This is a genomic window from Nostoc linckia z4, assembly GCF_002608075.1.
Taxonomy (GTDB): Bacteria; Cyanobacteriota; Cyanobacteriia; order Cyanobacteriales; family Nostocaceae; genus Nostoc; species Nostoc linckia.
Genome location: NZ_LAHA01000067.1, coordinates 1 through 44,228, shown reverse-complemented (window position 1 = coordinate 44,228; position 44,228 = coordinate 1). Strand labels below are relative to the sequence as shown.

Below are 44,228 nucleotides of genomic sequence, written 5' to 3'. Positions count from 1 at the left end.
CAATGGGCAAATGGAAAATACCAAACCTTTCCCCTTTCCCCCTTCCCCTTTCCCCCTTCCCCTTTCCCCTTTCCCCTTTCCCCCTTCCCCCTTCCCCCTTCCCCGACTTCTCTTAAAAGTCTCATCTTTCGATGTAATTTAAAAATCTTTTGGTCTAATTGTAATGACTAATTTTCATACTAGTTTTTTTCAGTAATCTTCCACAAGGAAGATATTATAACTGGAATTGTCATGGTTTATTGAAATTTATCTCCATCAAATCAGGGATCGTTATGATAGAAAGTAATCCGAAACGACAATTAGTAATTATCGGCGGAGCCGAAGATAAAGAAGGCGATTGCCAGATTTTGCGGGAATTTGTCCGCCGCGCTGGAGGTACAAAAGCTAACATTGTGATTATGACGGCGGCGACAGAACTACCGAGAGAGGTGGGAGAAAATTATATTAGAGTGTTTGAGCGATTAGGAGCCGAGCATGTCCGCATCGTTGATACAGAAACTCGCGATGATGCTTCTTCATCCACGGCATTGAAAGCTATTGAAAATGCAACTGGAATATTTTTCACTGGAGGAGACCAAGCTCGCATCACCAGTATTCTCAAGGACACTGACATCGATGCGGCGATTCACAAACGCTATGCGGAAGGCGCAGTCATCGCAGGTACTAGCGCCGGAGCTGCTGTGATGCCAGATAAAATGATCGTTGAAGGTGACTCCCAAACTCATCCTCGCATTGAAACTGTGGAAATGGGGCCTGGTATGGCATTTCTACCAGGAGTCGTAATTGACCAACATTTTTCTCAGCGTGGAAGATTGGGACGTTTAATTTCAGCTTTGGTACTAGAGCCTGCTGTTTTGGGATTCGGTATTGATGAGAATACCGCAATGGTTGTCACAGATAGTCAAATTGAAGTCATCGGTGAAGGTGCAGTCACAATTGTCGATGAATCAGATGCTACATATAACAATGTAGGAGAAATTTTGAAGGACGAATCCTTGGCCATTTGTGGAGCTAAGCTACATATTTTGCCACACGGCTATAAATTTGACCTCAAAACCCGCCAACCTATTCTCAATAATGGCTCTGTGGCAAATGTTTCTGTAGGAGTCTAGTGAAGTTACTGAATCAGGGGATGATTGAAGTTGACGTGGGGATTATACAACACCCAAATTCTCAAATCATCCCGCAATTATGCAAAGCCGAGTTAGTGATTACCTGCGTGTCAGTGGTATGCATAAAAAGGGGTGATGGAGAGTTACTATTTATTAGTATATTAAGAATTACTTAATAAACCTTTAATTTAGTAAAATACAGTCATCATAAAATACTGGGAAAATTCTTAAAGTTTCCCAGTTTTTTAGTATCGTAACTCAGTTAGTAACTTGACGATGAAAGCCATAATATTAGCTGCTGGTGTTGGACAACGCTTGGGGAAAGATGGGCAAATCCAACCCAAATGCTTACTGAAGTTTAACGGCAAATCTTTATTAGAGCGCCATTTGATATATCTTCGTCATTATCAGATAGACGAAGTAGTAATTGCCGTGGGCTACCAGGCAGAAAAAATTCAGGATGAAATCAAAGCATTGGGAGCCGAAAACTGGGTTACTACAGTTTACAATCCTGACTATACTAAAGGTAGTGTTATCAGCTTGTGGGCTTTACGTCAAGATGTTGCTGCTGCTGATGATTTATTGTTAATGGATGCAGATGTTTTGTGCGATCGCCACATCATCGAACGGCTAGTAAAGACAAATATCGCCAATTGCTTTCTGTTGGATCGAGATTTTGAAGTGGGGGATGAACCCGTAAAGCTATGTGTCAAAGATGGTTATTTAGTGGAGTTTCGCAAACAAGTGGCTCTTACCCTGTATGATTTTGCTGGCGAATCCGTGGGATTCTTTCGTTTTGAAAATGCCATCGCTCGCCAACTCGCCAGCCGTACAGAACAATATATTAATAACGGACTGCACCACCAGCCTTATGAAGAAGTAATTCGGGATTTACTATTAGAAACTCCAGAAATATTTGGTTACGAAGATATCACTGGTTTACCTTGGATTGAAATCGATTTTCCACAAGATATTCAACGTGCCCAAAACGAAATTTTACCCCAAATTGAAATGACATAAGAGAGAAATTATTGCAAAATAATTGAAAATTCATAAGTAAAACAGGTTTGATTCATATAGGAATCCGATTTGATTTCTGAAAATATACTGAGACTGAAAAGCCCGTTTTATCAGGGTTTTATCTGAAATCTTGTTCAAAAATCAGATATGAGTCCTATAGCTATCAAAACGAGCTAAACACACAAGATTCATCTATTGCCGAATAGAGTGAATAAATCTTTGGCACTCATTCTTAATACTGGCTGTTCATCTAATTTGTAAAACCAAAAGAAAATCTAACCTCCTTATCTTATGTCATGTTCGGCAAAATAATTATGATTAAATCTCACGCAAAGGCGCAAAGTTTTGATTGTAACTAATTAGGCAAACCTGATATTACATAGTAGACAAAGGGGGGTAATTTAAAGTCAGATGCAGTTGAAATAAGACCCAAAGAACTTGTAGAAAAGGCGATTGAACGCGTCTCAAAAACCATACAAATTGAAACATAATTGCGCCAAATGGATATTCAAAAAACATCTTTGCTAACTCTTGCACAATCGGAAATCGAAAATTCAAAATCCCAAATGTCATTAAGTAAGTTTTCTCAACTGCGACAATTATTAGAATCGCCTCAACTGGAATTCATCATGGAAGCTCACAATGGAATTAGTGCCCGCATTGTGGAAGAAGCTGGATTTAAGGGAATTTGGGCGAGTGGATTAGCTGTTTCGGCTCAATATGGCGTTCGAGACAATAACGAAGCCAGTTGGACTCAAGTTGTAGAAATGCTAGAGTTCATGTCTGATGTTACCAACATCCCCATTTTGTTAGATGGCGATACAGGTTATGGCAACTTTAATAACATGCGTCGCTTAGTTAGAAAATTAGAACAACGGGGTATTGCTGGAGTTTGTATAGAAGATAAACTTTTTCCCAAAACCAATAGCTTTATTAATGGTAGTCGCCAAGCCCTGGCTGATATCGATGAATTCTGCGGCAAAATTAAAGCTGGTAAAGATAGCCAAACCCATGCAGATTTCTGTATCATCGCCCGACTGGAAGCTTTGATTGCTGGTTGGGATCTTTCGGAAGCATTGCGGCGAGCTGAAGCCTACCATGCAGCAGGAGCAGACGCCATTCTGATTCACAGTAAATCATCCCGTCCCGACCAAGTGCTAGCTTTTGCTAAAGAATGGGCGGGACGTTCTCCATTGGTAATTATACCGACCAAATATTACAGCACCGCCACCGATGTGTTTCGTAAAGCCCAAATTAATTTAGTGATTTGGGCAAACCACATGATTCGAGCTGCTGTTGCTAGTATGCAAGCGATCGCCCGCGAAGTTCAAGCCAGTGAAACTTTAATCAACATTGAAGATGACATCGCCCCAGTCAAGGAAATTTTCCGCTTACAAGGAGCCGACGAACTTTTAGAAGCCGAAAAACGTTATTTTAGCAACGGACGCCACCATACTCAAGCGATCGTTTTAGCTGCTACTAGAGGACAAGAATTAGCAGGATTGACTTTAGATAAACCAAAAGTCATGTTACCCCTTGGAGGTAAACCCCTGCTGAGACTTTTAGTTGATAAATTCAAAAAACTTAGCATCAACGATATCACCGTTGTGGCAGGTTACAAAGCAGAAACTATCAACGTTGCAGGTACAAAAGTTATTTGTAACCCAGATTATGCAACAACCGGAGAATTAGCATCCTTAGCCTGCGCCCAAGACAGCTTCGCTGACGAAATGCTCATACTTTATGGCGATTTACTATTTAGAAGTTATATCTTGCGAGACTTATTAGAATGTCCTGGAGAAATTGTCGCCGTGGTTGATTCTGTCATCAACTGTAAATCAGTTAGCGGTTCTCCTGACTATGCTTATTGTTCAGTTCGAGATGACCTTTCCATCTTCGGACAAGACGTTAACCTTTTGCACATATCCAAAGCCACCGAAACCCAACTGGGAAATTCCTGCGGACGCTGGATAGGAATGTTACGCTTACGCACTCAAGGTAGAAAATGGGTGAGTGAAGCACTCAATGAATTGCAAACGCGATCGGAATTTAATAATTTGGGTTTGCCAGAATTATGCAATTATTTAATCGAACAAGGCAAACCAATCAAAGTACTTTACATTCGCGGTAATTGGTTAGATGTTAATTCCTTAGATGACCTTGATTTAGCGTTTCAATTGAAACAATAGGGAATGGGGCATGGGGCATGGGGCATGGGGCATTGGGCATGGGGCATGGGGCATTGGGCATGGGGCATGGGGCATGAATAAATAAGCTTGAGTATTAAACTTTTGAACTTGAATGTTGAGGTTTTGAACTGGAATGTTGAACCTCTGAACTAAAACGTTGAGGTTTTGAACTAAAACGTTGAGGTTTGAAACTAAAACGTTGAGGTTTGAAACTAGAACGTTGAGGTTTTAAACTAAAACGTTGAGGTTTGAAACTAGAACGTTGAGGTTTTGAACTAAAACGTTGAGGTTTGAAACTAGAACGTTGAGGTTTTAAACTAGAACGTTGAGGTTTTGAACTAGAACGTTGAGGTTTTGAACTAGAACGTTGAGGTTTTAAACGAGAACGTTGAGGTGCTTAATGAGCTATGCCGACACCTGACTACTACTTACGTGGCAAAAATCAATTAAGCCGCTGAAAAATTAGAGTCATAGCAAGTTGCAATCATAATGTAGTAAGTAAGTTGGTGAAATAAAACCAAACTATGCAAAGAAAAGTAAATAAGGCTCAAACTCTTTCTCCCCCTGCTCCCTGCTCCCTGCCCCCTGCCTTATCCCAACAATAATTATTTACATCGGCCTACTTATTTCTCCCCCTACTTAGGAGGCTCTCCTGTTTCAAGAGCCTGTCTAAATTCATCCCACTGTTCTGCAACACCGAAATTGCGTAGGCGTAGCCCGTCGTAGACATCGGCGTTTTATTGGATGTAACAATATAAAAATTTGATTAAGTATTTACTTAACTGTCTTAACTGTCTTAACTGTCCTTGTATTTCCATCAGAAAAGTAAGAGTATGTTTATGTGAGTTAGTAGTATTTTTACTGTTATATTTAAATGCAATTGTAATAGTAAATACTAATACTCATACTAGACTAGCTTTCCTGAAAACTTAAATCTCAGTAAAGAGGATCTGTAAAATGAAAAAGATGATAATTGCCTTGTTAATCATGCTCGGCTTAAGCCTATCACTAGGTCAGGGGCCAGCGCTTGCTGCTAATGACTGCTTGAAAACGCTAAATACTGGTTCAGCTACTACCATTCCAGTTTTTTATGAAGATCAGGCTGCTTTCTACGGCTGGTCGGGAGGTGTGGTTACTAATGATATGTACTACAATGCCTGCGGTCAAACTGTGACTATCAAAGTTAACTACGCTGACTGGGATAAGCTTCGCAAAGATGGAAAGCTAGATGGTATCCGATATATATACAAAACACCCAAGGAATCTAAAATTGGCCTTAGAAAGATTGTAGGAACTCAACCTACCGACGTGAAACCTGAAGATTTCTACAACTAGAGAAGACTAACACCTTCACCAATTGACTGGTCTGGTTTTAGCTTGAAAGCTGACATCATCAGATAATTTTTACTGAATTACATCTAATGTGAATTGAGACTTCAATCTTGTTGATGAAGCCAAAATTACGGTTTTTTCCAAACTTGGAAACCCTTGGATAAAATGGGATTTTTCAATTCACATCAGGCGTAAATTTAGATAATGTATTAAGAATGGCGATCGCTCACTTAGTCTAACAGACGAAATGAGCGATCGCTTTTAGCTAACTTGCACAAATAAATGATTACAGTTAATTTTTGACTGTCAGCCGACAATTATTTATGATTGAAGCACAGGAATTCATAGAAGCTGCTCGTAGTTTTGGTTTTGATTGGTATACTGGCGTACCTTGTTCTTTTCTGACACCTTTTATTAACTACGTTATTAATGACCCCGAACTGACTTATATTTCCGCAGCTAATGAAGGAGATGCTGTGGCGATCGCATCGGGAGCTACAATTGCTGGTAAGTATGCAGTGGTGATGATGCAAAATTCTGGTTTGGGGAATGCAGTTAACCCGTTGACTTCCTTGAATTATATTTTTCGGATTCCACTATTAGTTATTTGTACCCTCAGAGGCGATGTCAATTTGCAAGATGAACCCCAACATGAATTAATGGGGCAAATCACAGATAAATTGCTAGAAACTATGACTGTACCTTGGGAATTTTTCCCCACAGATGCAGCACAAATAGAACCAGTCTTGCAAAGAGCCACAGCTTACATGCAACAAGAGCGCCGTCCTTATGCTCTAATTATGCGTAAGGGAACAATTGCACCCCACGCACTCACCCGTTCTTCTATTCCCGAACGCGAAGATAACAGTCATGCTCATATTCAGCAAAGCTTTTTTCGCGGTAACCAAGAACAACGGATTTCCCGCAACCAAGCTTTAGCTCGAATTGTGGAACTAATTAACCCTAAAAATACTGTAATAATTGCCACTACAGGATATACAGGGCGGGAATTGTTCGCCAGTAAAGACAGTGCCAATCATCTTTATATGGTTGGGTCAATGGGATGCGCTTCTTCATTGGGATTGGGGCTTTCCTTGGCGCGGAAAGACCTAAAGGTTGTAGTGATTGATGGTGATGGTGCAGCATTAATGCGAATGGGTAATTTTGCGACCATCGGCACTTATGGCGGTGCTAATTTCATCCATATTCTCTTAGATAACGAAGTCCACGATTCCACAGGCGCACAAGCCACCGTCTCTTCTGGTATATCTTTTGCCAAAATTGCCGAAGCCTGCGGTTACGGCGTCACATTAGCCGGAGACGACCCCGCGCTTTTAGATATTTTATTTACCGCAGATACCAAAACTACACCGAAATTCGCCCATCTTAAAATCCGTCCCGGAACCCTAGAGAAATTACCTCGACCCAACCTCACACCGGAAGCAGTTTTGCAACGCTTTGTGAAATATATTGAGGGAGTGGGGAGGGTGGGAGACGCGGGGACGCGGGGACGCGGAGAATAACCAATGCCCCATGCCCAATGCCCAATGCCCCATGCCCAATGCCCAATGCCCAATGCCCAATGACAATATGATTTTACTAAATCCTGGCCCTGTTAATTTGAGCGATCGCGTGAGAAATGCGCTGTTAAGTCCTGATTTGTGTCATCGGGAAGTGGAATTTTCCCAGTTGCAAAGTAGAATCCGCGAACAGTTACTTCAAGTTTACGATCTTGCAGGCGGCTGGGCAGCAGTTTTACTCACCGGTTCTGGTACAGCAGCGATGGAAGCTATGGTCAGCAGTTTAGTACCAAGAAATGGGAAATTGCTGGTAATTGAAAATGGCGTGTATGGTGAAAGAATATCCAAAATTGCCAAAATTCACGACATTAATTACATTACGCTTTCCCATGATTGGGATGCTGAAATAGATATCAAACGTTTAATTAAACTCCTGGATGAAAACGCCGATATCACACACCTCGCTGTCGTCCATCACGAAACTACTACTGGTCGCCTGAATAATTTGGTGGAAGTAGCTGCAATTTGTCAGCAACGCCGCATTCAAATATTAGTAGATGCAGTCAGCAGCTTTGGTGCTGAGGAATTGAATTTTGAGGCTTGGGGAATCACCGCTTGTGCTGCAACAGCCAATAAATGTCTGCATGGTGTCCCTGGAACATCTTTTGTCATTGTGCGCCGGGATGCACTGCCTTCAGCCGACACCATCCCCCGCACTTTATATTTAGATTTAGCAACCTATTGCCAACAGCAAGATAAAGGCGGTACACCTTTTACTCAATCAGTGCAGACATTTTATGCTTTAGCAGAAGCTTTGCAAGAAATGGCAGAAGCAGGGGGATGGCGTGCTAGACATAGCCATTACAACCAACTTGCAAACTTAGTCAGAGACGGATTAGTGTCAATGGGAATTAAACCTTTACTTCCCGAAGGAAGTTCATCTGTAGTTTTGAACGCTTATTATTTACCAGATAATTTCAGCTATGAAGAATTTCACGACCAACTAAAAGCACAGGATTTTGTAATTTATTCTGGACAGGGAAATTTAGCCCAATCTATCTTTCGAGTATCAACAATGGGAGCTATTACCCAGGCTGATATGGAACGATTTGTTGCTGTTGTTAAACAAATTATTTCAAAAAAACAGTAATTAAACCTGTCCTGCGGCTTGACAAGGATTTTTTCATTAAATTTATGTCTTAATCACAATTGTAGTATCTGTATGGAACCTCAGCTCAAATAATGAAATAAGCCTGTATGTAGGATGAAAATAAAAAATGACCCAAGACAACAAGCAAATTAACAGCCATATCGAAGCGTACTTAGATTATTACTGTAGTTTATCTCACGCACCCGGTTTTGCTATTTTACTAAAAGGTGAATGGGGGTGTGGAAAAACATGGTTTATCAAAAATTACCTTAAAAGGTCGGAAGAAAATAATCATAAATTCTTGTATGTTAGCCTTTACGGGATGGCTAGCTTTTCTGAAATAGAAGACGCTTTTTTTCAGCAATTACACCCTGTACTATCATCCAAGGGAATGGCAGTAACAGGAAAGATTTTTAAAGGTTTTTTAAAAGGAGCGTTAAAAATTGATTTGACTAATGATGGCAAAGATGATGGGACATGGACTATTGGAATCCCAGAAATAGATATTCCTGACTATCTGAAGGGTACGGATAAAAGGATTTTAATATTTGACGATTTAGAACGTTGCAAGATAGATATTGGTAATTTATTGGGTTATATTAACTACTTTGTAGAGCATCAAGATTTAAAAGTAATCATTATTGCTAATGAAGACGAAATACTCGATCAAGACAGTAGTAATTCCAGTAAAGGCTATCGAGCTATTAAGGAGAAGTTAATTGGTAAAACTTTTGGTATCTCTCTTTATTTTGAAGGTGCATTAGAAAATTTTATTACTGGAGTGAATAATGCAGATGTCAGCAAATTTTTATCTGACAATACTAAATTAATAGAAGATTTATATCAGAAAGCAGAATATGAGAATTTAAGAAATCTAAAGCAAATTGTTTTAGATTTTGAGAGGATTTTTGAAGTATTGCCAGATAAAGCAAAAAGTAAACCAGAAATTCTTCAAGACCTCTTGAGACTACTTATGGCTTTCTCTATTGAAATTAAGCGTGGAATGATGCTTCCAAAAGATATTAGTAAATTAGAAGATGAATATAAATCTCTCATAAGGAAGCAAGTTCATTCGCGTCAAGAATATAATTTATCGACGAAAGAGAATAACCAAGAGGAAACTAAGCTTGAGAAAATACTTGAAAAATACCCAGATCTTAATTTACACAAGCCATTTCCAAGTAAAATATGGTGGCAAATCTTTTTTGATAAAGGTATTTTAGACACCCAAAAACTAGAGGAATCACTGTCAAATAGTAAATATTTTCAAGATGAAAATACTCCTAATTGGGTTCGATTGTGGCACTTTTCCTATCTTAATGATGATGAGTTTGAAAATTTACTTGAAAAAGTGGAATTAGAATATACCGAAAGACATTTTCTTGAACTTGGAATTATTAAGCATATTACTGGACTTTTCTTAATCTTCTCAGAAGCAGGGTTATACCAAAAAAACAAAGAAGAGATTCTCGAAGAGTCAAAGCTTTATATTGATTATTTGAAAGATAATAATAAATTAGATATTCCTGAAAATCGCTATATTTCTGCTGATAATTATATACTTGAATCATATGCAGGACTTGGTTATCAAGGTAAAGAACTTGGAGAATTTAAAGAATTTTGTTCTTATATTAAGAAAGTCCGAGATCCAGCAAATGTTGAGAATATGCCTGGTGCTGCTCAAGATTTACTAGCTATCATGCAAAACGATGTGTGGAAGTTTTACTACATGATTTGTATAAGTAATTCACCAGAGCAAATATACTATGAAATTCCGATACTAAAATATATAGAACCATCTGTATTTGTAGAAAAATTTCTCCTCATGAAGTTTGACGAGAGACAATGTGTTGGTTGGGCGCTAACTAAACGATATGAGTTCGATAATATTAATGAAAAATTGTCTGAAGAGTTGACGTGGCTTAAATCTGTCAGAGATTTATTGTTAAATAAAGCTAATAGTAGAAAAGGTAAGGTTAGCGGACATTCTCTAAAATTAATGACTGAACATTATTTAAATAAAGCGATTGAAAAGCTTGAAGTCAATGGAACAGGCTTGAAATAAATCACTTACCGCACGTCGTCAACAATTCAGCCGCTTCACCAGCCAGTTTGATAAGGAAAATAAATCTATGAATATTCAGCTTGTTGAATCTTTAGCCAGTGCAATCAAAGCTTTGTCTGCTGAAGTTCGAGAGTTATTAAACCAAAAATTAACACATCAATCTAATTGGCAAAAGCTAAGACCAAGAATTTTAGCCAACGCTCAAGCTATTCAGGAACGGCTTAACGGTCAAATTTTGGAACCAGATATTGATGAAATCATTCATCAAATACGAGAAGAACGAGATCAACAATTTATGGTAGATTTGTTTCCTATTGAAGAAAAATCATGAACGTAAAATTGATTTATGTAGATGCTAATTTTGTAGTTAAGTTAAGGTTTATTCCGCTTTTCCTTGGATAAATTTGGTTGAATAGACCTCTAATAATCATAGAAAAATTAATAGAAAAACGGAGCTTCTTCAGCTCCGCTCGATACCATTTCGTAGCCTAAATATTTTAATTCCTGCTTTTAGTTCCTACCAAACACACTCGTCAGCGCACGCGCCATATTTTGCGGTTGCATCGCATCCATCGCGGCGGTGGGTTCGTAGCCACAGTGAACCATGCAATCAGCACACTTGGGATTACCACTCTTACGGCCGTATTGACTCCAGTCAGTTTTTGCTAGTAATTCTTGGAAACTAGAGTAATAACCTTCGTTGAGCAAATAGCAGGGTTTTTGCCAACCGAGAACGCTATAACTTGGGCTACCCCAAGGCGTGCATTCGTAGTCCTTCTCACCGATGAGAAAATCTAGGAATAAAGGATTGTGATTGAAGTTCCAGTTTTTTGCACCGGTTTTGTATGGAGCGAGAATTTCTCGGAACAAGGCGCGTGTTTGTTCGCGGTGGAGGAAATGGTCTTGATCTGGTGCCCACTCGTAACTATAGCCGGGAGAAATCATCATCCCGTCGGTATTGAGGGTTTCCAGAAAATCAAAGAACTCTTGCATATCTTTGGGGTCAGTGCCTTCAAAGATTGTGGTATTAGTGGTGACGCGAAAACCTTTAGCTTTAGCGGCGCGAATGGCTTGGACGGCAATATCAAAAACACCTTTGCGATCGACGCAGCGATCGTGCAATTCCCGCATCCCATCTAGATGCACGCTGAAAGTCAGATAAGGTGAGGGTTGGAACTTATCTAGGCTTTTTTCTAACAACAAACCATTGGTACACAAGTAAATATACTTTTTGCGATCGACTAATCCCCGCACAATCTCATCAATTTGCGGATGTAGCAGAGGTTCTCCCCCAGGAATTGAAACAACTGGTGCCCCACACTCTTCCACTGCGGCAAAACACTGTTGTGGAGTCAGGTTTTGCTTTAATATTTCCTTTGGATGTTGGATTTTACCACAACCGGTACACGCTAGATTACACCGAAAAAGAGGTTCTAACATTAAGACTAAAGGAAAGCGTTTGCGTCCCAACAGACGTTGAGTCACGAGATACTTGCCGATATCTATAGCTTGTTGTAGGTTAACTGCCATTATTCCGATCGCTCCTCTTTAAGATATAGAAACACCACTGTGGAAGCACAAAGCATTGCACCCCTATTTGCGCTCATTGACGTAACCTTGAGCCACAAACCAATTCACAGCATCTTCAAGTGCCCCATTAATGGGGGATTGGGGTAAACCCAACTCTCGTACTGCCTTAGCGGCATTGTAATACATTGGTTGTTTGGCCATGCGAACCCCATCTATAGGCACTGAAGGTAATTTCCCAAGCCGTGTAAGAATTTTTTCATCAATCCAAGCAACACTCAAGGGTAGCCAAGCTGGTAGACTTCGTTGGGGTGGCCTCAAACCTGTAATTTCGGCTAGTTGTTCGAGTAGTTGCTTGAGGCTGAGGTTTTGATGACCCAAGATATAGCGATCGCCTGATTTACCTTTGTGTAAGGCCAGTAAATGCCCCCATGCCACATCCCGCACATCGATAAAATTCAAACCAGTATCCAAATAAAAAGGCATTTGTTTCCGCAAAAACCGCAGTATTATATCACCTGTGGGGGTAGGTTTGATATCCAATGACCCAATAGGACTGCTGGGATTGACTATAACTACCTCTTGACCTTTAGCAGCAGCTTGTATAGCTTCTTGTTCGGCCAGATATTTAGACTTTTTGTAGTTACCCACCAACTTTTCTAAGGGACTTTGATGTGTTTCATCAACGACTTCACCACATGACCCCACCCCAATGGCCGCCACGGAACTGGTATAAACGGTGCGCTCAATGCCTGCTTTTTGGGCTGCTGCTAGCAGATTGCGCGTACCCAGGACGTTGTGACGCTGGAGTAACTCTTGGTCTGCTTGCCACAGAGAATAATGGGCTGCCACATGAAACAGGTATTGACAATCGCTCATTTGTTGCCAGAGATTGACATCGTTCAAATCCCCTTTGACGATTTCCACCTGCAAACCGCGTAGATTTTGCAGATTGCTGCTAGGTCGTACCAGTGCTTTCACCGTGTATCCTTCTTGTAGCAGCAATCGTACCAAGTGGGCACCAATAAAACCAGTACCCCCCGTGACAAAAACCCTTTTGGATTTTGGATTTTGGATACTTCGACTCGGCTCAGCACTAGTTTTGGATTTTGGATTTATCAATTTGGAATTCCCCTGTTTGGAATTTTGGATACAGAAGTCACCGCCATTCAAAAACCTCAAATCTCAAATTTCTTGCGGGGAAACCAATCATCCAAAATCGTGTAAACCACCGGGACAACAATCAAACTGAGGATCGTTGATGTGATCAGTCCACCGGCGATGGCTACGGCCATTGGCGATCGCAATTCGGAACCAGCACCAAGACCCAAGGCGATGGGTAGCATCCCTAAAAGCGTAGAAGCAGTAGTCATCATAATTGGTCTCAGGCGTACTGGCCCTGCCTTGAGGATTGCTTCTGTGCGGTCTACACCAGATTGGCGGAGTTGATTGATGTAATCTACCAGTAAGATGGCATTTTTGTTTGCTAAACCTAACAAAAACACAAAGCCAATCAGCGAGATCATGCCAAAGTCACTTTTAGTAAATAGTAACGACAGCATCGCGCCGACAATTGACAAGGGCAAAGAAACACCAATTACTAATGGGTCTATCCAGCTTTTAAAAAGCAAAATCAGTACCACAACAATGCAGAGTGCTGATAATACCAAAGTACTGCCAAAACTAGCAAACACTTCACTTTGGCGGGCAGAATCTCCTCCCAAGTCTAAAGTGACATCAGCAGGTAACACTGCTTTGGCTTCTGCTACTATTTGGTCTGTAGCCTTACCTAAAGACAAATCTTTGCCCAAATTCGCACTGATGTAGGCTACTCTTTGATTATTCAGCCGCTCAATTTGAAAAACCGTACCTTGGGAATTTGTTTCACTTGATACCGTTACATCAGCAAATCCAGGTAATTTTTCGATGCGTTCTTTAATTGCCTGGGCTGCTTTGTTGAGGGCTTGCAGGTTATCGCCTCGCAGTGATACCTGTAGGGGTTTTTGTCCGCCAGTATCAACAAATTGGATATCTTCCACACTGGTAGTTACACCAGGAAGATTAGGCAAAGATGAACGTAATTGGTCTTGTACTTCCGCAGTTTTGATGTTGCGGTCTTCCTTGAGTTTCACATAAAGATTACCTTTATTTGGCTCACCTTCACGGGAACCAACGGTGGTAAATACTGTTTCCACAGCTGGAGACTTTCTCACCACATCTTCAAGTTTTTTGGCAACCTCTAGAGAATCGTTCAAGGGGTTGGGGATGGGGAATGAGGCGGTGACAGGGAGACGCGGGGACGCTTTTAATGAACTCCCCGTGTCCCCGCGTCTTTGTGTCTCCGTGTCCCCTGAGGGGATTTTGGGCAAGGGTGCGGTGTAGGTGATATTAAATTCGCCGCGATCTAATTTAGGAATAAATCCTTTGGGAATTAGTAAACTCAGTGCCATCCCTGCAACAAAGCTGAGGATGGCTAAGGCGATGACTGTTTTACGATGTCTTAAAGACCAGTTGAGTAAGTTTCTGTAAAATTGGGTAAAATTCCCCCAGATGTTTGCTTGTTGGCGTCGTCGGGAATTTGGGTTGGCAGGTTTTAGCCAGTAGGTAGCCAAGGCTGGTGAGAGTGTACGAGCTACCAATGTGGAAGCAATCATCGCTGCTGAAACTGTGATCCCAAATGGCTTGAAGAATTGCCCGATGACTCCACCCATTAAACCAATGGGTAAGAAAACTGCTACTGCTGTGGCAGTGGTGGCGATGACTGTTAAGCCAATTTCATCTGTAGCTGAAAATGCCGCTTGGCGAGGAGTCTCTCCTTCATCGATGTGCCGCATAATATTTTCCACATCAATGATTGCATCATCAATCACACTGCCGATAACCAAGGCCAAAGCCAGTAAGGTAATGGTTTCTAGGTTGAAGCCAAAAATCGCCATGACGATAAACGTTGCCAACAAAGATGTGGGAATCGCCAAGGCAGAGATGAGAGTTGCCCGCCAGTTCCATAAAAAAGGAAAAATTACCACAATTGACAACACGACGGCTTCCATTAAAGCATCGATTGTGGATTGGGTGGCTTGGCGGATATATTTTGCTTGAGTTGCTGCCAAGGTGAGTTTGACATCTTTGAGTGTAGAGCGCAGCCTTTGGACTTCTTTTTCAACTAAACTCACCACTTCTAAGGTGTTAGCATCACCGCGCTTGATTACCTGAAATGCAAGTGCATCTTGGCCATTGAACCGGACTAAGGTAGAACCTTGTTGAGTCAGAGTCGTTGCACTGAGCTTCGATGGATCGAAAGGAGTTGCAGTTGCATCTCCTAGCAATGAAACTCTCAGGACTCCTGGGAGTTTAGCGATCGCACTGACAATCTCATCTTTCGCCAACTTAGTCAAATCGCTGAGGTTCCGTGTCGGACTTTCAATGGCATAGCTAATGGCTGCTGACTCATTCAAGTTCAAAGGAATAATTTTAGAAGTCGCTCCCTGGGGTAGAGTCACCTGCTTGAGGGCAGTTTCAACTTCTTTGGTTGATGTTTCTAGATTCGTACCAACAGCAAAAGACAGAGCAACGGCTGTTTGACCGGGGTACGTGGATGAGCGGATATTCTCCAATCCTTCCAAAGGACGCAGGCGTTCTTCTATGGGTTTAGTGAGCTTGGTTTCTGTATCCACCGCTGCGGTTAGCGGCGCTGTAGCATTCACAACTACCACTGGGAAGGTAATATCTGGAAACAATGCATACTTGAGAGAACTGAAAGCAAGAATACCAGCTACCGTGACGGCAATCCAAAAACTCACGGTCAGCCACGAAAATTTAATCGCTAATTTAGAGATATTAAAGAATTCTCGTGCGGATTTTGAGCTAGAAAGCTTTACCATCTTGGAAAATTGTCATGTGGGTGACACAATTATTTAGCCATGCTACAGCAATCGCCGATCCAAAAATGTTAACAATTGCTCACATTTTCTTCTTGCTTCAACCTGGAAGTGCGACATTGTTGCTTGCTAACTTTGATTTCTATTTTGAATCTCAGTAGCGTTATTGTATTTTACAGCCAAATTTCAAGAGCTTGTCATCAAATAATTACATCGTATCGGCAGGTGGTCGTTGACTGTGAACCGTTAACGGTCAACAGTCTTCTATAGAATATTTTTGTACTTGAAGTCCCCGATCGCCCCTCAAATTATGACAAAATTTCTAACATAGAATCCAACTGTAACAACAACAATGAAACTTGGTTCTGTCGAGCATAAGGAATTATTCTGTCGCAGCTTTACCGAAAGCTACAGGGAATATGAACCTGAGTATCTTCCCTGGCCAGATTTGGACGATGCAGCTTTGAATTTCCTACGTAGTATTCCCTTTTGGGAGAAAGCTCTGGATACAGAACGGCAAGCCGGAGCCATAGTTAGTGGTTACGCACAAACGCTAAGCGATCCCGTTTTACAAGCTACCATCGCTCTCCAAGGTCAAGAAGAATTACGCCACGCTCGTTTGTTGAAGACATTAATTGACCGTTATGGCATCGAAATACCAGAGTGTCCCCCCATTCAAGTTCCCCAAAATATTGAGCCAATATTTACCCGCTTTGGCTTTGAAGAATGTTTAGATACTTTTTTTGCCTACGGACTATTTGCCATCGCTCGTGAAGCTAATGTCTTCCCAGAGTCAATCTTCACGATTTTCGATCCCATCATAGATGAAGAGACTCGGCATATTGTCTTTTTTGTCAACTGGTTTACCTATACACAAATTCAACGCGGCCAGGGATTTATTCCGTTGCGGAGTATCAAAACTCTCTGGCACTACGGCAAGGCACTCAGCAATTTGATTGCCGTCTTTGGCAATGATGATGCCAGCAAAACTGGTTTTGCCGCCACCGGCACTAACATCTTTACCAAAGACTTGACACTGAAAAAATTTTTAGAGATTTGCTTAGCAGAAAATCAGCGACGTATGAGCAAGTACGATGCCCGATTACTGCAACCCCAGTTATTGCCCAAACTAGCCAATCTCGCCTTGGGCATCCTTGAGTTCACACCCAAACGCAAACTCCAGAATATCGAGAGCGCTAGTGCTTAATTTTTTACCCCACGACACAATTCTTGTGCCCCAAGGAGCAGAATATCAAGCCGTGTGTCGTGGATTACGCGGTGTTACTGGCTCCATACCAGCAATATTACCGATACCTGTTGGCATGAAGCCACTACTTCAATACCTGCAACAATGCTCAAAAAATGGACAATTTCTAGCTGCCAAATCCAGGGTACTGATTTTGGGTTTATGTGGCAGCTTGAGCGATCGCTACGGTGTTGGTGATATTGTGTTGTATCAAAATTGCCTTTATCAAGGAAAACAACAACAATGCGATCGCTCTTTGACAGCATTATTGGGCATGGGGCATGGAGCATGGGGCAAACAGGGCAGGGGAGCAGGGGGCAGGGAGCAGAGGGGAAAATTCGTCCCATCGCTCAACACTCAACAGTCAACACTAAATTTAGTCAACGCCTTGACGAGCGATCGCGTCATTTCATCTGCGGCTGAAAAACGCCGTCTGGGCAAGACTTTGGGGGTTGATGTTGTTGACATGGAAGGATTTATTGCCCTAGAGTTTCTCAATGCAGCTGGGGTAGCTGTGGCAATGTTGCGAGTTGTCAGTGACGATTCTCAGCATGATATCCCAGACCTTACAGGAGCGATCGATTCTGATGGTTCCCTGCGTCCTTTGCCCTTAGCGATGGCAATGATTCGCCAACCAATAGCTGCTACTCGCCTCATTCGAGGTTCGTTAACAGCATTAAAAGTCTTAGAAAAAGTTACAAATCAGTTCTTTTCTAGCTATAGCAGTCAAAGCATTGTTTAGGACATAAATTGATAGGAAAACCCATACACCAAGAGACTTTCTTTTTCTATTGTCTATTACCTGCCATAACACCAAATTCACTGTTGAATATTTMCGACATAGCTGAAGTTCGGATAAGTAGTTGAACTTCCCTTGTGGTCTGAGAAAAGGTTAAGAGATAATACCAATTCACCAAAATATTGATACACATACAATAATCTTTAGGGGCGAACGGCTGTACCCTGCGGCAAGACAGAGCCTACGCCCTGACGCTTGTATTTGTATCATTTATAAAGTGAAATGGTATAAGGGGTAAAAGATGTATTTGAAACCTTTCCCCTTTCCCCTTTCCCCTTTCCCCTTTAACCTTAGAATCAACATTTTTTGCAGAATCAGGATGATACTGCAACCGCTATTATTGAGTGCTACAATCTTCGTCCAGTAACTTTTCAGCAGCAGCTTTGTACCCTTTGGTAGCGTCACTTTCAGTATTGACAATATAATATCCCCCCCTTCTTCTTCCCACTACAGCAATACTTTGGTCAGCCATCTTTTGTGAGGAGGCTAAGGATCTATTTACAAGGTAGAAAGGGTTATTATTATTAGTTAGTGAATCATTATCTAACTTCATGATATTATATTGATTATTTTCAAGTGTCAAAATAAAATTGTTAAAATTTCCATTGGGAATTTGATTGTCATCTGTCTCAAGCTGCATACTCACGCTTTGCTTAATACAAGACATATGAATGTGTAATTGATCTTGATTCCGAGCTTGTTGTGAATTAATTGCTAATCCATATTGATTTCGATATTGTACCTGCGGTTTTTTTGTAGGTACATATTTTCGGGCTTCTTCCCACGCATACTGCCAATAAGGTATTGAGTTTGACCGCGATATATTAGGGTCTTCTATACCTTCAATTTTATCAGTTGGCAGTAATAAGTATTCAACTGGGTTACTGCCATTTGCCACAACATACCTTTTGTTGAGATCGACATACAGACATGGGTCTGGTTTGGGAGGCTGACCCTGCTGATTGGCGACACATTGCTGAACTTTTTGCCAAAGAAAATCTCTATCACTTTGAGCTAATGTTTGTGACCTGAAAATATTAATAAAGCTCAGTTCATTGAGAGAAACTAACAATATCAAAATTAAATAATTTATTTTGAAAAAATTATTACTAAAAATACGTTTATTTGTGAAAATATTTAATTTAAAGAATAAATTGAAATTCATAATTTTTCCTTTTTTTGTATTTACTACGATCTAAATTTTAGGTGTCTTCTAAAATTGCACTGTATGATTGACGTATATTTCCACTTCTTTACCTGCTGGCAAAAACCAAATGTTAGTTTTTTGTAGCATTTGGGTAATTGCTTGTTGATTGCGTTGTGCAATTTGGGGAACTAGATAATTAAAACCACCTTCTAGAATTCCTGCTGCAATGTTGCGTTTGTTGTAATTAGTAAGTGTTTGAGGATTATTATTAATATCACGATATTGATATGTAGTATCGCTCCGATTCAGTAACTCTGCGGCTTTGTTAATACCTGCCATCACGAACAATCCCGCATCCATTGATGCTATGGATGAAGTTAAATTGGAATATTTACTTGCTATGAGAGGTTTACCTTGAATACTATGAATCATAATTGCATTATTAGGTAAGTTTGTTTCTATTAATTCACTATTGCGAAAAGAGATAAATTTGACTGCACTTAAATATAACAATCCTTGTTCAGAAATAGAGTTTATTTTAGTTAATAATTCGATATTCTCAGGTAAAGCTATTGTGCCATCTGTGGCTTTTAATGGTTCTTGTAGACGCACAATAAATACATTTTCCACTTCTTTTTTTTGACTATTGCTTGAATTATTAGTCTCTGCAAATATAGCTGTTGCTATCACACCTTTAGCAGTGCTACCTACCTTGATAAATTTTCGTTTTTGTAATTGTTGGCTTGAGTTAGAGTTACTATTATGGTTATTTAATTGTGAGGCTAAATTGGTATTTTCCGATTGAGTATTGGTGGAATTAACACCAAATTGAGGAGTAAGATAAACTTCACCGTAACTACCAAATTTTGCTAAGTTAGCCCATTGCTGGAGAAGGTCGGGTGGGGATGGTTTAGTATCTGAGTTCGCCACGGAAGATGGAAGTACTTGTGGTAAAGCAGCTGTAGAGTTTTGTGGAGGAGTTACTCGTTGAGAGTGGGGGTTTTGAATTGGGCGTGCAATTATCACTGTTCTAGGCACATAAACTGTTCGTACAGGCGTTGATATTCTGGCTTTAGAAGCAGTTGAATATTTACTTTGCTCAACTTTAACTTTAGAAACAGGTGTTGCTGCAATTCTCAGGTTTTGTTGAGCTTTTATTATTGTCTGTGCTTGTTCTGCAAGGGCTAATTTAGTTTTGAGGGTCTCTATTTCTTCCTCTAAACTTTCTTCGCGAGATGGAATTGGTGGTGATGGAATTACTAAGTCAACTGTCTTAGTTCTTGGCTTTTGATTTTTGTAACTGATTAAGTGTGATAAAAAGCCACCAACTAACATAACTATCACTAAAGTCACACCACCTACTAAGCCCAACTTAGCAAAGGGATTAGATGAAAACGGTTCATTAGTTACAACTGTTTCTAATTCTGGAGATTCTAATTGCAAGGCAACTGAATCTTCTGGAATTCCTCCAATATCAATAGTGTTTTCTTCTTCAAGTCCAACTAATTTTGCCATTTTTGATTCAAATTCCGAAGCATCTTCTGAAGAAAATGAATTAGAGTCCATATAATGGCACTAAGATAAACAGCAACTTGTATTTTTCAAGCAATTTTTTATTACTCGAATAACTTTAATCTATGCTTTTTTTGAAAAACACTTGCTCAAAAAAATAATGATTTCTATTTAGTTTATACTTACAAATATTAGATTAAAAAATGAATTGTAGTAACCATATTTTTAGACGTAAGGTTCTTAGTTACGTCTCAAATATATCTATTTAATCCCATTTCACGTTATGAGGTAGGACTTATAGCAGGAAATAGCCAAGAGGGAAAGAAAGTTTCTTGGTGTCTGGGTTTGACTGTCAATTTATGTCCTCAACTATGGTTCGACTGCTATATACCAATTCTGTGATTAATTCGACAGTAACAATTGCAGGACTGATAGGAATGATATTTTTTGCGCTTGCTACAGTGCATTTGAAAAATTTTAACTACGGGGGAAATCCAGGAGTTACGCAAAAATAAGGTAATTTACTCATTACAAGCGATAGCGTACTAACTTGCTTCCCTACACTGCGTTTGCATCGCAATGATAATACTGATGTTGCCTAAGTCCCATAATTAACAGATTCCTAATAACCGCACCTCTACGGACGGACAACACTACTATTGCAAAGATTAAAACGCCTTAACATTTCGTTACACTAAAGACATCGAGAGAAAAGTAAACCTCTCGCAGTTGAAATTAAAGGTGAACGACATGAATGGCACAATTCGCGTTGGTAATCTCTTCGGAATTCCCTTCTACATCCATCCATCGTGGTTTTTAGTTCTGGGTTTGGTAACTTGGAGCTATAGCAGTGGACTGGCGGCGCAATTTCCCCAATTATCTGCGGGATTAGCTTTAGTATTGGGATTGATGACAGCGCTGATGTTGTTCGCCTCTGTCGTCGCCCATGAACTCGGACACAGTTTTGTTGCTATCCGTCAGGGAATTGATGTCAAATCCATCACATTGTTTATATTTGGTGGTTTGGCAAGTTTAGAAAAAGAATCGAAAACTCCAGGCGAAGCTTTTTGGGTGGCGATCGCTGGCCCATTAGTTAGCTTACTACTCTTCGGTATCGTCACAGCAATCGGTGTTACTACCTCTGTATCGGGGCCGCTAGCTGCAATTCTCGGTGTTTTGGCTGCTGTTAATTTGGCATTAGCGCTGTTCAATTTAATTCCTGGCTTGCCTTTGGATGGTGGTAATATCCTCAAAGCTATTGTTTGGAAAATCACAGGCAATCCTTATAAAGGTGTAACTTTTGCCAGTGCAGTTGGTCAAATCTTTGGTTGGGTAGCAGTTCTTTCCGGTATACTTCCCCTACTATTATTCGGTAGTTTTGCTAACTTCTGGAACTTGTTAGTTGGTTTCTTCTTGTTGCAAAATGCTGGGAATGCGGCTCAATTTGCCAGAGTCCAAGAAAAACTCACAGGTTTAACTGCTGAAGATGCTGTAACTGCTGATAGCCCGATTGTATCTGCTAATTCCACCTTAAGAGAGTTTGCTGATGAAGCGCTTGTAAGCGGACAAAATTGGCATCGGTATTTAGTGACTGATGATGAAGGACAATTAGTAGGTGCGATCGCAACTGATAATTTACGAACCATTCCTACAGCACTGTGGTCAGAAACTCAAGTTAAACAAGTCATGCGACCAATTGCAGAATCAACCACAGTCCAATCACATCAACCTCTAGTAGAAGTTATCCAACTCCTCGAACAACAAAAAATCTCTGTGCTTCCTGTAATTCGTGAAAACGGTGTGCTGGTGGGAATCTTAGAAAAATCTGCAATTATCCGACTGTTGCAAAGCGAAACCCAACCTAACCCTGCATAGTCTTGTTTAAAAACATTCTCTCTTCAACCTCCCTCAGAATTTCTGAGGGACTTTTTTTGTGAATTGTATGGCAATTTTGACTTTGATATCACAAGTAACTATTTACTTGGTAAAAAGTCTACAAAAATCACAAAAAACAATTCCCTAAAGAATTTTTTTGGCAATTGCAAAGTAGATAATTTCAAAAATTAAAGGATTTTCTCCGAGATATCAAATATATTCCGAGCAAAGATAGACCCACTATTGTTGTAGGTTCTGGTATTGTTTTAATTCTGGCATAAACAGATGTTGTAGTTGTACCTCCTTCAAGTGCTTGAATACTGAACTGAGGAACATCTGGATTAAAGCCGGTGAGTTCAAGTGTGTATTTATCACCTGCAAAGGTGAAAGTTTTGTAACTTAAGTTCGTGTCTAGAAATACAAAATCCGCATTTGCTTCCGGCGGGTTTGTTGCGATATTCGGTGTATTTACCAAACGAAAGTCGAAGTCAAAAGCTTGGTTGATTCCCACGGGAGAACTGAGGGATAGATTGAGATTTAAAGGTACAAATTCCACGCTTGTGCCTTTGAGTACTGTTTCGTTAAAGTACTTCAACTCCCCTATTTTAAATGCAGAGTCAGTGTTTCCTGAAAAGGAACTTCCATCAAAAATCAGTTTATTTGGAAGTGTTGATGGTGCAGAAGCTTCACCCCAAGTAAATGTATTGGTTCCCACACCTGTAAACGTGGGGTTGGTATCAAGGCTTCCTGGAGTTGGTACTCCCCATGTACCATTGGAAATACCAGAAAAAGAAAAAGCTTGTGCTTGACCAGAAAAGCCGAACGCTGTGGTCGCAGTCACAAAAAAACTGGATACGGCAGTTGCAACAACTAAACTTTGCTTCATAAATTTAGGTTTCAATTCTCACCCTGGAGCTGCTCTCAAGTAAGTCTCCAGTCTACCGTAGTAAATTTACGCAAAATGTGCCAATATCTTTTTGTAGTTTTCATGAAGTGTTTATATGTTTTTTTTTGAATCTTGTTGAGTAATTTATATTTATCAAACCTACTTTATGAGTTTTGCAAATATTTGTTTACTTTCTGATTTCCATCGTATACCTTATAACCAGAAACCAAATTCACTATAATAGCACTTATCAATTTAATATCAAGTTAGCATGAGATTTAATAATAACAGAGGAGCAAAATATTCATAATTTTGAATTACGAATATTTTGCTCCTAATTTTGGAATTCTCAATTTGTGAATTAACTTAGGGACTTCCAACTAAAAAAATATTCCGTAGAAGACTGTTCACAGTCAACAGTCAACAGTCAACACTTTAACCGGAATAATTTATCAAAACAGAATAAAGGCGTCAGTCGTCAGAATTCAGCAATGTTTTTTGTACGACTGGCGGATGAATAAGTGGGTTTAAGACCCCCACCAAATTGAAAATTTGGTGGTCTTCTCCCAAGGGGAGACGCTACGCGAACAATCAATGGCGGGTCGGAATCCCCCACTGATAGCGCAGCTAAGCCGTGTCCGCGTACCCCTGCTCTTAAGCAAGCTACGCGTAGCGTCTCGTAGAGAGCGTCTTGATTCTGAATTCTGAATTCTGAATTCTGTATTCTTCTTCAATTTTTGGAGTTCACTTATGGCGCAAGGGCATTACCGCGAAGTAAGCTAGCAATAGTTTTGGCGGTAATTTTTAATTGGGTGATGGGATTAGCCGGAACAACGGTTTTATAGAGATAGCTATCAAATGTTAGCCGCTGTACATCCAGGTCATCGCACATTTCCACAAAGGCTTCGCGGGTGGCGTCGGAACGGTAGAAGACGGTTTGTAGAATGTCCAGGACTTTGTAAGTGAGTCCGTATTTTTTATCCCAACGCTTCAAGTAAATCTTGAGGTCATCTTCTGTGGGAATGCGGTTTCCATTGTTAGATACTTCGACAATGGTTTGGGCACACATCCGCCCAGATTTAGCAGCGAAATAAATACCTTCGCCAGATGACTTGGTAACGTAACCAGCAGCGTCTCCCACTAAAGCGATGCGACCGACAACACGACGGGGACGGGGATGTTCGGGAATGGGGTGGGCTTCTACTTTGATGATTTTACCGCCTGCTAGTTTCTCAGAAGCACGGGCGCGAATACCAGCTTGTAACTGTTTGATGCTGGCTTTGTTAACGTGCATTGTGCCAGTACCGACAGCTACGTGGTCATATTTGGGGAAAACCCAAGCGTAGAAGTCTGTGGAAACATCATTACCGACATACATTTCCGCCAGGTCGTTGTAGTATGCCATTTTGTCTTCGGGTAAGCGAATTCGCTCTTGGAAAGCGATCGCATAATTATAATCCCCGGCACCCATTTCTTTGGCAACCCGCGAATTTGCCCCATCAGCGCCAATAATCAAATCCACTTTCAGGGTTTTGGCAACACCTTCTGCACCAGTTTCCGTATGGTCAACGTAATGGATGGTGTAGGGTTCGGTATTGTTTGCTGGTATATCGAGTTTATGAACAGTGGCATTAATTAAATTTGCACCTAGTTTTGCCGCACGATTCCGCAAAAAGCCATCTAGGACTTCCCGGCGGCACATTCCTATGTATTCTTCTTCATTTACCAAATTGATATCAACTTCGCGGTTGGAAGGGGAAATCATTTTCATCTTCCGCACGCGGCGATCGATAATCTCTGGTGGTAAGTCAAATTCATCCACCATACACAGGGGAATAGCGCCCCCACAAGGCTTTGCATTGTCTAGCTTCCGCTCAAACAGGTAGGTTTCAATCCCAGATGAAGCCAATGTTTCAGCGGCAGAAGAACCAGCAGGGCCTGACCCAATAACAGCAACCCGTAGTGTCAAAGGTCTTTCTCCCAATCTTCACATTTACCGAGAGCATACTACCACGGTCTTTCGGCTGATTTGCCGCTTTACCTCCAGGTTTTGACTGAAATGCAATATTCCTTAACTTTTTGATACAAAAAGCGAAATTGTTAATCCAAAATTTGCTTTAGGGAACTCCAAAAAATCAAAACAGCCGTTTGAAGTTGGTCAATGATGAACAACAGTTGCTTAAAATCGCCAGAACTGACCAACGCACTTGTAGACTATTGGCTACAAACGCTGGAATATTTATTTTTGAAGTTCCTGACCCAAAAGCGATAAGTAAAACAACCGGACTAATGCTAATCGTTGTAAGGTTGTGGGTCAAGAATCTCTATTTCGCTAGGTGATACTTCCCTAATTCCACCAGTTGGATACAAGTCTTCTGGATTGAGAATTTCAACAATTATTTTAGAACCTTGACTACCTAATTGATATCCACCAAAAACTGCATATTCACCTGTAGCCTTGATTTTCAAAATCAACTTGTAAACTTGCCCAGAAGGACTAATAGCTTTGTACTCTCCACCTAACATTCGTTTCTCCTGATTCAAACAATCTTTCCCTAACCGGGTCAATAATCTCTATTTCACTCAGCGATACTAGTCTATCTCCACCTGTTAGATATAAGTCTTTGGGATTTGGATTCAGAATTTTAGCCCTGATTTTAGAACCTTTACTATCCAATAGATGTCCGCCAAAAACTGCATATTCACCTGTACTCTTAATTCTAAAAATTAAATCATCAACTTCTGCTAAAGGTCTAACAGCTTTGTCATTTTCACTCTCTAGCTGCTTTTGCTTTTTTAAAAGCTCTCTGAGCAAAATTACAGCTTGCTTATTATCTTTTGGTAGAAACTTAGGCAACCAATATGAAGCTTTATTTACTGACTCAGGGTTTTCTGATAATTTGTGAGAAAGGATAGCTATAACTCGACGGAAGCCAAGACGTGGGAGTAAATACTTTAGCCAAAGTTCTATGTCACTAGCATTTGCTTTCTCTAGTCCTTGGTCAAACAAAAGCTCAAAGTATCTTTTGTTCTTGAGTACGGCATTAGCTAACTTGAGACCTATGACAAAATTTCGAGCTAAAATGGCGTTTATCTCATCGAACTGAGCTTCTTCCCCTAAACTCATCAGCCTCCGTTGTAAAGCCTTATAATCTTCAAAATTTATATCAGTCATAAATCGGTTAGTCATATTTTTTGTAGATTGATATTTGATGACGTTTTCGATCCGACTTAAGTCAGTGCTGATGTCACTTGCAATGTTTTATTTATCCTTGCATAGACTATTGTGTCTTAATCACGATTTCAAGCTTTTAAAGCTACCAGCCTCAAAAAATGCTTCGGGTAAGCCTGCGTTGTTCATAAACTCAGGAGAAGGCTGATAATGTCCTGACTCGTTAGTCCACTTACGAAGAATGCCTCTGTTATTGCGTCCTGAAAAGTAGATTTGACCAGCGTATTTTACATCCCTTCCCATTGCTAAATCTATATGACCAATTCGTTTATCTCCAACCGTCGTACTAACTCTATGAATGAACACTATTCCTTCTAAAGTAACAACAAAATTATAGATTCCTGATGCAGTGCGTTCTTCTCCTTTCGATCTTACCTCTCGCCACTTTCCTTGCTTGAAAACAAGCCGCGATCTTTGGATGGTTCTTGGCAAATCTTTGGGAAACAGGTTAGGGAACTTTTTCAATCCCCAGGCTCCTCACAGTTTGATATCCTTTAATATCCTAATTTAATCAAAACATGTCTTTTAAACCCATTCCTTCTAAAGATGAGAAACGCTTTTGAGAGCGTTAACCGTCAACAGTCAATAGTGAGTGCTTTCATCACATCGCCTTTTAGGGATGGGATCGAGGTAGGTGTGCTACTGAGTTTAGTTTTCTCGATCGCACCAGGACTTATCAGAGCTAAATCTTATTCATCCAAAAATAATTATGTATGGTATATGTAAGACACAGTAACCCTAGCAAGGAACTGTAGATTTAGTTGCAGAGGTACAACGGCAGTGGGCATTGTAGTTGAGAACGTCTCCAAGCAATTCGGGAGTTTCAAGGCAGTAGATCAAGTCAGTTTGGAAATTAAGAGTGGTTCGCTAGTTGCGTTGCTTGGGCCATCGGGATCTGGTAAATCTACTCTGTTGCGGTTAATAGCAGGTTTAGAAATGCCAGATAGTGGGAAAATCCTGCTAACCGGCAAGGATGCGACATATCAAACTGTGCAAGAGCGAAATATTGGATTTGTTTTTCAGCACTATGCTTTATTCAAGCATTTGACTGTGAGGCAGAATATTGCTTTTGGGTTAGAAATTCGCAAAGCCAACCCGAAGAAGATTAAAGGGCGTGTAGAACAGTTACTAGAATTAGTACAATTAACTGGATTAGGCGATCGCTATCCATCACAACTGTCTGGGGGTCAAAGACAACGGGTAGCCTTAGCTAGGTCACTGGCTGTAGAACCGGAAGTTTTATTACTGGATGAACCCTTCGGCGCACTTGACGCTAAAGTCCGCAAAGATTTACGGGCGTGGTTACGCAACCTCCACGATGAAGTACACGTTACCACGGTTTTTGTGACCCACGACCAAGAGGAAGCAATGGAAGTCTCCGATGAAGTTGTGGTGATGAATAAAGGGCGAGTGGAACAGGTGGGAACACCAGCAGAAATTTATGATAATCCTGCCACTGCATTTGTAATGAGCTTCATCGGCCCGGTAAATGTATTGCCTAGCAATTCCAGGATTTTTCAAAGTAGTGGATTTGATACACTCCATCCCCAAGTATTTTTGCGTCCCCAAGACGTGATTTTAGAAACCACTGCTAACGGTGCCACTACACCTGCTATAGTAAGTCGCTTGATACATTTGGGTTGGGAAATTCAGGTAGAATTAACTTGCGATGACGGGCAAGTAGTGACGGCGCATTTAACACGCGATCGCTATAATCAATTACAGTTAGAGCCAAAACAGCGGGTATATGTAAAGCCAAAGGATGCCAAGTCCTTTCCAGTGTCTTATTCAATTTAGAATTTCGCCAGTTTGTTATGGCAGTCAATAGGAAATAGGCAATAGGCAACAGGCTTGCGAAAGTCTCTTGGTGTTGGGATTTTATATCATGTCCGGTTGAAGACTTATCATTAGGATTGACGCGGCGAAGTGGGGACACTCTTACGCAAAGAATTTTTTTGATAAGTGATTAGGCGGACATAATATTACGAACAGTTTCAACTGCCATAACGCTCAAAACCCCAGGCTAATAGCTGAATTTCACGGTTATTTGTCTGGCAATACGGTTCGGATAAGCAGTATGAACTTCCCTTGTGGTCTGGGAAAAGGTTAAGGGGTAAGGGGATTTGGATGTATTTGAAACCTTTCCCCTTTCTCCTTTCCCCTTTCCCCTTTAACCGAACCGTATTGATTTTTCTGGGGTCTAAAATAATTAATTTATTATACCTAGCTTTAAAATAAGGCATTGGGCATTAAATACAAAACCTTTCCCCCTTTCCCGTTACCCTTTTCCCGACTTATGCAAGAAGTCTAATAATAGGGGGCAACATTTCCAAAACTGCAATACTTAAATCTGGAAATTCTAGGGGCGAAATAGTCGCATTTTCTTCTAAAATCACTTCACTTTGATAGCCATCTTGAGTTGGTTCTCGAAAAACGCGCAATTGGCGGCTAACCACATCTAACACCCAATAATCTATAATTCCCGCTTGAGAATATGCTTTAGCTTTAGTTTCACAGTCTAATTTCAGACTGCTATCTGCTACTTCAATAATTAGATAAACTTCTTTTGGGGTGGGATGATGGTCTGCGTAGTCTAGAGGATCTACTTTCACAACAGCAATATCCGGTTCTGGTTCAGACCGTTCATTTAACTTTACTGGGTCTTGAATAGATACACAAGCCCTATTGCCTAATCTATTTTTGAGTAAGTAATCTGTTCTACCTACTGCTGACCGATGAGCTGTACCTTTGGCAATCATCCAAATTATCTTTCCTTCCAGGAGTTCCACGCGTTCATCTGCACCAAAAATCCCAGCCTCAGCCATCCGGTGGTATTCTTCAACTGTCCACAGGCGAAGTTTCAATGTCGGTTCTGTGTTTTGCATACCTTGTTTTGCAGCTGTGAAGAGTAATTAGTATATTAGCATTTTTAACTTGACAAAATAATAAGAGTATGCTGATTTAACAGGAGTCAGAATACAGAATACTTCATCCATAAATCGAACCACAGAGAACGCAGAGGAAACAGAGGAATAAAAGTTTGAAAAGTTTTTTTCGTAAATTCTACCATCCTTAACTTGGCTATAAAAAGCTTCTGAATTCAGAATTCTGAATTCTTACTGTTCTAAAATTTGAATTTCATCGAGTTGATTAATCACCACATCTGCACCTTTAACGTTATCTAAATTACCCACCCAAGTGATTCCAATACAGCCTGCTGCTTTGGCATCACGCGCCATTTGCATATCACCAACGGAATCACCCACCATCAACGTAGCGCTTGGTTGGACTCCTAAAGCTTGACAAGCTTGCAAAAATAAAACTGGGTCTGGTTTACTCGGCCCTTCATCGACTCCCATTTCTAGCTGGATATAATCACTTAATTGGTGATGAGCTACGAACTGTTTTACTTCATCATTTGTTGCTGCTGAGAGTATACCAAGTTTGATACCAGCTTCATGTAGATATTTTAATATTTCCAAACTGCCCACAAACAGCGGTGAAGGAGTTTGTCCAACGTATTTTTCTGCTTCATCTAAAGCTTGACGAGCTATTTTTAAAGATTCAAACCATCCCTTTCCAGTTTCGGCAATGTAGGCCGCAGTAGCAATTTCTGTTTCCCGGCGACTCGCCACTGACACTATACCTGCTGGGTCAAGGATATTGCCATTGACCCCAAATGCCATTAATAGTGGTTCCCCGATACCGGGAAATTGAGCGTCTATTAATCTCGCTGCCTTTTGTGCGAGCGATCGCAAGAACGTTTCTGAATCTTCTAGAGTACCATTCTTATCAAACAAAATCGCTTGAACATTATAAAAAGTGACGTTTCTACATTTAATAGCGATCAAAATATTTCACCCCACTTAGTTTATTTAAAAGTTAAGAGTTAGGAAGTAGGAGTTAGGAATTAGGATTGATCTGAATTCAAAAATATAGCATTGTATAAACAAGGCATGAAATTCATATATTGAAATTTGAAACTTCTTGCCTCTCAATTCACATTAGACATGAGCTATCATAACTCATACCTCCTAACTCCTAACTCCTAACTCCTAACTCCTAACTCTTCACTTTCACCCATTCCTCACATAAAAAAAGAGGGAAAAACCCTCTTTTAACAAAGCTTTGATACTCTTAATTCAAGATAGTAAGAATATAAATCTATTATTCTTCGATCGCTGCGGGAATTTCGTCTTCTGTTGCTGCGGGAATTTCGTCTTCAATAGCTGGAGGAATCTCGTCTTCGAGTTCAGTTGCTGGTGGAATTTCTTCCTCTGCTACAACTTCCACAGCTCCACCAGAACTAGCAGTACTACCTTGCTGCTTAGTTAGCAGTTGTTCGCGATACTTAGCAGCCATTTCTTCTGCTTTATCGTACACCAAATCCCGGTTTTTAATCATATCACCAGGTTCCGGTTCTAACTGCTTGGTAGATAGAGAAATCCGACCTCTTTCTGCATCCAAATCAATGATCATAACTTTCACTTCATCATTGACATTAAACACACTATGAGGTGTATCTATATGTTCGTGAGAAATCTCAGAAATGTGTAGTAGACCGCTAACGCCGCCGATGTCAATGAAAGCACCGTAGGGTTTGATGCCGCGAACTGTACCAATTACTACTTCGCCCACTTCTAGGCGGTTCATCTTGCGCTCAACTAACGCCCGACGGTGGGATAGAACTAGGCGGTTGCGTTCTTCATCTACCTCTAGGAATTTTAATGGTAGTTCTTCCCCTACCAATTCTTCTTTAGGTTTGCGGGTGCTGATGTGGGAACCAGGTATAAAACCACGTAATCCCTCAATTCTTACCAATGCACCACCACGATTTGTGGCAAATACGCCAGAACGAACGGTAGCGTCTTCTGCTTGCAGCTGGCGCACGCGTTCCCAAGCCCGCATATATTCAATACGGCGAATGGAAAGAGTTAACTGACCATCTTCATTTTCATCGGTGAGGATGAAAAATTCCCGCGTTTCATTTGACTGTAAAACTTCTTCCGGGGCATCGACCCGGTTAATAGACATTTCCTGTATGGGTATGTATGCTGCTGTTTTAGCACCAATGTCAATCAGAGCGCCGCGCGGCTCTATACTGAAAACGGTTCCTGGTACAATATCTCCAGGGCTAAAATGGTAGTCGTATTTGTCAAGTAGAGCAGCGAAATCTTCGTGAGTAAATCCAATTTCTGTAGCGGTTAAATTCTGATTGACCATGCTGATTTAGTTCCTGGTTTTAGTCTCCGTAAAGGTTGTGTCACAAACGCGATGTACATGCAACCGTCTTTGGGCAGTCCACACTTAACATCCTTTTTCATCCTAGCGCAGAAAAGCTAGTGTTAACACATATCAACTCCCAAGATTGGAAATTATATCACAATATTCAAACGATTGGGGAGTGGGGAAAAGGGGAAGGGGAAAGGGGGAAAGGGGGAAAGGGAAAAGGGGGGAAGGGGAAAGGGAAAAGGGGGAAAGGGGGAAAGGTTTGGTATTTTCCCTTTCTCAACTAAAGATGTATCCCTTTTATTACCATAGCCACTACCAACCGTTTTATTTTCAAGTTTAGGTCTACTGTTGATTGTCCAATGACCAATGCCCAATGCCCAATGCCCAATGCCCAATGCCCAATGCCCAATGCCCAATGACCAATGCCCAATGCCCAATGACCAAAACAATATCCGTTACTACTGAATATGGTAGTAACGGATATTGACTTTGAATGCGCTTAAAGTTGTGGTAATAGCGACTTACTTCTCTTTTTTCTCAAACCGGGGGGGTTCGCGAAATGCGATCGCAAAAAACAGAACACCTATACACAAGGTAAAAATTAAGATGTATGCAACGCTTTCCATTTTATGAGTTCCTGCCTATCCAGCTAGTAATGAGGATTAGGGATTGGTATTGGGGACTGGGTATTAAGGATTAGCTGTTGGCTTTCCTAGTCCCCAGTCCCCATTCCCCAGTCGCTTAGAGGGCTTCTTTCCGGCGGGTTGTCTTGTCACCCACTTTCTGGAATAGACCCCATTCTACTTGTTCTTCTAGATCCGCTTCAACACCGGCAAATACGTCTCTGTAGATTGTACGAGCGCCATGCCACAGGTGACCGAAGAAGAATAACAGAGCAAACACAGCGTGTCCAAAGGTAAACCAACCTCTAGGACTGGTGCGGAATACGCCGTCAGAGTTCAAGGTTTCCCGGTCAAATTCAAAGATTTCGCCGCCTTGAGCCTTACGAGCATATTTCTTCACGTCTGCTGGGTCTGTAAAGGTCTGACCATTGAGGTCACCACCGTAGAAACTAACGGTGACACCAGATTGCTCGAAGCTATACTTAGATTCTGCCCGACGGAAGGGGATGTCAGCACGGATAACTCCATCAGCATCGGTCAAGACCACTGGGAAGGTTTCAAAGAAGTTGGGGAGACGACGTACAGTCAACTCACGTCCTTCAGAATCTTTGAATACAGCATGACCTTGCCAAGATTGAGCAATACCATCGCCCTTAACCATTGGCCCTGTACGGAATAGACCGCCTTTAGCGGGGCTATTACCGACATAATCGTAGAAAGCTAGTTTTTCTGGAATCGCTGACCAAGCTTGTTCAAGGGTTGCACCTTGACCAACGCTATTTTGGACGCGACGCTGAATTTCTTGACGGAAGTAGCCTTGATCCCATTGGTAACGGGTAGGGCCAAACAGTTCAATGGGGGTGGTAGCGTTACCGTACCACATCGTACCTGCTACTACGAAAGCAGCAAAGAATACTGCTGCGATACTGCTAGAAAGTACTGTTTCAATGTTCCCCATCCGTAGAGCTTTGTAGAGTCTTTCGGGGGGTCGGACTGTGAGGTGGAATAAGCCTGCAATAATACCAACAACACCAGCAGCTATGTGGTGGGCGACGATACCGCCGGGGTTATATGGGTTAAAACCATCTGGCCCCCATTCTGGTGCTACTGGCTGGATACTACCAGTTAAACCATAGGCATCAGAAACCCACATCCCCGGCCCAAATAGTCCGGTGAGGTGGAAAGCACCAAAGCCAAAGCAAAGTAGACCAGATAAGAACAGGTGAATACCAAACATTTTTGGCAAGTCTAAAGCGGGTTCACCTGTGCGGGGATCTCTAAAAAGTTCCAAATCCCAGTAAACCCAGTGCCAAACGGCGGCTAGGAATAACAAACCGGAAAGAACGATGTGAGCCGCAGCAACGCCTTCAAATGACCAAAAGCCAGGATCGCCTGTTGAAGCGCTGGTAACACTCCAACCACCCCAAGATTGGGTAACGCCCAAACGTGCTAAGAAGGGCAGCACGAACATTCCTTGACGCCACATCGGGTTAAGAACCGGATCGCTTGGGTCATAGACAGCCAGTTCGTAAAGTGCCATAGAACCAGCCCAGCCTGCTACTAAGGCTGTGTGCATCAGGTGTACAGAAATCAGCCGTCCTGGATCGTTCAGAACGACTGTATGTACTCGGTACCAGGGTAGTCCCATCGACTACGCTCCTCCTCGATGAGTTAGTTTACAAAGCAATTTTCTTACTGAGATTCTAAGAAACGAAAACCGCTACTCAGAAAACTCTTTTGTTTTTTGTTATTGCCAGAGCCAGAGCTTGACCACAACCTAGTCTTATAAAATCAGACAGTGTGGAGCTTTGGCAATGCTTACTTGCTCCCTTGAGATTTACCCCATAGGGTAGCTATCGCCAAGCAAAAATGAGAATATTTTAAAAAGTGTAACTATTGATGGAACTGTTTGCAAGCGTGTAAATTAATGCGATCGCGTAGCATGTCCAAGTTTTTTCGCTACCAATCGTGTTGGAGATTAAATTTACTTATCTTTTCTTAATGGAATAGGCCATCGAGAAGAGACGCGGGGACGCGGAGAGTGGGAGACGCGGGGACGCCACAGGGGAAAAGTTTTTGTGAGAAATTTACCATTTTCTCCTTTGTCATCTTTCCTCGTGTCCCCGCGTCCCCGTGTCCCCGTGTCCCCGCGTCCTCTTCCCCTACTGAACCACCAACTGGATATTTTGCAGGTGACACTGTGTCTGGGCACTAGCCAAGCGTTCGATTACTTGTTCGGCAGTCATTAAACGCTTGAGTACTACTTGACCGATGGTCTGACTGGTAGCTACGGGAGTTGTTGGCTTGACTTCTACGGTTAAAATGGCTTCTTCAACTCGATAAAGCCATAGCAATTCGTTTTGTTCCACTAAACAAATATTCATTCGCTGAATATCTGGTTGGCGTCGCCATGCGGTGATTTGCCAGAGTCCATCGGATGCCCAGACTCTAGCAACTGTCCATCCCTCAGATAGAAAGAAATACTTCACGGTCTTAGTCTCGCTATTAGACTTTAAATCTGCTTTTGGTGATATCGCGATCGCTTTTTTCGCTGATGTATAAACACTAGATTTGTCAGGAAAACCATGCAGCCGTTCTCTATTAAAAAACTGCTCCAGGATTTCTGTAACCAAGTAGCAACAGGCTAAGTTTTAATCTACGCTACTGGGGTTATTGTCAGAGCTTAACAAACCTACTTCCCTAGTAACTATGAATTTACGACAAATTCAGTCAATGTTTAAAATCTTAATTAAATAAAAACTTTTCCTCATTTAAGTGATTATCCTTTGTCATTAGCGATGAGCATTTGTGTTTACAAAGGATTGAGGAATAATCACGGTGTTCTCTTTTTAAAGACACTGCACGAACACTGCAAATAAACCAACATATAGCAACCCCAAATAATTTGTGAAATATTAGGTGTTAGGGTTGTTGACTGTTGACTGTTAACTCTTGACAGTCAAAAGTCAACACCGATTAGGATTGGTATATAAACTTATTTGTACGTATATACTTAGCTACAATCCTCGTCAAAAATGTTTGTAAAAATTAAGGCACAATAGCCATAAATGTAGTAAGATGTCTGACCGCTGATATCTAAAATTTTATTGCTATGACATGGTTTTCCTTGTCCGTGAAACGCTGGAGTCGGATTATACAATTTCTATCTTTGTTTTGTGTATGTTTATTTTTAGTTGTGAGTTGCACTCGTCCACAGTCAACTACGCCGCCATCGGGTTCTGTAAATAGTCCCACGGGTGACGGTCGCATTACTATAGGTACAACAGCCAAGCCGAGAACCCTTGACCCAGCTGATGCTTATGAGTTAGCAGCCCTGGGTTTGGTGTTTAATATGAGCGATCGCCTTTATAATTACGAACCAGGAAGCACTGAAATTAAACCCCAACTGGCCACAGCATTACCAAAGGTCAGTCAAGATGGCTTAACTTACACCATTCCTCTACGCCAGGGAGTAGTTTTTCACGATGGGACTCCCTTCAACGCCCAAGCAATGGCGTTTACCATCCAACGGTTCATCGAAAATAAAGGAAAACCCTCTTTCTTATTAGGGGATATAGTAGATTCGGTAAAAGCCACAGGAGAATATGAATTAAGCATTCAGCTGAAAAAGCCCTTTGCAGCCTTTCCCGCATTACTAGCATTTCCTGGGGTGTGTGCAGTTTCGCCGAAAGCTTACGAAGTTGGTGCTGGTAAATTCAAGCCGAATATTTTTGTGGGGACTGGCCCTTACAAGTTAGCTCAGTATGGCACCGATTCACTGCGATTTGACGTGTTTGATAAATATTGGGGTGAAAAACCAGCCAACAACGGTGTTAACGTCCAAATTCAGACTAGTCCAGTTAACTTGTTTAATGCCTTCCGTACAGGTGCAGTGGATGTAGCTTATTTATCGCTACAACCAGACCAAACTCGCAGTTTAGAAGAAGGTGGTAAAAAAGGGGATTGGCAAGCGATCGCCGCTCAAGGTAGCGTAGTCAGTTATATGGTGTTGAACCGGAATCAACAGCCCTTAGATAAAGCAGAAGTTAGACAAGCCATCGCTTCAATAGTAGACCGTCCGCTAATCAACGAACGAGTCTTACTCGGTCAAGCAAATCCGCTTTATAGCATGATTCCCACTACATTTAATGTATCTGTACCATTATTTAAAGATAAATATGGCGATGCTAATTTCGAGCAAGCCAAACAATTATTAACTACTGCTGGTTTTTCTAAACAAAATCCGGCAAAAGTTCAAGTTTGGTATCCTTCGAGTTCCCCTACCCGCAGTTTGGCAGCACAGACACTTAAATCTTTAGTCGATGCCAAAATGGATGGAATTTTGCAATTTGAAGTCGCCGTTGCAGAAGGCCCTGCTTTCTTTAAAGACATTTCCAGAGGATTATATCCAGCAGCTTTACTTGATTGGTATCCAGACTTTTTAGATCCAGATAATTACGTCCAGCCATTTTTATACTGTGAAAAAGGTTCAGCAGCCAAAGGATGTCAAGACGGAGGTAGTCAAACTCAGGGTTCGTTTTACTATAACGAAACTGTTAATAAATTAATCAACGAACAACGTAAAGAACAAAACCCACAAACACGCCAGAAAATTTTTACCGAAATTCAAAATCAAGTAATTAGAGACGTACCTTACGTTCCCCTATGGCAAAACAAAGATTATGTATTTGCCAGAAATGGTGTTAATAACGTACAACTTAATCCCACCCAAATTTTGGTTTACCAGACAATTAAAAAATAATTATTGGGAATGGGGCATGGGGCATAGGGCATCGGAAGATGAAGAGGCAGAGGGGAGATGGGGAGATGGGGAGATGGGGAGATGGGGAGTGTGGGGAGTGTGGGGAGTGTGGGGAGTGTGGGGAGTGTGGGGAGTGTGGGGAGTGTGGGGGGAAAGATTTTTTCACCATCCTCCCACACCTCCCACACCTCCGTCTCCTCCCACACCTCCCACACTTCCTGTTTGCCCAATGCCCAATACTTCGACTACGCTCAGTACAAGTGCCCAATGCCCAATGCCCAATGCCCAATGCCCAATAACTAATAACTTATGTCTCGTTCTAAAGCTTTACAATATTACATTGTTTCCCGGTTACTGTTAGCGCCACTCCAGTTATTAACTATCATTACTATTGTATTTCTCTTACTTAGAGCAACACCAGGAGATCCGGCAGATGCAATTCTCGGTGGACGCGCGCCAGAAGCAGCTAAGGAAGAATTACGAAAACAACTCGGTTTAAATTTGCCTTTGTGGTTACAGTATCTAAATTATTTGGGAAATTTGTTGCGCTTTGATTTAGGAACTTCTTTGTTGAGTCGGGGAGAAAATGTTTGGAATATCATTTCCCAATATTTCCCGGCGACGGTGGAGTTAGCTGTATGTAGTATGGCGGTTGCGCTTATTGTGGGAATTTTAGTCGGTACTCTTTCGGCTTCCCGCCCTGGAACATCTTTTGATTTGAGTGGGCGGTTATTTGGTATTATCACCTACGCACTCCCCATGTTTTGGGCGGGAATGATTTTCCAATTGATTTTTTCAGTACAACTCGGTTGGTTTCCCAACTCTAACCGTTTTCCCCCCAACCTTCCCGCTCCTACAGCTATCACAGGATTGTATACAATTGATAGCTTACTAGCTGGAAACTTCACTCAGTTTTTCACATCTTTGCATCATCTTGCTTTACCAAGTCTGACTTTGGGGCTTTTGCTGAGTGGGATTTTTGAGCGAATTGTGCGAGTGAATTTAAAGCAAACCCTACAAGCAGATTATGTAGAAGCAGCTAGAGCCAGAGGAATTGCCGAAAATAAGATTTTAGTCTCCCACGCGCTCAAAAACGCCTTAATTCCAGTAATTACAGTGCTGGGATTAACCTTTGCATCTTTGTTGGGTGGAGCGATTTTGACAGAGGTAACATTTTCTTGGCCTGGGTTAGCCAATCGACTATATCAAGCCATTAGCGATCGCGATTATCCCACAGTCCAAGGAGTATTGGTATTTTTTGGAGCGATCGTTGTTAGCGCCAGCATTTTAATTGATATTTTCAACGCCTATGTAGACCCTCGAATTCGTTATTAACTCAAATAGAGGAATCTGCTTTGACACCTGAAATCAGATTCCTATATTCTGAATTCTGACTCCTGAATTCTGAATTCTGACTCCTGAATTCTGAATTCTTTTTTATAAATTTTCTGGACAAATAGCGCTGGCTAAAATACCAAGAATTTTATTCACATCTTTGAGATAATATTCACTTAAATCAATGGTCAATGTTTGTTCTTCTAGTTTCAAGAATTGCCAAATACTACCCGTTGTGACTGCGCCGTAAATTGTTTTAATCTCAGTTGCAGCTTGCTGGTTAAAAATTTGGGCTGCTACCATTTCCGCAGCACACTGACCCAAACCAGCATTAATATTTTCTTTTTTAGCTTCTACAACTGTAATTACTGGCGCTGTCAAAATGAGAATTTCTGGAGATTTTGTAATAATAAAATCGCAAGTTCCATTTAATCCTTTGGTATTATCAACAGTAAAATCAACTCCAGAAAATAAACTAATTTGTTCGTGCAATTGTCTCCGTAAATCAACTAAAATTGGAGCAATAACGAATTCAGAACGAGCTTTTTCACTATTACTACCTAAAGCGATCGCCAGGTTATAATTGAGTGTTTCTACAAGTAAATTACTCGCCACTAATTCAGGAACAACAGCGAAAATATCCCGTTTTTCTATGATGTTTAAACTAAACTCCTGTTTTGCTTTAGCCAAACTAAACTCGCTGTAAGCCATAAAACTACTACTCCATTCATAGTATTTCTTAACCTACTGAGTTCCTTACTTAGTACACAATTTTATTAATGCAAATCTCTGTGTACCTCTGCGCTTGACTCTGCGTCCCTTTGCGTTTAAAAACATCGGTTTGTACCTCACTCAATTAAGAATCGCTATAGTTTATCGTTGGAAAATACACATTTAATTTTTCTAAAAAAGCTTGATTGAGAACAGCCAAAAAGCATTATTGCCAATTTCCTACTAAAACATAAGGTGCCCAATAATAAGGATGAGGTGGTAAATTCTGCAACTCTTCAAAAGGAGGATTGAGCTTTAAAGATTCTAACAGCGATAGTTGAGCTTTCCTCAGGGCATCTGCTTGTTTGGCTTGTGGCTTTTTCAAGTCTTGGTAAAATTCACCCATAAATTGGGCGGTGGAAGCATCCCCTACAGGCCAGAGAGTGGCAAGGGTACTGCGTGCCCCCGAACGCACAGCCACTCCTGCTAAACCCAAAACAGCCCGTTCGTCGCCAGTCGCAGTTTCACAGGCACTTAGTACTAATAATTCTATGGTTGTACCTGGTTCTTTGAGTAAAGCACTCAACTCATTAATGCTAATACTTTTACCATCTCCTGTAATAATAAAATTCTTTTGGGGATTAGAACTAAATAATCCATGAGTTGCTAAATGGATAACAGGAAAATTTGATTTCAACTCTTTTTGAATGGTTTTGACAGTAAACTCTTGATTGAGTAGTTTTTCAGAGGCGGGAAAAGTTTGTTTGATTCGATCTAATTCCTGGGGAACATTAACTAATGCCGCAAAAAATTCTCCTTGTACGTTAATTTGCTCGCTAACTCCAGCAGCTAAAACCTTTAGTTGTTTCTTTTCCAATTTTTGAGGAGCTAATAATTGTAGGCTGGGAACCAGGGCAATACTATATTTTTCAATGAGGTATTTTTCTCCATCGTAGAGTGCAGCGATGGGAACTCTCTGCAATCTGCCATTAAGTACAAATACTAAACTTTTGATTTGCTTGGCATCTAGTTCTGTCTCAAAAGGTTGAATTAGCCAATTATAAACTTCGCCAAAAATCGGTAAAAGTTTCTGAAGATTATCCTTTAATTCTTGGGGATTTGGATTAGAAGTAGAAAGAATATTACGGGCAGAGTTATTGATACTCAGGTTGTCTAAATTATCATAAAGCCGGTCTAGAGTTTCATTAACTTGTTGTTCGCTAATGGCAACTACGACTTGCTGTAAAGGTTTTCCCGGCATGGAAAGAATCACTTCTAAGCGTTCTGGCAAAACAATCGGATAGATGACAGCTGCATTGGTATCAATATTATCAATTTGTAACGCCACATTTGTTGTTTCGGAACAGGGGTCTTGAAAAAAGTTATCTAGTTCTGCTAATTGCAGAGATTCTATTACCTGGCGGGCTAATTCTAGGCGTTTTTGAGAATTTTTTGTTTCCGATTTTTCGCGATTAATGGTAAAATTCGATATGACTAAAGAATTTAATTCGTTATCATCTAAATTTGATTTCAACAATAAATCTGCTAATTCTAAATACACGGGTTTGACTTCTTGAAGAAAGTCAAATTGCACATCTTGATTGTTGGCGTTTAAATCGCTGCGTAGAGATTGTAAAATATTAAAGGCGGCGGTGTAAGCTGCGATCGCTCCTTTTGTATCTCCCTGTTTTCGTAGTAAACTTCCCAACTGAGATTGCCAAAGATAAGTAATTTCCCTAGCATCGCCACTGATATTTTGTTCTTGGGCTATCATCAGGGCTTGCTGTGTGAGTTTGGTTGCTCGATTTAACTGTCCTTGTTTGTCGTAAAATTTACCCAAATATCCTAGAGTATAAGTTTCGGTTCGTTTATCTTCTAGAGTCCGTGACTGTTTGAGTGCATTTTCTAACAAAGGTTCAACTAAATTTATTTGTTGGCTTTGCATCAAAGAATTAGCAAAGTTAATCTGGGCATAAATAGCAGCACGACTGGGAGATAAAGCAGTCAAATTAGGTGAAATTTGATTTTGCAATGCTTGAGCATCTTGGCTCAATTGCGACTCCAACACAGAGAGAAAATCTTTTGCTCGTTGAATTAATTTAGATTCAGAAAATCTCGTCCAAGAAGCAATGCGGCGTTGTGTTTGTTCTCTCCACCATGTTTTCATCTCCAGTAATAGCTGGAAATGATTGAGTTGTGCTTGAACTTTTGGTATTGGTGGCGCTGATGCTACCTTTGTGGCTGCAATATAGTAATTAACAGCTTGATTGTAGGGTGATATAGCATCGATGACAGATTTGCGATCGATAATATCCGTCACTACATCATAGTCCCAGCGATCGCGGATTTGATTCCCTAAGATTCGTTCGGTGTTACCTAAACTCAGTAGCACAGCGCTTTTTGCAGTCGAGTCACCAACTAAAGACAGACTTAAGTGCAAAATTTCTTCGGAATTTTCTAATAACCCTTGTTTGCGTAGGACATCACCAAGGCTGTGCAAGCCAATGGCTTGAGTTAAAGTCAAAGAACCACCCTTTTGATTAAGAGTTTTTTGGAGTTCCTCGATTTGAGTTTGGCTACAGTTGGGGTTTGGAATCGCAAAAGCTTGCAGTAAAGTATTGCAAGCTTTGGGATACAATCCTAAATCTTGTAAAGCCTGGGATTTATTGATTAAACTCTTAGCCATCCCATCGCCATTGCCAATTTTTTTATAAGCCTCAGCCGCCGCTTCCCATAACTTTGCAGCTGCTTCTAATTCTCCAGCATTGTATCGTTGTTCTCCTTGTCTTGCTAATTCTAGAGGACTACTAGCATTAGCATGTAAACTAGAAAAATTTGACCAAGCCGGCACACTCAAACTAGATAACAGCCCCAATAATGCTGAAAAAATAAATATTAATAGACGACGGTAATTTGTATAAATGATTTTTGTCATACTAATTTTTTCTTGAAGATGCACTTAATTTTGATTTGCTGCAAAAATTTTTGATTTTCAATTTTGCATTAGTTTCTTAACTCCCCAGTCAACAGTCAACCGTCATCAATCATCAATCAACAACTTCAAAACGCTTTATACTCCATTTGAAAATACAGCCCATTTTCTTGCCATGTGCGCTTGCTATTATCAATATTTATTAAAGGAATACCCCAATCTAGGCGGGCTGTGAATCTATCTCCCATTTGCCACAGTAGTCCAAATCCTGAGCCTAATAAAGTGTTTGGGTCGGAATTTTCTCTACCTGTATTCCACACAGTACCAAAATCAATAAATGGTGCAATTTGTAAAGTCCCTTGCAATTGTGGGAAACGGGCGATGGGTAATCGTAATTCTGCGGAAGCAAAAATCCCATTATCGCTGAGTAAAACATCTTGACGATAACCGCGTACTGTTCCTTGACCGCCCACACTAAACTGTTCTATGGAAAGCAGAGAGCCACTGGCCAATTGGATATTAGAACGCAACAACAAAGTCGGAGCCGTTGTTTGTGGTTTTGGTTGACCCAAAAGGCGCAAATAAATCATTTGTCCCCGCCACAGGAAATATCGGCTATCTGGTTCGGTATCGCTAACAGTAGCGTCAAAAGCTCCAATCCCCAAATTAAACTCCGAACGAGCCGCCAGGACTTCTTGACGAGTCCGGTGTAGCCATTCTTGGGCAAAACTCAATTCAGATATCCGGGTTTTTCCTTGAGGATCGGCCCCAGCAAACAAAGGAAAATCCACTCCTTGAATCGAAGAATTACTTTCCCGCCTAGCCGCAGTAAAACTCAGCGTTAGTTCTTGGCTGACTTCTGGAGTGGCTCTTTGTAGAATTGGCTGACGAAAAGATAATTCAAACTCACGAGAATCCACCCCGATATCCAAATCATTAAAAGGAGGTTCAATAATTTTGTTGTCAGTAATTCGATAATTGAAGCCAATGCTCCCATTGCGGGGATTCACTGGCAAAGTATAACCACCTTCAAAGCTATTGCTACCATCAGTATTTTTGTAGGCAAAATTCAAGCGATCGCCAATTCCCAACAGATTGCCTTCAGATAAAGCGATACCGCGCTCAAAACTACCAATGCTGGGATTGCGGTTATTATTAATACTGAGTTCCGTTTTAAAAGTTCTCGCTCCCTTGACAATTACCGCTAGAGAATTCACACCCGGTCTAGTGCCAGCAGTGAGTTCAGCGTCTAAACTTTCAATTAAAGGATTGAGTTGCAGCAGTTGTAAAGCTTCTTTGAGGCGGTTGATATTCAGCGGTTTAGTAGTAGCAATGGCAATGCGACTGCGGACATAATCTGAATTCAAGCGTCCTTTAATGACATTGACTTGGATATCCTCTAAACTGCCTTCCACCACCTGAATTTTGATGATACCCGAACGAAATTCTTGACTGGGAATGTAAGCACCAGAGGTAATATAGCCCTTTCGCACATACAAATCGGTGATTTGATTAGCAGCTTTCAGGAGTTGAGCAAAAGTAATTGGTTGACCTGTAAAATTAGCGATCGCCGAGTTTAATTCTTCTTGATTGAAGGCCGTATTACCAACAAACTCAAACTTTTGCACAACAATACTGCCTGGAATATCTCCAGCTTCCTCTGGAGTTGGCGGTACGGTCGGGGTTATCTCAATGGGTACGTTTGTTGGTGGTAGCGGATTCGTAGGCAGTTGTTCCGGCGGCTTCGGCGTCACAGGATTAATCGGCTGAGCGCCAGCAGGATTTGTATGATACACCAGCACCATAAAGGCAACACAACGAGATAAAAAACATCTCCATCGCCAAATACTTAATACCATTTTGGATTTTGGATTAGTCATTGGGCATTGGGTCTTAAAGTGTTGACTGTTGACTGTTGACTGGTGACTGGAAAAGCAGGATTTATTCTCCTTGTCTCCCTTGTCTCCCTTGTCTCCCCCATCTCCCCCATCCCCCGCTTAGTGAGCGTTCGCGTCTCGTAGAGAAGTCGAACCGCCTCTGCCCACTTCTCCTACTTCTGACACCAGCGCCAGTTATAGCGATTCCATTCGTAGATTCCTTGAATTTCATATTCAGCGCCGTTGAGGAAGCGGACAACGCAATT

General features: G+C 41.1%; 35 protein-coding genes. 16 read left to right on the top strand and 19 right to left on the bottom strand.

What is annotated here, in order from left to right; translation table 11 throughout:
• The first annotated feature begins 272 nt into the window (after positions 1 to 272).
• The 8 genes from VF06_RS32940 (at position 273) to VF06_RS32900 (ending at position 10,719) form a co-directional block, all read left to right on the top strand.
• On the top strand, positions 273 to 1,112 hold the full coding sequence (locus VF06_RS32940) for a cyanophycinase (protein ID WP_099072928.1): 840 nt from the start codon (positions 273 to 275) through the stop codon (positions 1,110 to 1,112).
• A 276-nt stretch (positions 1,113 to 1,388) separates the two neighbouring features.
• Positions 1,389 to 2,132: a phosphocholine cytidylyltransferase family protein gene (locus tag VF06_RS32935; RefSeq protein WP_099072929.1), complete on the top strand. Its 744-nt coding sequence runs from the start codon at positions 1,389 to 1,391 to the stop codon at positions 2,130 to 2,132.
• 500 nt (positions 2,133 to 2,632) lie between these two features.
• The gene (gene aepX / locus VF06_RS32925) at positions 2,633 to 4,321 is read left to right on the top strand and encodes a phosphoenolpyruvate mutase (protein WP_244918168.1); all 1,689 of its coding nucleotides are present in this window, start codon (positions 2,633 to 2,635) and stop codon (positions 4,319 to 4,321) included.
• A 957-nt stretch (positions 4,322 to 5,278) separates the two neighbouring features.
• Complete coding sequence (locus tag VF06_RS32920; protein ID WP_099070808.1) at positions 5,279 to 5,656, top strand: hypothetical protein; 378 nt, start codon at positions 5,279 to 5,281, stop codon at positions 5,654 to 5,656.
• Positions 5,657 to 5,976: 320 nt separating this feature from the next.
• A complete protein-coding gene (gene aepY, locus VF06_RS32915; RefSeq protein WP_099070807.1) occupies positions 5,977 to 7,176 on the top strand; it encodes a phosphonopyruvate decarboxylase in 1,200 nt (399 codons plus the stop codon).
• Entirely contained in the window at positions 7,124 to 8,323 is a 1,200-nt protein-coding gene (locus VF06_RS32910; protein ID WP_244918167.1) for a 2-aminoethylphosphonate aminotransferase, read from the top strand. The genes aepY and VF06_RS32910 overlap by 53 nt, the downstream gene beginning before the upstream one ends.
• Positions 8,324 to 8,450: 127 nt before the next feature.
• Positions 8,451 to 10,388 carry a P-loop NTPase fold protein gene (locus VF06_RS32905; RefSeq protein WP_099070806.1) on the top strand — a complete coding sequence of 646 codons (1,938 nt, stop codon included), beginning with the start codon at positions 8,451 to 8,453 and terminating at the stop codon, positions 10,386 to 10,388.
• Between the two features lie 67 nt (positions 10,389 to 10,455).
• Positions 10,456 to 10,719, top strand: a complete 264-nt coding sequence (locus VF06_RS32900) for a hypothetical protein (RefSeq protein WP_099070805.1) — start codon at positions 10,456 to 10,458, stop codon at positions 10,717 to 10,719.
• A 179-nt stretch (positions 10,720 to 10,898) separates the two neighbouring features.
• On the opposite strand, the gene hpnH is transcribed toward VF06_RS32900, so the two are convergent.
• The 3 genes from hpnH to VF06_RS32885 form a co-directional block, all read right to left on the bottom strand.
• Complete coding sequence (gene hpnH, locus VF06_RS32895; RefSeq protein ID WP_099070804.1) at positions 10,899 to 11,918, bottom strand: adenosyl-hopene transferase HpnH; 1,020 nt, start codon at positions 11,916 to 11,918, stop codon at positions 10,899 to 10,901.
• Positions 11,919 to 11,981: 63 nt separating this feature from the next.
• A complete protein-coding gene (gene hpnA / locus VF06_RS32890) occupies positions 11,982 to 12,992 on the bottom strand; it encodes a hopanoid-associated sugar epimerase (protein ID WP_099070813.1) in 1,011 nt (336 codons plus the stop codon).
• A gap of 101 nt (positions 12,993 to 13,093) precedes the next feature.
• The gene (locus tag VF06_RS32885) at positions 13,094 to 15,796 is read right to left on the bottom strand and encodes an efflux RND transporter permease subunit (protein ID WP_099070803.1); all 2,703 of its coding nucleotides are present in this window, start codon (positions 15,794 to 15,796) and stop codon (positions 13,094 to 13,096) included.
• Positions 15,797 to 16,145: 349 nt separating this feature from the next.
• Here VF06_RS32885 and VF06_RS32880 point away from each other — a divergent pair, with 349 nt between their 5' ends.
• On the top strand, positions 16,146 to 17,000 hold the full coding sequence (locus tag VF06_RS32880) for a ferritin-like domain-containing protein (protein WP_099070802.1): 855 nt from the start codon (positions 16,146 to 16,148) through the stop codon (positions 16,998 to 17,000).
• A complete protein-coding gene (locus VF06_RS32875) occupies positions 16,993 to 17,781 on the top strand; it encodes a phosphorylase family protein (RefSeq protein ID WP_099070801.1) in 789 nt (262 codons plus the stop codon). Before VF06_RS32880 ends, VF06_RS32875 begins: the two co-directional genes overlap by 8 nt.
• Before the next feature lie 394 nt (positions 17,782 to 18,175).
• On the opposite strand, the gene VF06_RS32870 is transcribed toward VF06_RS32875, so the two are convergent.
• Both VF06_RS32870 and VF06_RS32865 read right to left on the bottom strand, forming a co-directional pair.
• Complete coding sequence (locus VF06_RS32870; RefSeq protein ID WP_099070800.1) at positions 18,176 to 19,003, bottom strand: CDP-diacylglycerol diphosphatase; 828 nt, start codon at positions 19,001 to 19,003, stop codon at positions 18,176 to 18,178.
• A 48-nt stretch (positions 19,004 to 19,051) separates the two neighbouring features.
• Positions 19,052 to 20,551, bottom strand: a complete 1,500-nt coding sequence (locus VF06_RS32865) for a TrbI/VirB10 family protein (protein WP_099070799.1) — start codon at positions 20,549 to 20,551, stop codon at positions 19,052 to 19,054.
• A gap of 696 nt (positions 20,552 to 21,247) precedes the next feature.
• Between VF06_RS32865 and VF06_RS32860 the strand changes: the two genes are divergently transcribed.
• Positions 21,248 to 22,372 carry a site-2 protease family protein gene (locus VF06_RS32860; protein WP_099070798.1) on the top strand — a complete coding sequence of 375 codons (1,125 nt, stop codon included), beginning with the start codon at positions 21,248 to 21,250 and terminating at the stop codon, positions 22,370 to 22,372.
• Positions 22,373 to 22,553: 181 nt separating this feature from the next.
• On the opposite strand, the gene VF06_RS32855 is transcribed toward VF06_RS32860, so the two are convergent.
• The 5 genes from VF06_RS32855 to VF06_RS32835 form a co-directional block, all read right to left on the bottom strand.
• The gene (locus VF06_RS32855) at positions 22,554 to 23,258 is read right to left on the bottom strand and encodes a choice-of-anchor K domain-containing protein (protein WP_099070797.1); all 705 of its coding nucleotides are present in this window, start codon (positions 23,256 to 23,258) and stop codon (positions 22,554 to 22,556) included.
• A 748-nt stretch (positions 23,259 to 24,006) separates the two neighbouring features.
• Positions 24,007 to 25,227, bottom strand: a complete 1,221-nt coding sequence (gene chlP / locus VF06_RS32850) for a geranylgeranyl reductase (protein WP_099070796.1) — start codon at positions 25,225 to 25,227, stop codon at positions 24,007 to 24,009.
• Between the two features lie 323 nt (positions 25,228 to 25,550).
• Positions 25,551 to 25,784, bottom strand: a complete 234-nt coding sequence (locus VF06_RS32845; RefSeq protein ID WP_099070795.1) for a hypothetical protein — start codon at positions 25,782 to 25,784, stop codon at positions 25,551 to 25,553.
• On the bottom strand, positions 25,756 to 26,448 hold the full coding sequence (locus tag VF06_RS32840; RefSeq protein WP_099076619.1) for a hypothetical protein: 693 nt from the start codon (positions 26,446 to 26,448) through the stop codon (positions 25,756 to 25,758). Before VF06_RS32840 ends, VF06_RS32845 begins: the two co-directional genes overlap by 29 nt.
• 105 nt (positions 26,449 to 26,553) lie before the next feature.
• Entirely contained in the window at positions 26,554 to 26,955 is a 402-nt protein-coding gene (locus tag VF06_RS32835) for a hypothetical protein (RefSeq protein ID WP_099070793.1), read from the bottom strand.
• Between the two features lie 315 nt (positions 26,956 to 27,270).
• On the opposite strand from VF06_RS32835, the gene VF06_RS32830 reads away from it, so the two are divergent.
• Positions 27,271 to 28,287: a sulfate/molybdate ABC transporter ATP-binding protein gene (locus VF06_RS32830; protein WP_099070792.1), complete on the top strand. Its 1,017-nt coding sequence runs from the start codon at positions 27,271 to 27,273 to the stop codon at positions 28,285 to 28,287.
• Positions 28,288 to 28,784: 497 nt separating this feature from the next.
• On the opposite strand, the gene VF06_RS32820 is transcribed toward VF06_RS32830, so the two are convergent.
• From VF06_RS32820 to VF06_RS32810, 3 genes are all read right to left on the bottom strand, one after another.
• Complete coding sequence (locus VF06_RS32820) at positions 28,785 to 29,375, bottom strand: Uma2 family endonuclease (RefSeq protein ID WP_099070791.1); 591 nt, start codon at positions 29,373 to 29,375, stop codon at positions 28,785 to 28,787.
• Positions 29,376 to 29,606: 231 nt separating this feature from the next.
• Complete coding sequence (locus VF06_RS32815; RefSeq protein WP_099070790.1) at positions 29,607 to 30,341, bottom strand: HAD family hydrolase; 735 nt, start codon at positions 30,339 to 30,341, stop codon at positions 29,607 to 29,609.
• A 316-nt stretch (positions 30,342 to 30,657) separates the two neighbouring features.
• Complete coding sequence (locus VF06_RS32810) at positions 30,658 to 31,713, bottom strand: 30S ribosomal protein S1 (RefSeq protein WP_099070789.1); 1,056 nt, start codon at positions 31,711 to 31,713, stop codon at positions 30,658 to 30,660.
• 361 nt (positions 31,714 to 32,074) lie between these two features.
• Here VF06_RS32810 and VF06_RS43115 point away from each other — a divergent pair, with 361 nt between their 5' ends.
• Positions 32,075 to 32,209 carry a hypothetical protein gene (locus tag VF06_RS43115; RefSeq protein ID WP_257208149.1) on the top strand — a complete coding sequence of 45 codons (135 nt, stop codon included), beginning with the start codon at positions 32,075 to 32,077 and terminating at the stop codon, positions 32,207 to 32,209.
• 34 nt (positions 32,210 to 32,243) lie between these two features.
• On the opposite strand, the gene VF06_RS32805 is transcribed toward VF06_RS43115, so the two are convergent.
• The 3 genes from VF06_RS32805 to VF06_RS32795 form a co-directional block, all read right to left on the bottom strand.
• Positions 32,244 to 32,348 (bottom strand): photosystem II reaction center protein T, encoded by a 105-nt coding sequence (locus VF06_RS32805; RefSeq protein ID WP_096537819.1) that lies wholly within the window; start codon positions 32,346 to 32,348, stop codon positions 32,244 to 32,246.
• A 115-nt stretch (positions 32,349 to 32,463) separates the two neighbouring features.
• A complete protein-coding gene (gene psbB / locus VF06_RS32800; protein WP_099070787.1) occupies positions 32,464 to 33,993 on the bottom strand; it encodes a photosystem II chlorophyll-binding protein CP47 in 1,530 nt (509 codons plus the stop codon).
• 514 nt (positions 33,994 to 34,507) lie between these two features.
• Positions 34,508 to 34,834 carry a hypothetical protein gene (locus tag VF06_RS32795; protein WP_099070812.1) on the bottom strand — a complete coding sequence of 109 codons (327 nt, stop codon included), beginning with the start codon at positions 34,832 to 34,834 and terminating at the stop codon, positions 34,508 to 34,510.
• Positions 34,835 to 35,457: 623 nt separating this feature from the next.
• Here VF06_RS32795 and VF06_RS32790 point away from each other — a divergent pair.
• Genes VF06_RS32790 through VF06_RS32780 form a run of 3 tightly spaced genes read left to right on the top strand, consistent with a single transcriptional unit; the run spans position 35,458 to position 38,442 of the window.
• Positions 35,458 to 37,107, top strand: coding sequence for an ABC transporter substrate-binding protein (locus VF06_RS32790; RefSeq protein ID WP_099070786.1), 1,650 nt, complete (start codon positions 35,458 to 35,460; stop codon positions 37,105 to 37,107).
• Between the two features lie 16 nt (positions 37,108 to 37,123).
• Complete coding sequence (locus VF06_RS41600; RefSeq protein ID WP_099070785.1) at positions 37,124 to 37,468, top strand: hypothetical protein; 345 nt, start codon at positions 37,124 to 37,126, stop codon at positions 37,466 to 37,468.
• On the top strand, positions 37,417 to 38,442 hold the full coding sequence (locus VF06_RS32780) for an ABC transporter permease (RefSeq protein WP_099070784.1): 1,026 nt from the start codon (positions 37,417 to 37,419) through the stop codon (positions 38,440 to 38,442). The genes VF06_RS41600 and VF06_RS32780 overlap by 52 nt, the downstream gene beginning before the upstream one ends.
• Positions 38,443 to 38,544: 102 nt before the next feature.
• Here the strand turns inward: VF06_RS32780 and VF06_RS32775 are convergent, their stop codons facing one another.
• The 3 genes from VF06_RS32775 to VF06_RS32765 form a co-directional block, all read right to left on the bottom strand.
• Positions 38,545 to 39,153, bottom strand: a complete 609-nt coding sequence (locus VF06_RS32775; RefSeq protein ID WP_099070783.1) for a hypothetical protein — start codon at positions 39,151 to 39,153, stop codon at positions 38,545 to 38,547.
• Between the two features lie 226 nt (positions 39,154 to 39,379).
• Positions 39,380 to 42,088, bottom strand: a complete 2,709-nt coding sequence (locus tag VF06_RS32770) for a CHAT domain-containing protein (RefSeq protein ID WP_099070782.1) — start codon at positions 42,086 to 42,088, stop codon at positions 39,380 to 39,382.
• A 125-nt stretch (positions 42,089 to 42,213) separates the two neighbouring features.
• Entirely contained in the window at positions 42,214 to 43,965 is a 1,752-nt protein-coding gene (locus VF06_RS32765) for a ShlB/FhaC/HecB family hemolysin secretion/activation protein (RefSeq protein ID WP_257208148.1), read from the bottom strand.
• Positions 43,966 to 44,228 lie beyond the last annotated feature (263 nt).

What these genes read in the sequence shown, in the direction of transcription:
- psbB (WP_099070787.1), bottom strand. Translation starts at nt 33,993, where the DNA reads ATGGGACTACCCTGGTACCGAGTACATACAGTCGTTCTGAACGATCCA.
- VF06_RS32820 (WP_099070791.1), bottom strand. Translation starts at nt 29,375, where the DNA reads ATGCAAAACACAGAACCGACATTGAAACTTCGCCTGTGGACAGTTGAA.
- VF06_RS32885 (WP_099070803.1), bottom strand. Translation starts at nt 15,796, where the DNA reads ATGGTAAAGCTTTCTAGCTCAAAATCCGCACGAGAATTCTTTAATATC.
- VF06_RS32845 (WP_099070795.1), bottom strand. Translation starts at nt 25,784, where the DNA reads ATGTTAGGTGGAGAGTACAAAGCTATTAGTCCTTCTGGGCAAGTTTAC.
- VF06_RS32920 (WP_099070808.1), top strand. Translation starts at nt 5,279, where the DNA reads ATGAAAAAGATGATAATTGCCTTGTTAATCATGCTCGGCTTAAGCCTA.
- VF06_RS41600 (WP_099070785.1), top strand. Translation starts at nt 37,124, where the DNA reads ATGGGGCATAGGGCATCGGAAGATGAAGAGGCAGAGGGGAGATGGGGA.
- VF06_RS32900 (WP_099070805.1), top strand. Translation starts at nt 10,456, where the DNA reads ATGAATATTCAGCTTGTTGAATCTTTAGCCAGTGCAATCAAAGCTTTG.
- VF06_RS32935 (WP_099072929.1), top strand. Translation starts at nt 1,389, where the DNA reads ATGAAAGCCATAATATTAGCTGCTGGTGTTGGACAACGCTTGGGGAAA.
- VF06_RS32905 (WP_099070806.1), top strand. Translation starts at nt 8,451, where the DNA reads ATGACCCAAGACAACAAGCAAATTAACAGCCATATCGAAGCGTACTTA.
- VF06_RS32770 (WP_099070782.1), bottom strand. Translation starts at nt 42,088, where the DNA reads ATGACAAAAATCATTTATACAAATTACCGTCGTCTATTAATATTTATT.
- VF06_RS32840 (WP_099076619.1), bottom strand. Translation starts at nt 26,448, where the DNA reads ATGACTAACCGATTTATGACTGATATAAATTTTGAAGATTATAAGGCT.
- aepY (WP_099070807.1), top strand. Translation starts at nt 5,977, where the DNA reads ATGATTGAAGCACAGGAATTCATAGAAGCTGCTCGTAGTTTTGGTTTT.
- VF06_RS32940 (WP_099072928.1), top strand. Translation starts at nt 273, where the DNA reads ATGATAGAAAGTAATCCGAAACGACAATTAGTAATTATCGGCGGAGCC.
- aepX (WP_244918168.1), top strand. Translation starts at nt 2,633, where the DNA reads ATGGATATTCAAAAAACATCTTTGCTAACTCTTGCACAATCGGAAATC.
- VF06_RS32865 (WP_099070799.1), bottom strand. Translation starts at nt 20,551, where the DNA reads ATGGACTCTAATTCATTTTCTTCAGAAGATGCTTCGGAATTTGAATCA.
- VF06_RS32855 (WP_099070797.1), bottom strand. Translation starts at nt 23,258, where the DNA reads ATGAAGCAAAGTTTAGTTGTTGCAACTGCCGTATCCAGTTTTTTTGTG.
- VF06_RS32780 (WP_099070784.1), top strand. Translation starts at nt 37,417, where the DNA reads ATGTCTCGTTCTAAAGCTTTACAATATTACATTGTTTCCCGGTTACTG.
- hpnH (WP_099070804.1), bottom strand. Translation starts at nt 11,918, where the DNA reads ATGGCAGTTAACCTACAACAAGCTATAGATATCGGCAAGTATCTCGTG.
- VF06_RS32765 (WP_257208148.1), bottom strand. Translation starts at nt 43,965, where the DNA reads ATGACTAATCCAAAATCCAAAATGGTATTAAGTATTTGGCGATGGAGA.
- VF06_RS32805 (WP_096537819.1), bottom strand. Translation starts at nt 32,348, where the DNA reads ATGGAAAGCGTTGCATACATCTTAATTTTTACCTTGTGTATAGGTGTT.
- VF06_RS32860 (WP_099070798.1), top strand. Translation starts at nt 21,248, where the DNA reads ATGAATGGCACAATTCGCGTTGGTAATCTCTTCGGAATTCCCTTCTAC.
- VF06_RS32810 (WP_099070789.1), bottom strand. Translation starts at nt 31,713, where the DNA reads ATGGTCAATCAGAATTTAACCGCTACAGAAATTGGATTTACTCACGAA.
- VF06_RS32870 (WP_099070800.1), bottom strand. Translation starts at nt 19,003, where the DNA reads ATGAATTTCAATTTATTCTTTAAATTAAATATTTTCACAAATAAACGT.
- VF06_RS32790 (WP_099070786.1), top strand. Translation starts at nt 35,458, where the DNA reads ATGACATGGTTTTCCTTGTCCGTGAAACGCTGGAGTCGGATTATACAA.
- VF06_RS32880 (WP_099070802.1), top strand. Translation starts at nt 16,146, where the DNA reads ATGAAACTTGGTTCTGTCGAGCATAAGGAATTATTCTGTCGCAGCTTT.
- VF06_RS32775 (WP_099070783.1), bottom strand. Translation starts at nt 39,153, where the DNA reads ATGGCTTACAGCGAGTTTAGTTTGGCTAAAGCAAAACAGGAGTTTAGT.